Raw genomic sequence first — 54,562 nt, forward strand, 5'->3', positions numbered from 1 at the left:
ACCATGCACGTTATGTCTCGGCCGGCCTGTCGGCCGGAGACGTGTTGAGTTTTTCCCGCGCCTTCACCGACGCCGCCGGGAAGAGCGATATGGCGTCGTTCAAGCTGGCTTTCGCCTCCGGTTCTGGGGCAACAGACGCCTTCCTGTTCACCTGCGAGCGGATCAACGCGCCCAAAATCGATCGCACGGCGTTGCAGGCCCATGGCAATGGCGTGACCGGCATTGTCGAAATCGTTGCGGTCAGCGACGCGCCTTCTACACAGGCTCTGCTGATCTCGGTAGTGGCTGGCTCGAAGCAGGAGAGCGGCGCGGTCTTCGATCTGTCGAATGCGTGTCTGACCGTTCTCGATCCTGCGGCTTTCACCGCGCGCTTCAAGATTGCGGCCGGCGCGCCGACGAAACTTCGCTTCGCGGCGATCGTCTTTTCGGTCCGCAGTGCCGATGCCACGGCAAGCCTGCTTGCACACAACTCCATCGAGCACGATATAGCGGGCAACGAAATTGTCGTGCAGCCGGCATCCGGGCAGGGCGCGGCCTTCATCTTCCGGGAGATCCCATGAGCAAGCCGCAAGCGTCCAATTCGATGGCGCCCAATTCGGCGGTAACCGTCGGCAACGTCGTCTTCGACAACAATGCGGCTCTGGCGCTGATTGCCGGCCCGTGCCAGTTCGAATCGCGCCAGCACGCCTTTGACATGGCCGGCGCGCTGAAGGAGTTGACCGGCAAGCTCGGCATCGGCCTCGTCTACAAGACCAGCTACGACAAGGCCAACCGCACCTCACTCTCGGCAACGCGCGGCGCCGGGATGGATGCCGCACTTCCGGTCTTCGACGAGTTGCGCAAGGAATTTTCGCTTCCCATTCTGACCGACGTCCACACCGAGGAGCAGTGCGCGATCGTCGCGCCGCATGTCGATGTGCTGCAGATTCCGGCCTTCCTGTCGCGCCAGACCGACATGCTGGTTGCCGCAGCCAAGACCGGCAAGGTGATCAACGTCAAGAAGGGGCAGTTCCTGGCCCCCTGGGACATGAAGAACGTCGTCGCCAAGATCACCGGCTCCGGCAACGCCAATGTGCTCACCACCGAGCGCGGCGCTTCCTTCGGCTACAACACGCTGGTGTCGGACATGCGGGCTTTGCCCGTGATGGCCGAGATCGGCGCGCCGGTGATTTTCGACGCCACCCATTCGGTGCAGCAACCGGGCGGGCAGGGCGGTGCTTCCGGCGGTGAGCGCCGCTTCGTCGAAACACTTGCCCGCGCTGCCGTTGCCGTCGGCGTCGCCGGCGTCTTTATCGAGACCCACCAGGATCCGGACAATTCGACCTCCTCAGACGGTCCGAACATGCTGCCGCTGAAGGACATGCCGGCCTTGCTCGAAAGACTGATGGCGTTCGACCGCATCGCCAAGAACGCTGCCTGACTGCCACCGTGGCCAGCTTGTAGTCGGCAAAGGCCGGCTGTAGGCTCCTCCTTGCAAATGAGCGCCTTGGCAGGAGGAAGCCATGTCTGTTGCCCGCGTCACCGAAATCACATCGTCATCGGAAAAGAGCTTTCAGGACGCCATCGAGATGGGAATTGCGCGCGCCTCAAAGACCCTGAAGAACGTCGAAGGCGCCTGGATCCAGGACCAGAAGATCGTCGTCGAGGACGGCAAGATCGCGGCCTATCGCGTCAACATGAAGGTGACTTTCATCCTCGCGGAGTAAGCGCCTGCCAACTCCTTGTTGGAGCATGATCTTTTCCGAAAACCGGTTCCCACTTTTCGGGATCATGCTCTGAAAAAATCGGGAACTTTCGCCCGCGCCCCTCATTGTCAAAGTACCATCAACGACAATGAGGAGCATCAGACATGACCACCCAGACAGGTCACACCGAAGCCATTGCCGCTTCGCGCGTCATCGGCACGTCGGTCTACAACACCGAAGGCAGGAACATCGGCAGCATCGAGGACGTCATGCTCGACAAGACGTCGAACGGCATCATGTTCGCGGTTATCGGCTTTGGCGGTTTTCTCGGCATTGGCGAGAAATATCACGCCATTCCATGGGCGAGCCTCGACTATGACGAGGACAAAGGCGGCTACGTCGTGCCGTTCTCCAAGGACCAACTGAAAGCGGCTCCAGCCTATTCGATCAATGAACTGGCCGGCGCTGATGGCGAGGCCGCACGTGACGCTTCCTATGACTACTACAAGGTCACGCCTTATTGGCATTGATCCGGCGCGCCGACGCCTGACGTGAAGGCCCCCGAAACCGGGGGCCTTTTCAATGGGACGGGATGGTTCCTATTCGGCGGCGTAAAGCGTCGACAACTGCGTTGCGGCCTTTGGCGGCTGCTGGTTGTCGCATGACGTCAGGAACGCCGCCGCGATCAAGAACAAACTCACGATACCGCTCAACTCAGACATGGCGAAACTCCTCCTGTTTCGCCCCGCGCGGCATGATCCTAATCGACGCCCCGAATGTTGCTCCTGAATTATCGTGACGCCATGTTGTCGAACGTGATCAAGGCGTGCTCAACCGAGCAGTCCTGCATTCTTCACCGCCTTGAAAATCTTCTCGTGCCAGGCAATCCGGTCCGCCTCGCCATTGGCCGGCGTGGTCGAATTGGCATTGCCGACGTTGATCGCGCGCGAGATCTTTTTGATCAGACCGGAATCGGCAAAGGCATTGCAGCCTGACTCTTTCCATTCGGCGCAAGCTGCGAGCAGCGAAATCTGCGGGTCCTCGATCAGCTCAGGATGATTGGCGAGGTCGACCTTGGCGAGCTTGCCTTTGGCTGTATACGCGTCGCGCCCCGTGGTCTGGAACGTGCCGCCGCCGCGGAAATTGAAGCCGTCCAAAGTTCCTTTCACATTGCCCATCCGCCCGCCATACGCCCAGTCGCCCAGCGCTTCCGGCTTGCGCAGCAGATTGTCCTTGATCCACTGATCGGTCTTGCTGGCGGCTCGCGATTTCCACGCCTTCCGGATCGCAGCCACGGTCGTGTAGGTCAGGGACTCGCGAATGAGGGTGAAGCCACCGGTTTCCATCGCCGCTTGTGCGAAGAAATGCATCAGCCGATCATAGTTGTTGCACACGCCGTGATCGCCGAGTGTTTTGAGGCCTTTGTCGGAGGTAAAGGCGCCGATGTAACCGTCATAGATCGCCCGCCTGGAACCGCTTGCCGGTCTCGGCGCGAATTTCTGGAAGACGGCTGCGGGCAAGCCCTTCTTCGGATCGCCCGCAACCGCTTCGAGGACACTCTCGACGCTCTCGGTCGACAGCACCGGTTCGCCTTCGATGACGACCGAAGCTTTGGGAATTGGCTTGCCGTTGGTTTTCGGGAAACCACTGCCGGCAAAGGCTTTCAGATCGTCGATCAGGGCGATCACCCGGGTTCGGCTCTCCGTGAAGTCCATGTCGGCAAGCGGGCCGCTCACCTTCTTCGTCGGATTGATGCATCCGACGCTGGATAGGAAATTGACGCCTGGATGAATAAGGATTTCGGTGCGCTTGTTGGTCTTAAGCAGTTCGAGTCCAGGTTTGGGTGGCGTCTTGCCGCTGGTGTAGCCGATCGTCACATATTTGCCTCCGGACTGTGTCGCCAGCGGGTAGGTGCCGGGCTCGATGCGCCTGCCGTTGTCTTCTTTCGAATTGTCGCCTGGGCCGCGAGATTCACACACGAACCCCGATAAGCCCGTGACTGCCGTGCCGTTGTGAAAGACTTTATAGGTTCCAACCGTCCTGCGCCTGGTACCCCTCATATGTTCGACTTGCCGGCTAATAAGAAGTTCCCAGCCATTACCTGAAATTGTTGCCATTCCCACCTCTCCAAAGAGTTACAGTCTTGTTGACTTCATTCAAACAGTGCGCATTGGAGATGCGACCCTAACATCTTCGATGTCTCTGCATTGTGATGTTTGTCACGTTGTTGGCTGACTCCTTTTGAAGCATCGGCTGGAGTTTGTCTGCCACCTGGTATTTCGTGACGAAGGCATTGCCGCGATAAAGGGGAGGGGCGCGCGCCTCATGCGGCGCCAGACATATCAGGTCAGGTCGGGCTGTTTGCGTTCAGATGGCGTCGCCGGTGCCCCCAGGCCTGGGGGCATGGGCGACTGTCACTATTATTTCATGCCATTCCCAATTGCCTTTTACGGCGCTTTGGCTAAGAGGGGCGCGACGCTTTATCGATCAATCGGGGACATCGCAATGACCGCCATCATCGACATTATCGGGCGTGAAATCCTGGATAGCCGTGGAAATCCGACCGTCGAGGTCGACGTCGTTCTCGAAGACGGCTCGATGGGCCGCGCCGCGGTGCCGTCCGGCGCCTCGACCGGCGCCCATGAGGCTGTCGAACTGCGCGATGGCGGCGCGCGCTATCTTGGCAAGGGCGTGCTCAAGGCGGTCGAGGCTGTCAATGGCGAGCTGTTCGAGGCGATCGGCGGCATGGAAGCCGAAAACCAGATCCACATCGACCAGACCATGATCGAGCTCGACGGCACCCCCAACAAGAGCCGGCTCGGCGCCAACGCCATCCTCGGCGTGTCGCTGGCAGTGGCCAAGGCGGCGGCGGAAGCCGCCGGCCTGCCGCTCTACCGCTATGTCGGCGGCACCAAGGCGCATATCCTGCCGGTGCCGATGATGAACATCATCAATGGCGGCGCGCACGCCGACAATCCGATCGACTTCCAGGAATTCATGATCCTGCCGGTCGGCGCGCCGACGCTGCGCGAAGGCGTGCGCTGGGGTTCGGAAATTTTCCACACGCTGAGGAAGAAGCTCAAGGATGCCGGCCACAACACCAATGTCGGTGACGAAGGCGGTTTTGCCCCGAACCTGAAGAGCGCGCCGGTGGCGCTCGATTTCATCATGGAATCGATCGAGAAGGCCGGCTTCAAGCCGGGCGAAGAGATCGCGCTCGGCCTCGATTGCGCGGCGACCGAATTCTTCAAGGACGGCAATTACGTCTATGAAGGCGAAAAGAAGACCCGCGATCCCAAGGCGCAGGCCAAGTATCTGGCCAAGCTTGCCGCCGACTATCCGATCATCTCGATCGAGGACGGCCTGGCCGAGGACGACTGGGAAGGCTGGAAGTATCTGACCGATCTGATCGGCAAGAAGACGCAGCTGGTCGGCGACGATTTGTTCGTCACCAACACGGCGCGTCTGCGCGACGGCATCCGCATGGGCGTTGCCAATTCGATCCTGGTCAAGGTCAACCAGATCGGCTCGCTGACCGAGACGCTCGACGCCGTCGAGACCGCGCACAAGGCCGGCTATACCGCTGTGATGTCGCATCGCTCGGGTGAGACCGAGGATTCGACCATCGCCGATCTCGCCGTCGCCACCAATTGCGGGCAGATCAAGACCGGTTCGCTGTCGCGCTCAGACCGCATGGCCAAGTACAACCAGCTGATCCGTATCGAGGAAGAACTCGGCAAGCAGGCGCGTTACGCCGGCAAGTCGGTGGTGAAAAGCTGATCTGCGCGTCCTCGGTCAGGCCCTTGGGCAAGATTTGGGCGACATGCACCAGCGAGCTTGAACCGGAACGCTTTCTGCTGCGGCGGAATGCGCTCAAGCGTTTCCCGTGCGATGTACGCCTAGCGCCACCGAGAGATTTGCAGTGATTTTCTGCATTACATCCGGCAAGTTTCGGTCGACACCGTAGACGAAGCCTGGGAAATCGAGCGGTTTCTGCCGAGACCAGATGGCCTCATGCTGGTCCGGAGGCAGGAGCTGAGCCGGATCGCCCACGGCAATCCAGCCGATCGGTACGACCGTGCCAGGTTCAAGGCGGGTGCGCAGGTGAACGATGCCATTGATGCGGACTTCCGATCCGCGCCCTATGTGCGCACCATGGAAAACCGCCGCACCTGTAGCGATAAAAACTTCATCGCCGACCTCTGCGCCAACAATGTGGCTGTTGGGGCCTACGAGGCAATAATTCCCGACAGTACAAGGATGACTTGCCGTGGCCCGGATCACCGCATTTTCCAACACGATACAGTTGCGGCCAATGCGGATCGATCCGCCAGACTCCGCCACAAGGCGGGCGCCATGCATGACCCGGCTGCCGGCGCCAATGACGACATCGCCGGATATTGTGGCATCCGGAGCGGCCCAAGCATCGGGATCGATGGCAGGCGAATGCCCCGCATAGGAAATGATCATAGCTCGCTCTCCTTCCTCTCGATCTCAGCCGCTCGGCAGCCGATCGGGCAAATTTTGGGTCCGCAAAGATCATGCTCGCAGAGGCGACAGGTTGTTCTCGCGAAAGGACGGGAAGTAGTCGCACCCGCAAGAATCTCGTCCAGCATGGAAACAAAGCGCCGCCGCTCATCCGGTTGCAGCACGGACAGCAATCCGTCGAGCGCGGCGAGCCGGAGAGCTTGCATTTCCCTTACCTGTGCGTGGCCAGTCTCCGTCAGCGTCAGCGGAGTGACACGACCCTGCGGCTTGCCGCGCCCTATCAGCGCCTGCCGTTCCAGCCCGTCGATCAAACGCACGGCAGTCGGTTGACTGACGCCGACGACCTCGGCGAGCTCCGTCGTCGTCAACCCCGGTTTGAAGTGCAGCATCGACAGCACCGCCGCCGCGCTCGGTGAAAGCTCTCTCAAGGACGCTTCCGTCCTGTCGCGAATCATGGCGCCGAGTGCGCCGAGTTTGTTGGCGTCTAACGATTGCATAGCGTATGCATATATTTCTTCAGGAGAAGGTCAACTGCTTTTCGCGCATGCAAGCTGCGACCGCAAAGGAATGGAGAAGAAAAATCGACGAGGTGGACGCAACTTGCCGGGAGGGTGATTTCCCGCTCGCAAAATCCCAAGGTCCGTAACCCTCCATTAAGCACAATCGGGCGAGATAAGGAGGTCAGAGCATGATCCCGAAAAGTGGGAACCGGTTTTCGGAAAAGATCATGCTCCAACAAAGTTGGATTGCGACCATGTGGACACGCCAGCACAAGCAGAGAAACACCGGCCGGTTGATCATCCCGTCGCTTTGCGTGGCGTTCCTGGCGTATTTCGGCTTCCATGCCTATCATGGCGAGTTCGGCATCTATTCCAAATACCAGCTCGAAGCGCAGACCGTCGAATTGCAGGCCAAGTACGATGCCATCAAAGCGCGCCGGATCGATCTGGAGCGGCGCGTCCAGCTGATGCATGAGGGCACGCTCGAGAAGGATATGCTCGACGAGCAGGCGCGCCGGGCGCTCAATCTGTCCCAGGCGGATGAAATTACCATCATGCTGCCGGCTAACTCGAAATAACCTGAATTCAGTTAATCACTGTTATTTCCAATGATTTTAATCGCTTAGACGCATGACAGCCATGCATTTTTCAGCATGGCGAAACGCTTTCTCGCGTGTTAGCCTCTTTCAAATCGGTGGGGAGAGCTGATCTCCCTCGGAGCAGATTTTCGTGCTGCTCTCGTGTCCGCAAAGAGACGCCAACAGGGAGTGATGCATGGCCACCGCCGCCAAAAAAGCGCCTGCCAAATCCGTCAAATCGACATCCGCCAAATCCACGGGGCTTTCCGCCCCCAAACCAGCCGAATTCACCAAGGACGAGGAGCTTGCCGCCTACCGGCACATGCTGCTCATCCGCCGCTTCGAGGAAAAGGCCGGCCAGCTCTACGGCATGGGCTTCATCGGCGGCTTCTGTCACCTCTACATCGGCCAGGAAGCGGTCGTCACTGGCATGAAGATGGCGCTGATCGGCGGCGACCAGATGATCACCGCCTATCGCGACCACGGCCACATGCTGGCGATGGAGCTTTCGCCGCGCGGCGTCATGGCCGAACTGACCGGTCGCCGCGGCGGCCTGTCGAGGGGCAAGGGCGGCTCCATGCACATGTTCTCCAAGGAGAAGCATTTTTACGGCGGCCACGGCATTGTCGGCGCGCAGGTGTCGCTCGGCACGGGCCTCGCCTTCGCCAACCGCTACCGCGACAACAACAATGTCTCGCTGACCTATTTCGGCGACGGCGCGGCCAACCAGGGCCAGGTCTATGAAAGCTTCAACATGGCCTCGCTGTGGAAGCTGCCGGTGATCTACATCATCGAGAACAACCGCTACGCCATGGGCACTTCGGTGTCGCGCTCGTCGGCCGAAACCAATTTTTCGCATCGCGGCGCCTCGTTCAAGATCCCTGGCATCCAGGTCGACGGCATGGATGTGCGTGCGGTCAAATCCGCTGGCGATCAGGCGACCGAATGGTGCCGTGCCGGCAACGGGCCGATTATTTTGGAAATGCAGACCTATCGCTATCGCGGCCATTCGATGTCCGATCCGGCGAAATACCGCTCCAAGGAAGAAGTGCAGAAGATGCGCTCGGATCATGATCCGATCGAGCAGGTCAAGGCGCGGCTGACGGCCAAGAAGTGGGCAAGCGAGGACGAGCTCAAGAATATCGACAAGGAGGTCCGCGACATTGTCGCCGACGCCGCCGAATTCGCCCAGCACGACGCCGAGCCGGATCCGTCCGAGCTCTGGACCGACATCGTATTGTAACGGGAGGGCAAGGACATGCCGATCGAAATTCTCATGCCCGCTCTCTCGCCGACCATGGAAGAGGGCAATCTTTCCAAATGGTTGAAGAGCGAGGGTGACAAGGTTGTCGCCGGCGACGTGATCGCCGAGATCGAAACCGACAAGGCGACGATGGAAGTCGAGGCCGTCGATGAAGGCACGCTGGCCAAGATCGTGGTTCCGGCCGGCACCGAAGGCGTCAAGGTCAACGCGGTGATCGCCGTGCTTGCGGTCGACGGTGAAGATGTCGACACGGCCGGTGAAGGTATCGGCGAGGAGCCCCCCAAGGTTGAAGTAGCCGCGCCCGCGCCGGCGCCTGTCGCGGCCAAGAGCGAGGCCGCGGCACCTGTGGCGGCCGCGCCGAAAACGGAAGTCGCCGCCGATCCGGATATTCCCGCGGGCACCGAGATGGTCTCGACCACGGTGCGCGAAGCCTTGCGCGATGCCATGGCCGAAGAAATGCGCCGCGACGGTGATGTCTTCGTCATGGGCGAGGAAGTCGCCGAATACCAGGGCGCCTATAAGATCACGCAAGGCCTGCTGCAGGAATTCGGGCCGCGCCGCGTCGTCGACACGCCGATCACTGAGCATGGTTTCGCTGGCGTCGGCGTCGGTGCGGCAATGGCCGGCCTGAAGCCGATCGTCGAGTTCATGACCTTCAACTTCGCCATGCAGGCGATCGACCAGATCATCAACTCCGCCGCCAAGACGCTCTATATGTCGGGTGGCCAGATGGGCGCGCCGATTGTCTTCCGCGGACCGAACGGGGCCGCCGCCCGCGTCGGCGCCCAGCACTCGCAGTGCTACGCCGCCTGGTACAGCCATATCCCCGGCCTGAAAGTGGTGATGCCGTATACGGCGGCGGACGCCAAGGGCCTGCTCAAGGCGGCGATCCGCGATCCGAACCCGGTCATCTTCCTCGAAAACGAAATCCTCTACGGCCAGTCCTTCGACGTTCCGAAGCTGGACGATTTCGTGCTGCCGATCGGCAAGGCGCGCATCCACAAGCAGGGCAAGGACGTCACCATCGTCTCGTTCGGCATTGGCATGACCTACGCAATCAAGGCCGAGGCCGAACTGCGCGGGATGGGCATCGATGCCGAGATCATCGATCTTAGGTCCATCCGTCCGCTCGACCTCGACACCGTCATCGCCTCGGTGAAGAAGACCAATCGCCTGATCGTGGTGGAAGAAGGTTTCCCGCAAAGCTCGGTCGGCGACCACATCGCCAACCAGGTGTCGCAGCGCGCCTTCGATTTCCTCGACGCGCCGGTCATCACCATTGCCGGCAAGGACGTGCCGATGCCCTATGCGGCGAACCTCGAAAAGCTGGCCCTGCCCAATGTCGGCGAGGTCATCGAGGCGGTCAAAGCCGTCACGTATCGCTGAGCCGGTCGGGAGGACATCATGCCAATCAACATCACCATGCCGGCGCTCTCACCCACGATGGAAGAGGGCAATCTTTCCAAGTGGTTGGTCAAGGAAGGCGACAAGGTTTCGCCGGGTGACGTGATCGCCGAGATCGAGACCGACAAGGCGACGATGGAAGTCGAAGCGGTCGATGAGGGAACGGTTGCCAAGCTCGTCGTTCCCGCCGGTACCGAAGGCGTCAAGGTCAATGCGCTGATCGCCATTCTGGCTGGTGAAGGCGAGGATGCCGCGGCTGCGGCGAAGGGTGGCGGCGATGCCGCGCCCAAGGCTGAGGCTCCGAAAGCCGATGCGCCAAAGGCCGAAGTGCCGAAGCCGGCAACCGCTGCCGCGGCGCCTGCGCCGACGAAAGCAGAAGCCGCGCCAGTTGCTAACGGTCACGCCGCAGGCGAGCGTACCTTCGCCTCGCCGCTGGCTCGGCGCATCGCCAAGGATGCCGGCGTCGATGTGTCCGCCGTGACCGGCACCGGCCCGCATGGCCGCGTCGTCAAGGCCGATGTCGAGGCGGCGATTGCCGGTGGCGGCGCCAAGGCGGCACCTGCCGCGAAAGCAGCACCTGCCGGCGCTCCGGCGCCTGCCGCTCCTGGCGCCGCACCCAAGGCGATGTCGGACGAGCAGGTGCTGAAGCTGTTCGCGGAAGGCTCATACGAGCTCGTCCCGCACGACAATATGCGCAAGACCATCGCGCGCCGGCTGGTCGAGGCGAAGTCCACTATCCCGCATTTCTACCTGACGCTCGACTGCGAGCTCGATGCGCTGCTGGCGCTGCGCACGCAGTTGAATGCCGCCGCGCCGACGAAGAAGACCGACAAGGGCGAGGCGCCCGTCTACAAGCTGTCGGTCAACGACATGGTGATCAAGGCGATGGCGATGGCGCTGATGGCGGTGCCGGATGCGAACGCATCGTGGACCGATACCGCCATGGTCAAGCACAAGCATGCCGATGTCGGCGTTGCCGTGTCGATCCCCGGCGGCCTGATCACGCCGATTATCCGCCACGCCGACGAAAAGACGCTGTCCACCATCTCCAACGAGATGAAGGATCTGGCGAGCCGCGCCCGCAGCCGTAAGCTGAAACCTGAGGAATATCAGGGCGGCACCACGGCTGTCTCCAATCTCGGCATGTTCGGCATCAAGGACTTTGCCGCCGTCATCAACCCGCCGCATGCGACGATCCTGGCGGTGGGCGCCGGCGAGCAGCGCGCCGTGGTCAAGAATGGCGAGATCAAAGTCGCCAACGTCATGTCGGTAACGCTGTCGACCGATCACCGCGCCGTCGACGGTGCGCTCGGCGCCGAACTCCTGGTCGCCTTCAAGCGCATGATCGAAAACCCGATGGGCATGCTGGTCTAGGAAGGGAAAAGGGCGGTGCGGACATTCTTCACCAGCCTTTTTGCCCTGATCCTTTCCGGCCTGGCCGGCGGGCTGGTGGCGATGTGGCTCGCAATCGCCACCAATGCGGACTCGGAATACATCCTTGTCTTCATGCTGTCGGCGCTGGTCGCCATCGTCCTGACGGTCGTGTTCTTGATCGCCCAGTTCATGTCCGATCCGCAAAGGGCGGTAAATCTCACGGCGCTTGTTGCGGTGGCCTTCTTCGTGATCATCGGGATTGGCCTGATTGCCTGGACCTTCTCGCAGCCGCCGGGAAAAGCCCAGTGGTCAGGCGATTTTCGCTTTGGCGCCGGCCTGGTTTTGCCTGGCATCGCTACCGTGCTGGTGCAGTGGTTGTTCGTGAGATGGCGCGTGCGCGGGCTTAAGGCGGAGGTAAGTGCATGAAGACGATCCTCTGCTACGGCGATTCCCTGACCTGGGGCTATGATGCGGCGAGCCTCGGTCGCCATGCTCTGGAAGACCGCTGGCCGAGCGTGCTCAAGGCTGCGCTGGACGATGACGATATCGAGGTCATTGCCGAAGGCCTCAACGGCCGCACCACGGCCTTCGACGATCATCTGGCCGGCGCCGACCGCAACGGCGCAAGGCTGTTGCCGACGGTTCTGACGACGCATGCGCCGATCGACCTGATCGTCATCATGCTCGGCGCCAATGACATGAAGCCTTGGATCCACGGCAATCCGGTGGCGGCCAAGCAAGGCATGCAGCGCTTGATCGACATCGTGCGCGGCCATGACTATCCGTTCGACTGGGCAGCACCGCAGATCCTGCTCGTGGCACCGCCGGCGGTCAGCCGCACGGACAATGCCGAATTCAAGGAAATGTTTGCCGGCGGCGATGAGGCCTCGAAGCGGCTGGCGCCGCAATATTCCGCGCTTGCCGACGAGGCCGGCTGCGGCTTTTTCGATGCCGGAACCGTGGCCACGACCACGCCGCTCGACGGTGTCCATCTCGATGCGGAAAACACGCGCAATATAGGTGAGGCATTGGCGCCATTGGTGCGCGTGATGCTGGAACTCTAGACAAAGACAATCAGGGAGAAACCCCGTGGCAGAATCCTACGACGTCATCATCATCGGCTCCGGCCCCGGCGGCTATGTCACGGCTGTGCGTTCCGCCCAGCTCGGCTTCAAGACGGCGATCGTCGAGCGCGAGCATCTCGGCGGCATCTGCCTCAACTGGGGCTGCATCCCGACCAAGGCGCTGCTGCGCTCGGCCGAGATCATGCATTATTCGGATCATCTGAAGGACTACGGGCTGAAGCTCGAAGGCGGCAAGGTCAGCGCCGATACGGCAGCTGTCGTCGACCGCTCGCGCAAAGTGTCGCTGCGGCTGAATGGCGGCGTCGCCTTCCTGATGAAGAAGAACAAGGTCGACGTCATCTGGGGCGAGGCCAAGCTTTCGAAGCCGGGTGAGATCGTCGTCTCCAAGACGGCCAAGAAGCCGATGGAGCCGCAGCCGCCGGTGCCGAAGGGCGTCAAAGGCGAGGGCACCTACACCGCCAAGCACATCATCCTCGCCACCGGCGCCCGGCCGCGCGCGCTGCCCGGCATCGAGCCGGACGGCAAGCTGATCTGGACCTATTTCGAGGCCATGGTGCCGAAGGAAATGCCGAAGTCGCTGCTGGTGATGGGCTCCGGCGCCATCGGCATCGAGTTCGCCTCCTTCTATCGCACCATGGGCGCCGAGGTGACGGTGGTCGAGCTGTTGCCGGCGGTGATGCCGGTCGAGGATGCCGAGGTCTCGAAATTCGCGCAGAAGCAGTTCGAGAAGCAAGGCATGAAGATCATCCTCGAAGCCAAGGTGACCAAGGTCGAGAAGGGTGCCAACTCCGTCACCGCGCATGTTGAGATGAAGGACGGCAAGGTCGAGAAGATCACCGCCGACCGCATGATCTCGGCCGTCGGCGTGCAGGGCAATATCGAGAATCTCGGGCTCGAGACGCTCGGCGTGAAGACTGACCGCGGCTGTGTCGTCGTCGACGGTTACGGCAAGACCAATGTGCCCGGGATTTACGCCATCGGCGATGTCGCCGGACCGCCGATGCTTGCCCACAAGGCCGAGCATGAAGGCGTGGTCTGCATCGAAAAGATCGCAAACTTCCCTGGCGTGCATGCGACAGACAAGCTGAAGATCCCGGGCTGCACTTACTGCAACCCGCAGGTCGCCTCAGTCGGTCTGACCGAAGCCAAGGCCAAGGCCGAAGGCAAGGACATCCGCGTCGGCCGCTTCCAGTTCGGCGCCAACGGCAAGGCGATCGCGCTTGGCGAGGACCAGGGTTTCATCAAGACCATCTTCGACAAGAAGACTGGCCAGTTGCTCGGTGCGCATATGGTGGGTGCCGAAGTGACCGAACTGATCCAGGGTTTTGTCGTGGCGATGAACCTGGAAACGACGGAAGAAGAGCTGATGCACACCATCTTCCCGCATCCGACGCTGTCGGAGATGATGAAGGAAAGCGTGCTCGACGCCTATGGGCGCGCGCTCAACGCATGATAAATTGCTGCCGCGAGACTCAGACGCATGCGCCGGAGGAACCTTGCGGCAAGGCAGTTCGTTTCCGGATGCATTTTCACATGACACTGGAGGAGTTGGCATATGGACGTGAATGGCGTGGGCTGGGTTGCAGCCATCATCATCGGCGGCCTGGCCGGGTGGCTGGCCGAGATGGTGATGAAGAGCAACACCGGCATCTTGATGAACATCATTATGGGCATTGTCGGCGCGGTGGTGCTCAACGCCATTCTCAGGGCTCTCAACATCGAGCCCTTCGGCGTCGGCTGGCTCGCTTATCTGATCACCGGCTTCATCGGCGCATGCCTGCTGATCTTCGCCGGGCGGCTGATTCGCCGATAAAACGGCTCGCCGTTTTATCTCCTTGTTTTGACGCACTTCCGGACGGAAAACCGCTTCACACTTTTCCTGGAATTGCTCCGGAACCCCGCTATGCGAAAAAGGCTGTGGCGGCATGCGCCGCCGCGGCCTTTTTCTTTGCCCCGAAAAGTCTTAAGTGACGTTCTAAAGGCTGACGCCGACGGGCAGACGCCAACAAGTCAGGTTTGAGATGGTCACCGTTCTCGACACGATTGCCAACGCCCCGCGCCTGCGGCACCCCGAAAAAGCGCACAAGCCCGACCAGGATGTGCTGCGCAAACCCGACTGGATCCGCGTCAAGGCGCCGGTGTCCAAGGGCTATGCCGAGACGCGCGAAATCGTGAAGTCGCACAAGCTGGTCACGGTGTGCGAAGAGGCCGGCTGCCCCAATATCGGCGAGTGCTGGGAAAAGAAGCACGCCACCTTCATGATCATGGGCGAGATCTGCACGCGCGCCTGTGCCTTCTGCAATGTCGCCACCGGCATTCCGACCGCGCTCGATGCTGATGAGCCGGCGCGCGTCGCGCATGCCGTCAAGCAGATGGGGTTGACCCATGTCGTCATCACCTCGGTCGACCGCGACGATCTCGCCGATGGCGGCGCACAGCACTTCGCCGAGGTTATCCGCGCCATCCGCGCGGCAACACCCTTGACCACGATCGAAATCCTGACGCCCGATTTCCTGCGCAAGGAAGGCGCCCTAGAGATTGTGGTGGCGGCCAAGCCCGACGTCTTCAACCACAATCTCGAAACCGTGCCGTCGAACTATCTGACGGTGCGGCCGGGTGCGCGCTATTTCCACTCGATCCGGCTCTTGCAGCGGGTCAAGGAACTCGATCCCTCGATCTTCACCAAGTCCGGCATCATGGTTGGTCTCGGCGAGGAGCGAAACGAGATCCTGCAGCTGATGGACGATCTTCGCTCGGCCAATGTCGATTTCATGACCATCGGCCAGTATCTGCAGCCATCGAAGAAGCACCACCCGGTGATCCGCTTCGTCACGCCGGAGGAGTTCAACTCCTTCGCGACGATCGGCAAGACCAAGGGTTTCCTGCTGGTGGCGTCGAGCCCGCTGACGCGCTCCTCGCATCATGCCGGCGACGATTTCGCCAGGCTGCGGGCGGCGCGCGAGGCGCAGCTCAAAAAAGCCAGCTAATCCTGCTTTAAGTGATGCATGTCGTTTTCTCAAAACCGGGGCCACTTTTGAGCGACATGCATTAATGCCGAAATTCGAAGCCACTCGCCGCGTTGCCCACACGCCGGAGCAGATGTTTGCGCTGGTCGCCGATATCGAGACCTATCCTGAATTTCTGCCGCTGTGCGAAGCGCTGACGGTGCGCTCGCGCAAGGAGCGTGACGGCCGCACCATTCTCGTTGCCGATATGAGCATCGGCTACAAGGCGATACGCGAAACCTTTACGACGCAGGTGCTGCTGAGGCCGGACGAAAACACCATCGACGTCAAATACATCGATGGGCCGTTCAAATATCTGAGCAATATCTGGCGCTTCGATCCGGCTGACGGCGGCTGCGAAGTTCATTTCTTCATCGACTACGAGTTCAAGAGCCGCATTCTCGGCGCACTGATGGGCACCATGTTCGACCGCGCCTTCCGCATGTTTTCCGAGGCGTTCGAGAAACGCGCCGACGTCATCTACGGAACGACGCCCATCTCGTGAGTGTCGCCGAGCGCACGCAGGCCGATCTCCAGCGCATGCCTGACCGTCTCGCGGCGGATGAAGTCACGGCCATTGTCGGCAAACATATTGAGCTCTGCTGCCACCAGCCCACCCCTGAGCGCCACTCCGAACCAGACCAGGCCGACCGGTTTTTCCGGCGATCCGCCGCCCGGGCCGGCTATGCCCGTGACGGCAAGCGCCAGCCCGGCGCGCGAGCGCGCCAGCGCACCCGCAGTCATCTCCAGAACCGTTTCGCGCGAGACGGCGCCGTGCGCTTGAAGCGTGGCCGCCGAGACGCCGAGCATCTCCATCTTGGCTTCGTTGGAATAGGTGATGAGGCCGCGATCGACGACCGCCGACGAGCCGGCAATGTCGGTGAGGGCGGCGATGATCATGCCGCCAGTGCAGCTTTCGGCGGTCGCCAACATGATGCCGCGCTGCTGGCAGGCCTGGAGCAGGGCGTTGGCGAGATCGCTACTGCTCATGCCGGCACGTCCCCGGGGAAGACGACGCTGGCGGTGGCGATGGCGGCAATGCCTTCCTCGCGGCCGACAAAGCCGAGTTTTTCATTGGTCGTCGCCTTGATCGAGATGCGGTCGCTGGAAATGCCCAGCATCGCCGACAAGGCCTTGGTCATGGCGTCGCGATGCGGGCCGACGCGCGGCGCTTCGCAGATCAGCGTGATGTCGGCATTGGCGATGCGGCCGCCGCGCGCGCGCACCAGTTTCGCCGCATGTTCGACAAAGATGCGCGATGCCGCACCTTTCCATTGCGGGTCGGAGGGCGGGAAATGCGTGCCGATGTCGCCGGCGCCGCAGGTGGCAAGCAGCGCGTCGGTCAGCGCGTGCAGGCCGACATCAGCATCCGAATGTCCCGACAGCTTTTTGCCGTGCGGAATGGCGACGCCGCACAGAGTGACATGGTCGCCAGGCTCGAAGGCATGCACGTCATAGCCATTGCCGGTGCGGATGTCGGGAAAACGTTCGCCGGTAAGCCGCTGATCGGCCATCGCAATATCCCTTGCCCAGGTGAGTTTGACATTGTCCGGCGACCCCTGGACGATTTTGACCGGAATATGCGCCCATTCGGCGATCGCGGCATCGTCGGTGAAATCCGTCTTGCCGAGATGATGGGCCTTTTCGTGCGCCGCGAGCAGCGGCCAGAACGGAAAGCCTTGCGGCGTTTGTGCAGCATGAAGGCCCGCCCTCGGCACCGTCTCCTTGATCATGCCGGTGGCCGATTCGCGCTTCAGCGTATCGGCGACGGGCAGCGCCGGCAGCGCACCCTGGCGCTCGCCAATGGCCGCGATGGTACGGTCGATGAGAGCCGCATCGACAAACGGCCGCACCGCATCGTGCACAAGCACACGGCCGGGCGCGTGGCCCCTCAGTTCGAGCAGTCCCAGCCGAACCGAACTTTGGCGCGACTCGCCGCCGACTACGGCGATGACCCGCTCGCCATGCGCGCCGGCTGCCTTGTCGAAAAGCGCGCGGTCATCGGCATGGATGGCGACGACGATTGGGCCAATCTCAGGGTGCGCCAGGAATGTCTCCAGCGTGCGCGCAATAACGGCGCGGCCGCCGATGCGCTGATACTGTTTCGGCCCGTCGGCCTGTCCGGCGCGCGCACCGCGGCCGGCGGCGACGATGACCACGCCGACCTTGCCGTCGTCGCCCAGAGCCCGATTCTCACTTGTGTCTGTCATTGCGACTGGTGGTAGTGGGGGTAAAAGCCGAAGGCCAGCATTTTCCCAAATGCGCCGCAATGTGACGTCATTGCGCGTTGCACAATGCCTTTCTTATGGCTAGAGAATGTGCAGCAATCCGATATGCTTGGTTTTTGTGCATGCCTGAAGTAACAAAATTGGCTTTGCCGCTCGATGTCGGCGGCGTGACGATCCGCAACCGCGTGTTCCTTGCGCCGATGTCGGGAATAACGGACGAGCCGTTCCGGCAGCGCGCCTACGCGCATGGCGCAGGCCTGGTCGTGTCGGAAATGGTGGCGAGCGGCGAGCTTGCCAAGGGCAAGGCCGGCTGCGACCTGCGCATCCGTCATTCCGGGCTGCCTGTCCATATGGTTCAGCTTGCCGGCCGCGAAGCTGTGCACATGGCCGAGGGGGCGCGCATCGCTGCCGGCGAGGGCGCCGACATCATCGACATCAATATGGGCTGCCCGGCCAAGAAGGTGACCGGAGGCTATGCCGGTTCGGCGCTGATGCGCGATCTCGACCACGCGCTGTCGTTGATCGAGGCAGTGGTCGGCGCGGTGCAGGTGCCGGTCACGGTCAAGATGCGGCTCGGCTGGGACGAGAATGCGCTGAACGCGCCCGCTCTGGCGCGCCGTGCTGAGGAGGCCGGCGTCAAAATGGTGACGGTGCACGGCCGCACGCGCTGCCAGTTCTATCAGGGCAAGGCCGATTGGGGCGCCATCGCCCGAATCAAGGACGCCGTCTCAATTCCCGTCGTCGCCAATGGCGATGTCGGCTCGCCGGCGGAGGCTGCCCAAATCCTCGAACAGTCGGGCGCCGATGCGGTGATGATCGGCCGGGCGCATTACGGCGCGCCGTGGACGGCGGGCCGCATCGCGGCGACGGCTGCGGGCCAGGCGCCCTCCCGCGTGCCGGAAAGCCCGCAAGCCATGGCCGACTACATTGCCGCCCATTACGAGGACATGCTGACGCTTTACGGCGTTGAAAGCGGCCTGCGCCAGGCGCGCAAGCATCTCGGCTGGTATCTTGAACGCCACGCCGTCGGCGTCACTGACGACCGCCGCAAAGCCATCCTCACCTCGTTCGAGCCTGCCCGCGTCATTGCCCTGCTGCGTGAGGTGTTTTCCGGCGAAGGCGAAGCCGCGCCGCTGCGGAGTGCCGCATGAACGCGCCTGCTGCACCGGGCACCGAGATGGCGGATGCCGCCCATATCGTGCTCAATACCATCCGCCGACCGGTGATCATGGTCGATCCGGACGGGTTCATCACCTACGCCAATGCCGACGCGGAGGACTTCTTCCGCTCCAGCGCGACCATGCTGGCGCGCAACACGCTGTCCAAGCTCATCCCGTTCGGCAGCCCGCTGTTACAACTGGTCGACCAGGTGCGCGAACGCCGCGCGCCGGTCAATGAATACCGTGTCGACGTGTCGTCGCCACGTCTCGGCATCGAGAAGGTCGTCGATCTCTACGTTGCCCCGGTGCCGGAATTCCCGGGCTCGATCGTGGTGATGTTCCAGGAGCGCTCGATGGCCGACAAGATCGACCGGCAGATGACGCATCGGGGTGCTGCACGTTCGGTCACCGGCCTTGCCGCCATGCTGGCGCACGAGATCAAGAATCCGCTGTCGGGCATACGCGGTGCGGCGCAGCTGCTCGAACTGTCGGCTTCCGACGAGGATCGCGCGCTGACCCGGCTTATCACCGACGAGACCGACCGCATCGTGTCGCTGGTCGACCGCATGGAGGTGTTTTCCGACGAGCGGCCGATCGACCGCTACCCCGTCAACATCCATGTCGTGCTGGACCATGTGAAGGCGATCGCCAAGAACGGTTTTGCCAAAAGAATCAGGATATTGGAGGATTATGATCCGTCATTGCCTCCGGTTTTTGCCAACCGCGACCAGCTGATCCAGGTGTTTCTCAACCTGGTCAAGAACGCTGCCGAGGCCATCGGTGGCGACCCGCAAGGCGAGATCGTGCTGTCGACCGCGTTCAGGCCCGGCATCCGCGTTTCCGTCCCGGGCACGCAGGACCGTGTGTCGCTGCCGCTGGAATTCTGCGTGCGCGACAATGGGTCGGGTGTTTCAGAAGACATCCTGCCGATCCTGTTCGACCCGTTCATCACCACCAAGCCGAACGGCTCGGGGCTCGGCCTGGCACTGGTGGCGAAAATCGTCGGCGAGCATGGCGGCATCATCGAATGCGATTCGACGCCGCGCGGCACCACCTTCCGCATCCTGATGCCGGCCTGGAAAGAAGCACCGAACGACACTGCAGATGAAGGCGAAGGAGACCGCAAATGACGGTTCGCGGCAATATTCTCGTCGCCGACGACGATGCGGCCATTCGCACCGTGCTCAACCAGGCGCTGTCGCGCGTCGGCCATGAGGTGCGCGTCACCTCCAACGCCTCGACGTTATGGCGCTGGGTGGCGGCGGGCGAGGGCGATCTGGTCATCACCGACGTGGTCATGCCTGATGAAAACGCCTTCGACATGCTGCCGCGCATCAAGAAGGCGCGACCGGAACTCCCGGTCATCGTGATGAGCGCGCAGAACACCTTCATGACCGCGATTCGCGCTTCCGAAACAGGAGCTTACGAGTACCTGCCGAAGCCGTTCGACCTGACCGAGCTGCTCAGCATCGTCAACCGGGCGCTGTCCGAGCCGCGGCGGCCGAAAATCGATACGCGGCCGGACGAACAGCCTGACGCCATGCCGCTGGTCGGCCGCTCGGCCGCCATGCAGGACATCTACCGCATGCTGGCGCGTATGATGCAGACCGATTTGACGGTCATGATCTCGGGCGAGTCCGGCACCGGCAAGGAACTTGTGGCGCGCGCGCTGCATGAATACGGCCGTCGCCGCGGCGGTCCGTTCGTCGCCATCAACATGGCGGCGATCCCGCGCGATTTGATCGAATCGGAACTGTTCGGTCACGAGAAGGGCGCCTTCACCGGCGCGCAGAACCGCTCGACCGGCCGTTTCGAGCAGGCCGAGGGCGGCACGCTGTTCCTCGACGAGATCGGCGACATGCCGATGGAGGCGCAGACGCGCCTGCTGCGCGTGCTGCAGCAGGGCGAATACACCACGGTCGGCGGGCGTACGCCGATCAAGACGGACGTGCGCATCGTCGCCGCCACCAACAAGGATCTGCGCACGCTGATCAACCAGGGGCTTTTCCGCGAGGATCTGTTCTATCGCCTGAACGTCGTGCCGCTGCGGCTGCCGGGCTTGCGTGAGAGGTCGGAAGACATTCCCGATCTGGTGCGGCATTTCTTCAAGATCGGCGCCAGCGAAGGCTTGCAGACCAAGCGCATTTCGACCGGCGGCATCGAATTGATGAAGCGCTATCCCTGGCCGGGCAATGTGCGCGAATTGGAAAACCTGGTGCGCCGGCTTGCCGCGCTCTACTCGCAGGACGAAATATCCGCCGAGATCATCGAAGCCGAGCTGAAGACAGGCGAAAGGCCGGTCGTTCCCGGCGGCGGCAACCTGATCCCGGACGATCTGTCCATCGGCCAGGCGGTGGAGCACTTCCTGCAGCGCTATTTTGCCTCTTTCGCCGGCGAATTGCCGCCGGCCGGCCTCTATCAGCGCATCCTGTCCGAGGTCGAATATCCGTTGGTGCTGGCTTCCATGACAGCAACGCGCGGCAACCAGATCAAGGCGGCCGAATTGCTGGGTTTGAACCGCAACACGCTGCGCAAGAAGATTCGCGAACTCGGGGTCAACGTCTACAAATCGTCGAGATCGTGAGCGCGTACCGGTCGAAGTGACGCGTGGTCATCCCCTTTTCAGGGGATCGGCGGCCGAAAGTTTCCCTCGCGGCCACACTTGTTGCATAATCGCCACAATGCGTTGCATACATCCGACGCAATCACTGGCTCTTAGACGGCGACATGGCTTCGCAGGCTCTTACATCAAACGAACCGCTTTTCAGCAGACCCGGCGGAAGGGATGGACGCCGGTTGCTCGCGCTGCCCGGCGTTGTCGCAATCGCCGGTGCGCTGGTTACGGCGGCAATCTCATTTGCGATCCTCGTCGGCGCGACGCCGATCACGCCGGACGCAGCCACGACGCTGACGCTGATTGCGGTCAACGCCGTGTTCGTGCTTGCGCTGATCGCCCTGGTCGGCCGCGAGGTGCATCGCATCGTCATGGCGCGCCGGCACGGCAAGGCGGCATCGCGGCTGCATGTGCGCATCGTGGCGATGTTTGCGCTGGTTGCCGCCATCCCCGCCATCATGGTGGCCATCATTGCCTCGATCACGCTCGATATTGGCCTCGACCGCTGGTTCGAGATCCGCACCAAGACGATCGTCAACTCGTCGCTGTCGATCGCCGATGCCTATGTCCAGGAAAATGCTCGCAATCTTCAGGGCACGACGCTGTCGATGGCCTACGATCTCGACGCGTCACGCACGCTTTACGGCCTCGATCGAACCGGCTTTCTCGACCTGATGAACAAGGAAGCCGTGGGCAGGACTCTGGCGCACGCGGCGCTGATCAAGCCGGATGGCTCCTTCGTCATGAGCGCCAAGACCGACACGAATTTCGCCATGCCGGAGCCGCCGGAAGGGGCCGTGGCAAGTGCGGCCGACGGCAAGCCGGTGCTGATCGAGCCGAAGACGCGCAACATCATGGGCGCCATCGTCAAATTGCGGGAGATCGAAGGCCTCTACCTTTACACCATTCGCCTCGTCGATCCCGAGGTGATCAAGGCGCGGCAGATCGTCCAGTCCAACACCGCGGAATATCGTGGCCTGGAAGCGAACAGGCGGACCTCGCAGGTGGCGTTCGCGCTGCCCTATCTGTCGCTGACGCTGATCATCATCCTGTCGGCCATCTGGACCGGGATAGCGGTGGCTGACCGCCTGGTGCGGCCCATCCGCCAGCTCATCGGCGCCGCGGACGAGGTTGCCACCGGCAATCTCGACGTCGCCGTGCCAGTGCGGCCTTCCGACGGTGACGTCGCCTCGCTTGGCGATACGTTCAACAAGATGCTGCTGGAGCTGAAATCGCAGCGCAACGAGATTCTGTCGGCCAAGGATTTGATCGACGAACGGCGGCGTTTCTCGGAAGCGGTGCTGGCCGGCGTCACCGCCGGCGTCATCGGCGTCGATCCCTACGGCATCGTCACCATCGTCAACAAGTCGGCCGAGACGATGCTGGCCATATCGGCGACGGCAGCGCTCGGGCAGAACCTGTCGGCCGTGCTGCCGCATGTCGGCCGCGTCTTCGAGATCGGCCGCAAATCCGGCAAGCCGGTCTATCGCGAGCAGGTCACCTTCTACCGCGCCGGCGCCGAGCGGACTTTCAACGTGCAGATTACCATCGAGGCCGGCGACAACGGCTCGGAGGAGAAATCCTATGTCGTGACGGTCGACGACATCACCGATCTGGTCCAGGCGCAGCGCTCCTCGGCCTGGGCGGACGTGGCACGGCGCATTGCGCATGAAATCAAGAACCCGCTGACGCCAATCCAGCTTTCGGCCGAGCGCATCAAACGCCGTTTCGGCAAGGTCATCACCGAGGACCGCGAGATTTTCGATCAGTGCACCGACACCATCATCCGCCAGGTCGAGGACATCGGCCGCATGGTCGACGAATTCTCAGCTTTCGCCCGCATGCCGAAGCCCGAGATGAAGGCCATCGATCTGCGCGAATCATTGCGCGAGGCGTCGTTCCTGGTCGAGGTCAGCCGTGCAGACATCGCTTTCGAACGCGTCTTCGGCAACGAGCCGCTGAAGGGCACTTTCGACAGCCGGCTGATGGCGCAAGCTTTCGGCAACGTCATCAAGAACGCCGCCGAAGCGATTGACGGACTGGAACAAAAGGACGGTTCGCACGGCATAATCCGGATTCAAGCTGCCCGGCAGAATGGCGCGATCAGAATCGACGTCATCGATAATGGCAAAGGCCTGCCGCGCGAGAATCGTCAAAGGCTGCTCGAGCCCTATATGACGACGCGCGAGAAGGGCACCGGGCTCGGCCTCGCCATCGTCAAGAAGATCGTCGAGGACCATGGCGGGCGGCTCGAACTGCACGATGCGCCTGCGGACTTCCACGGTGGACGCGGCGCGATGATCTCGATCATCCTGCCACCCGCTGCCGCAACCGCGCCGCCACGCGGTCAAGGCGAAACGGAACACGAAAGAGAAACTGAAAAGGTCGGTAATGGCGTCTGATATTCTCATCGTCGATGACGAGGAAGACATCCGTGAACTCGTCGCGGGCATACTGAGCGACGAGGGGCATGAAACCCGCACGGCATTCGATGCCGACAGTGCGCTGGCGGCAATCGCCGACCGGGCGCCGCGGCTGATTTTCCTCGACATCTGGCTGCAGGGCTCGCGCCTGGACGGGCTGGCGCTGCTCGACGAGATCAAGACGATGCATCCGAGCCTGCCGGTGGTGATGATTTCAGGCCATGGCAATATCGAGACAGCAGTGTCGGCCATCCGCCGCGGCGCCTATGATTTCATCGAGAAGCCATTCAAGGCCGACCGGCTGATCCTGATTGCCGAGCGGGCGCTGGAAACCTCGAAATTGCGGCGCGAGGTCTCAGACCTCAAGCAGCGCAGCGGCGAGACCTTCGACCTGATCGGCATGTCGTCGGCGATGAGCCAGCTGCGCCAGACAATCGAACGCGTCGCGCCGACCAACAGCCGCGTCATGATTATCGGTCCGTCCGGTTCGGGCAAGGAACTGGCCGCGCGCGCCATCCATACGCTGTCGGCGCGCAAGGGCGCGCCGTTCGTGACACTGAGCGCCGCCAACATCACGCCCGAGCGCATGGAGATCGAGCTGTTCGGCACCGAATCCAACGGCACCGAGCGCAAGGTCGGCGCGCTGGAGGAGGCGCACCGCGGCATCCTCTACATCGATGAAGTCGCCGACATGCCGCGCGAGACGCAAAACAAGATCCTGCGCGTGCTGGTCGAGCAGCAGTTCGAGCGGGTCGGCGGCACCAAGCGGGTCAAGGTCGACGTCCGCATCATCTCCTCGACCTCGCAGAACCTCGAAGCGATGATCGCCGACGGTCGCTTCCGCGAAGACCTCTATCACCGCCTGGCGGTGGTTCCGGTCATGGTGCCGGGCCTGGCCGAGCGGCGCGAGGACATCCCCTATCTCGTCGACAATTTCATGAAGCAGATCGCGCGTCAGGCCGGCATCAAGCCGCGCCGCATCGGCGACGACGCGCTTGCCGTGCTGCAGGCGCACAACTGGCCGGGCAATGTCCGCCAGCTGCGCAACAATGTCGAACGGCTGATGATCCTGGCGCGTGGCGACGATGTCGATTCACCGATCACCGCCGACCTGTTGCCATCCGAGATCGGCGATGTCATGCCGCGTACGCCGAACCAGTCCGACCAGCACATCATGGCGCTGCCGCTGCGCGAAGCCCGCGAACAGTTCGAGAAGGACTATCTGATCGCCCAGATCAACCGGTTCGGCGGCAACATCTCGAAGACGGCGGAATTCATCGGCATGGAGCGCTCCGCGCTGCACCGCAAGCTGAAGTCGCTGGGGGTCTGATCCCCATTGTTGTTGGGCCAGCACGCTGTGGCCTATGCAATTGCCGGTTACGGCAGCGGCGGAATCGCCTAAAAATGCCGGGACTTTTCTGAGGGATCACTGAATGCCGCGCATTGCCTATGTGAACGGGCGCTATGTCGCCCATGCCGACGCTGCCGTGCATATCGAGGATCGCGGCTACCAATTCGCCGACGGCGTCTACGAGGTCTGCGAGGTGGCTCAAGGCTTTATCGTCGACATGCCGCGCCATCTTGCACGGCTGAACCGCTCGCTCAGCGAACTGTCGATCGACTGGCCGGTCACCAAGGGCGTGCTGCCGCTTCTCTTGCGCGAAGTCGTGCGGCGCAATCAGGTCGTCAACGGCCTGGTCTATGTCCAGGTGACGCGCGGCGTCGCCAGCCGCGACTTCGTTTTCCCGGCCGATACACTGTCGTCGCTGGTCATTACGGCCAGAAAGGCCGACCCGGCGGCGGCCGCAAAGCGGGCCGAGACCGGCATCAAGGTCATCACCGTGCCGGAAAACCGCTGGGACCGGGTCGATATCAAGAGCACCGGTCTGCTGCCCAATGTGCTGGCCAAGCAGAAGGCCAAGGAGGCCGGCGCGCAGGAGGCTTGGTTTGTCGATACAGAAGGTAACGTCAAGGAAGGCGGCTCGTCGAATGCCTGGATCGTGACCCGGGACGGCGTTCTGGTGACCCGGCCGGCCGAGCACGGCATCCTGCGCGGCATCACCCGCACCACCATGTTCGAGGTGGCGGCCAAGCTTGGTTTGAAGATCGAGGAGCGCGGGTTTTCGGTCGCCGAGGCCAAGGCGGCGCGCGAGGCTTTCATCAGTTCGGCAACGACAATAGCCATGCCGGTGGTGGCAATCGACGGCGCCGCGGTCGCCAATGGCCACCCCGGCTCAATAACACTTTCATTGCGGCAGGCCTTTTTTGACATTGCGGAAAAAAGTCCAGCCTGATAACCGCACAGATGGACTGCACATCAATATATCTCGTTCTGGTTGTCGTTACTGACGGCAAGGGGGTGTTTGCAAGCTTGACACGTGCCCGCTAATTTGGCGCATTGGCCTGCAAACCGAAGGGGATCGGCGAAAGACAAGAACAATGGCGGAACGATCGCAAAACCTTCAGGACCTGTTCCTGAATTCTGTTCGCAAGAGCAAAAATCCACTCACCATCTTTCTCATCAACGGCGTCAAGCTGACCGGCGTGGTCACTTCCTTCGACAATTTCTGTGTTCTGCTGCGCCGCGACGGCCACTCCCAGCTCGTCTACAAGCATGCCATTTCCACGATCATGCCGAGCCAGCCGGTTCAGATGTTCGATGGCGAGGAAAGCCAGGGCGCCTGATTGGCACGTGAGAAAGACGCGGACCGCAGCGTCCGCGGGAAACCAGCGCATCACCTCGGGACGGAAGCCAATGGTCCGACCCGGGCGGTTGTCATTGTGCCGGTGCTTACCCGGCATCAGCGCAACGATGACGAAACAAATCGTCCGCGCCTGACGCGTTCGGCGGACGCCCGCCATGACGAGGCGGTTGGCCTTGCGCGCGCCATCAACCTTGATCTGATCCACACGGCGGTGGTGACCGTCAACGATCCACGCCCTGCAACCTTGCTCGGCAGCGGCAAGGTCGCGGAGTTCGCCGAGATCGTCAAAGAGGGTCACGCGGAGGTAGTCATCGTCGACCATCCGCTGACGCCGGTGCAGCAGCGCAATCTCGAGAAGGAATTCAACGCCAAGGTGCTGGACCGCACCGGGTTGATCCTAGAGATTTTTGGCGAGCGCGCGCGAACCAAGGAAGGCACGCTGCAGGTGGAGCTTGCCCATCTCAACTACCAGAAGGGCCGCCTGGTGCGGAGCTGGACCCACCTTGAACGCCAGCGCGGCGGCGCCGGCTTCCTCGGCGGCCCCGGCGAAACCCAGATAGAGTCCGACCGGCGGCAGCTGCAGGAAAAGATCATCAAGCTCAAGCACGAGCTGGAGACGGTGCGCCGCACTCGCGACCTGCACCGCGCCAAGCGCAAGAAGGTGCCGTTCCCGGTTGTGGCTATCGTCGGCTACACCAATGCCGGCAAGTCGACGCTGTTCAACCGGCTGACCGGGGCGGACGTTCTGGCCGAAGACATGCTGTTTGCCACGCTCGACCCGACGCTGCGCCGCGTGCGGCTGCCGCACGGCACGCCGATCATCCTGTCGGACACGGTCGGCTTCATTTCCGACCTGCCGACGCATCTGGTCGCCGCCTTCCGCGCCACGCTGGAAGAGGTGGTCGAGGCCGACCTGGTTATCCATCTGCGCGATATCTCGGACCCCGACACCGCCGCGCAAGCTGAGGACGTCGAGCGCATCCTGGCCGATCTCGGCGTCGACGCCGGCGATACCAAGCGCGTCGTCGAGGTGTGGAACAAGGTCGACCTGCTCGACGACGGCAACCGGGGGCGCCTGCTTGCCGATGGCGCCGACAGCAACAAGGCGCCGCCGATCGCCATCTCGGCCATCACCGGTGAGGGCATCGATGCGCTGAAGGCACTGATCGAGACCAGGATGTCGGGCGAGCTGGAAGCGCTGACGGTGACGGTCGAGCCGGCGCAGTTCGGCCTCGTCGACTGGCTCTACCGCAATGGCGACATCGTTTCGCGCATCGACAATGAGGATGGCAGCGCGACCATCGCGCTCAAGGCCACGCACAGCGCCCGGCAAGAGATCGAAAGCCGATTGCACCGCAAAAACAAGCAATAAGCGGGTTTATTTCGCGCCCTTGGCCTGCTGCCAGAGCGCTTCCATTTCGTCCAGCGTGGCGTTTGCGAGCGTGCTTCCCGAAGCCTCCAGCGCGCGTTCGACATAGTGAAAGCGCGAGCGGAACTTTTCATTGGTGCCGCTGAGCGCTGCTTCCGAATCGAGTTTGAGGTGACGTCCCAGATTGACGACGGCAAACAGCATGTCGCCGAACTCGTCCTTGATCTCGGCCGTTTCCCCCTTGGCCAGCGCCTCGCGCAATTCGCCGATCTCTTCCTCGATCTTGTCCAATATGGGTGCCGCCTCGCTCCAGTCGAAGCCGACACGGGCTGCCTTTTCCTGCAGTTTCAAGGCGCGCGTCAAGGCGGGCAGGGCCACCGGCACGCTGTCCAGAAAGCCCTTGCCGTTGTCTTCGGGGTCAAGGCCGCGGGCGAGCCGGGCGCTTCGCTTTTCAGCCTTCTCCTCAGCCTTGATCTTTTCCCACATGCCCTTGGCCATGCCGGCGCTGCGCGCCTCCTCGTCGCCGAAGACATGCGGATGGCGGCGGATCATCTTGGTGGTGATGGCCTCAACCACGTCGCCGAAGGCGAAGTCGCCCGTCTCCTGCGCCATCTGCGCGTGGTAGACGACCTGCAGCAGGAGATCGCCGAGTTCATCGCGCAGATCGTCGAGGTCGCCGCGCGCAATGGCGTCGGCGACTTCGTAGGCCTCCTCGATCGTATAGGGCGCGATGGTCGAGAAATCCTGCTCGATGTCCCAGGGACAGCCGGTCTTCGGCGCCCGGAGCGCGGCCATGATCTCGATCAGCCGGGAAATTTCGCGCGAAGGTTTCATCAGGCGGATGCTATCGTGCATGCGGCTCGCCGGCCAATGCCGTCGGCCGGCGAGGGGAGATTGTCCACAGGTGGCGGCGCGGAACCAGCCACGCCGCGAAGGTCGGCTGACCAGAACGTGGACTTCTCGCCGCCGGGGGCGTAATGAAGCTTATCCTTCGTTATCAACGCGCTGCAGGATGGCGCGATAACGGCTGCACACGGAGGCATCCCTGTAGTAATCCACTTCCGCGTCAACGATCTCGTCAAGGGGTAGTCCGGGATAGTGCGCCTTGACTTTTGCCAGGGTGTCTTGCGCTTGCTTGATTTCGCCGAGTTCGAAATGGCAGACGACAAGACGAACGAGCGACCAACGCGGTACAGCAGCCATTTTCGCGTAGCAGGCAGTTGCCTCGCTGTATCGTCCAGCCGTGGTCAGTATGATGCCGCGAAAGTCGTCATACCATCCCACAGCGTATGGGTCGCGGCGCTGGGCTTCGGTTATTTCAACAAGCGCCTCATCCGGCCTGTCCGTGTAGTTGAGAAAAAGCGCACGGATACTCAGAATGAACGGGTCGTTCGGATTGAGGGCAACCGCACGGTCAAGACTGATTTCAGCCTGCCTGTATTGGCGCAAATACAAGAGAGCAAAGCCGGTGGCGAGATGGCCGTACGCCTCGTCGGGGTCGAGCTGCAACGCGGTTTTTGCCATCTCCAGTGCGGGATGCAGGTAATCTGGATCGTAGTAGACCCAGAAGAACTTGAGGATATCGACAACGCCGAGCATGGCGTGGGCAGCAGCAAACCGCGGGTCGAGCTTTACCGCCTGGCGCAGAAACGGTTCCGCTTCGTGCGCGGCGTCATAGACGGCCGCCAGTTGCAGGGCTCGCAAGTAGAACTCATACGCCGACATGTTGTCCGTCGGCCGCGCCCTGGCGCGCGATGCAATCGCGGTTCTGGCCTGCCGGGCCAGGCGGGCTGCAATCATCTGGGTGATCTCGTCCTGGATGGCGAAAATGTCATCGAGTTCGCGGTCGTAGTGCTCGCCCCAGATGTGAGCTGTTGAAGATGCGTCGATCAGCTGCACGGTGACCCGCACCCGGTTGCCGATCTTCCGCACGCTGCCTTCGACGACGTACTGGACGCCAAGTTTCTTCGCCACCTCGGCCAAATCATTCGCCTTGCCGCGGAACTGGAAGGAAGAGTTCCGCGCAATGACCAGAAACTCCCTGAACTTGCCAAGCTGGGTGATGATGTCTTCGGTTATCCCGTCACTGAAATAGTCCTGTTCCTGGTCACCGCTCATGTTGTCGAAGGGAAGAACGGCGATGGACGCTCTGGACGGCGCCACAGCCTCTGCCGTAACCGCGAGGGGCTTGGGGCCAGCGTATTTATAGCCGCGACCATGGACGGTTACGATCATTTCGGCGGGCAGCAGTTTTCGCAGCGCCGAGATATGGACCTGCAGCGTGTTCTCCTCCACCACCACGCCGGGCCAGACTGAATCGAAGAGTTCGGTCTTGCCGATCACCTCGTCCGGCCTCTCCAGCAATGTCGCGAGGATGTCGAAGGATCGCGCCGAAAGCACCATCGGCCCATTGGGTCCAAACAGCAGCCGTTCGGCGCGTTTCAGGTGATAGTTCCCGAACTCCAAGTCCATTTGCCAAGAACCCGTCACTCGAGGGCGAGGATAACCCAAGTCGGTCCTGAAGGCGAACTTCAGGACTGTTCAGGACTATTCAGGTCCGAGCCAAGGACCTGAGTGGGGGGCGGTGTCATTCTCACTGTCACCGGAGGACACCATGACCGACATCCCCACCACCACCACGATCATCCTCCGCCGCTTTATCCGGCTACGGCCAAGCTTTCCAAGGCTCGAAATCGGCGCATTGCTTGCCGCCATTTTCAGCTTGGTGGGAGACGCACTCAGGATGGCCTACGTGGCCCCCTACGCCAGTCTCCGTCGCCAGCCGGAGGTCGCCCCGGACGATGATCTCGACGGTCGGGATCCCACCTGGTGAGCTGCCCTAGAGGCGGGAAACCGTTTCATACTTCCCGGAATTGCTCAGTCGAGCACCGAGACAACCGCCTTGGCGAGATCGTCCATACCGTCCTCGGGCAGGCCGGCGACGTTGATGCGGCTGTCGCCGACCATGTAGACGCCGTACTCGGCCCGCAGCCGTTCGACCTGGGCCTCGGTGAGGCCAAGCCTTGAAAACATGCCGCGATGGCTGGCAATGAAATCGAAGCGGTCGGAATTGGATTGCCGGCGCAGTGCGTCGGCGAACTGGACGCGCAGTCTCAGCATGCGCAGCCGCATTTCCTCAAGCTCCGCCTCCCAATCGGCGCGAAGGCCATCGTCTTCCAGCACCATGCGCACGGCCGCCGCGCCATGGTCCGGCGGCATCGAATACATGGCGCGCGCCGCCGCCAGCATCTGGCTCATCGCCACATCGGCCTCGGTGCTGTTCCTGGCCAGGATCATCGCCGCGCCGACGCGGTCGCGGTAGACGGCAAAGTTCTTCGAGCAGCTCGAGGCAACGACCATTTCCGGCACCTTCGAGGCCAGCAGGCGCAGACCGGCAGCATCGGCATCGAGGCCCTCGCCAAAGCCCTGATAGGCAATGTCGACAAAGGGCAACAGCCCGCGCTCGACGACAAGGTCGGTGACCTTGGCCCATTGCGCGGCGTCGAGATTGGCGCCGGTCGGGTTGTGACAGCAGCCATGCAGCAGCACGATGTCGCCGGCCTCGGCTGTACCCAGCGCCGCCAGCATGTCGTCGAAACGCACCGCGCCGGACGCGGCATCGAAATAGGGGTAGTCGCGCACTTTGAGGCCGGCGCCGCGCATCACCGGCGGATGGTTTGGCCAGGTCGGGTCCGACAGCCAGACGGTCGCGTCGGAGCGGGTCCGCTTCAAAAGCTCGGCCACCAGCCGTAGCGCGCCGGAGCCGCCCGGCGCCTGCGCCGCGCGAATGCGCGTCATGTCGGCCGCGGGGCCGAAGGCCAGCTTGACCATCGCCGTGTTGAAGCCGGTGTCGCCGGGAAGACCGAGATAGGTCTTGGTGTCCTGGCCCTGCAACAGCCGCTTCTCGGCCTCGCGCAAAGCGCGCATGACCGGCGTCTTGCCGTCGCGGTCCTTGTAGACGCCGACGCCGAGGTCGATCTTGCCGGGGCGCGGATCAGCGCGGTAGAGACCGATCAGGGCGATGATCTTATCGGCGGGAGCAGGCTGCAGTGTTTCGAACATGGAGAGCGTTTCCGGTGGCGGCGGAGTGATACGCAAATCGGGCGGGCTTCGCCAGCGCTTTCATGTGCACCAGACGGAAGTCCGGGCGAGGGCTATCATCGTCGCCGCCTGAATCGCGCCTACACGTTCCTGTCACATGGTCGTAGTTTGAATAGCTTGGCCGGGTCGGACAAGGCATTGCGGCGAAAGGACAATGATGAGCCAGCAAGACAAATTCGATCTCGCCATTGTGGCGCCGGCATTGTCGGTCTTGCGCATGCGCTCGCTGCCGTCCGTCGCGGCCTTTCCGTCGTCGTCATCGACCGTGATGCGCAGGCCAACGGCGCCTCGGTGCGCAATTTCGGCTTCATCACGGTGAGCGGCCAGGAACGGGGCCCGCGCCATGCGCTCGCGCGACATCTGGCAGGAAGTGGCCGGGCCGGCCGGCATCGACATCCTCCAGCGCGGCACGATCGTCGTCGCGCGTCGTCCAGAGGCGCGCAGCGTCGTCGAAGCGTTCCTGCAGACCGAGATGGGCGAGGGATGTTCGCTGCTCGAACCGGACGATTTGCGCCGCCAATACCCACAGCTTGCCGGGCAGGACTTTGCCGGCGCCCTGTGGAGCCCGCACGAGGTACGTGTCGAGTCGCGCCAGGCGATCCCCCAGCTTGCCGCCTTCCTTGCCGAACGGCACGGCGTCCAATTTCGCCGCGAGACGGCAGTGCGCGCCATCGAGCCGCCAGCCATCGAGACCAGCCGCGGCACAGTTCGCGCGGACAAGGTGATTGTCTGCCCCGGCGACGATCTGGCGACGCTCTATCCCGAGCGTATTGCGCTCTACGGCGTCCGGCGCTGCAAATTGCAGATGATGCGGCTTACCGATCCCGGCTTCCGGCTTCCATCTCCGGTGATGTCGGATCTCGGGCTTGCGCGCTATTCCGGCTTCGGCGCCCTGCCTGAAGCCACAGCCTTGCGCCGCCGGCTCGAGAGCGATCAGCGCCACGCGCTGGACAATGGCGTGCATCTGATCGTCGTGCAGAGCGCCGACGGCACGCTGGTGGTCGGCGATTCGCACCATTACGCGGCGACGCCCGACCCGTTCGCCTCGGAGCAGGTCGACGAAATCATCCTGGAAGAGTTCAGCGCTGTCTTCGGCGGTACGCCGCCGCGTGTGCTGGAACGCTGGACCGGCATCTATGCCTCGGCCGCCAACCACACGATGTTTGCCGACGGTCCACAGGAGAATGTGCGCATGGTGATGATCACCAGCGGCACCGGCGCCTCGACGTCGTTCGCCATCGCCGAAGAGGTGATCGACGAACTCTTCGGTTCAACCACTGCAGACGCCAGAAAGATCGCCTGATGACCCCCCAGCACCTGCTTCGCGCCGTCGTTTTCGACTGGGCCGGCACCGTTGTCGATCATGGCTCGCTGGCGCCGATGGGCGTCTTCGTCGAAGCGTTTCAGGAATTCGGCGTTGCCATCAGCATCGAGGAGGCGCGCGGACCGATGGGCATGGCCAAGCGCCCGCACATTGCCACACTGATGGCGCTGCCGAGGATTTCGGCCGCCTGGGCCAAACAACATGGGCATGCGCCGACCGAGGCCGACATCGACGCCGTCTATGACGTCTTCGTGCCGAAGAACCGGGCGGTCGCGGCTCGCTTTTCCGATGTCATTCCCGGCGTCGCCGACGTGGTCGCCACGCTGCGTGCGCACGGCCTCAAGATCGGCTCGACCACCGGCTACACACGCGACATCATGGCCGAGATCCTGCCGGGGGCGGCCGCGCACGGTTTTGCGCCGGATTGCCTGGTTTGCACCGGCGATACGCCGGACGGCAGGCCGACGCCGTTCATGCTGTGGAAGGCGCTGACTGAACTCGGCGTCTATCCCCCATGGCTCAGCGTCAAGGTCGACGACACCGAGGTCGGCATTGCCGAAGGCATCAGCGCCGGCGCCTGGACAGTCGGCGTGTCGGTCACCGGCAACGTCTTCGGCCACACAACTGGCGGAAACGCAGGCAATGGCGCCGGAAGTTTTCCGCACCAAGCGCGCCGAAGCCTCGGCCAGGCTCAGTGCCGCAGGCGCACACTATGTCGTAAACGGGGTTGCCGATCTGCTGCCGGTGATTGCGGTAATCGAGGGCAGGCTTCGGCGCGGCGAACGGCCCTGACGGAGCAGCCGCCAAGCAGTCAATCCGTCGCCAGCGGGCGGTCCGTCGGTTAGCGGCCGGACAGGTCGACCGCCAGCATGCCGGCGACGCGGGCCTTTGCGGCGCCGGATTGATCAGAGCCGTTGATCGCAGTCCTGGCGCGGGCGCCAGCCCTGCTGACGGCCAGAAGGACAGCAATGATCGCGGCAAGGGTTCCGGCGTCGAGCAGCAAGGCCGCGCGTTTCATCCTGTTCATCACGGGTCTCCGTTCGACGAAACGCGCAAGCGAACGGCGACAAATTAGTCCCGCGATGGCGGGCGCGCATCTGCCGTGCGGGGGATGTTGTGCGACAGGCGCGGTAGGCCAACCGATAGCGAAACGGCTAGGGCTTCGAATTCGTGATGATCCGCCGCGTGAGGACCCGTCCGAGAACGATGAGCACGATGCTGATCAGCAGGAAGAAACCGCCGAGCATGCCGGCCAGCCCGGCAAGGAACCAGCGTCCGGCGAAGCTGTCGACGGAGGCATTTTGCGGATTGGTTGGATCGTAGGCGACAGGGACGCTGTCGCCATCGCCCCAGGACGAGCTGTGGACGGCATTGTTGAAGCGGATCACGATGCCGTCGGCTGTCGAGAACTCGATGAGGGGATTGTATTCGGCGGCGACGATCCTGCCCGTCGCCGAAGCGGTGCGGGGCCATACATCTCGACGATGGCCAGAACGCCGGAAACGATCAGTCCGACAATGCCAAGGACTATGAACATCCTGCCGACGATCGGAAGCGCCGCGGCACCCGTCAGCCGATCCCCACCGACCATCTTTTGCTCCTTGGAAAGACGGGAAGGTTAGGCCATCAGCATAAAGCAAACATCTGCCGTACGGGGGATGGGCGTTGCGAGGCCGGATTTTGGCACCCATGCGACCAACCAAAAGTTTTTGCGGCAATGGATTAAAGTTCGCGCCTGTTCCGTAAACAGGGCATGAAACGATCGATGCCACGCTTCGATATAGTTGGACAGCTGGGTTCGCTGCGGCGCTATGCACGTTCGCTGACGCGCGACAGCAGTGACGCCGAGGACCTGGTGCATGACGCGCTGGTGCGCGCCTATGAGCGGCGCGGCACGTTCCGTTCTGGCGGCAATTTGCGGGCATGGCTGCTGTCGATCGTCCACAACGCATTCATCGACAAGATGCGCTCGCACCGTTCGGAAGCGGCGCGCGTCGAGCAGGCCGGCTATCTCACCGATGCCAGCACGCCGGCGCCGCAGGAACATTCCGTGCGCCTGGCGCAGGTGCGCGAGGCCTTTTTCAGCCTGCCGGAAGAGCAGCGTTCGGCGCTGCATCTGGTCGCCATCGAGGGCCTTTCCTACCAGGAGGCTGCCGACGCCAGCGGGGTGCCGCTGGGCACGCTGATGTCGCGCATCGGCAGGGCGCGCGCGGCGCTGCGCTCGATGGAGAGCGCTCTCCCGTCGCCGGCCAAGAACCATCTGAGGATCGTGGGAGACCCGTCATGACCGAACTGTTGCGGGACCCGGTGACCGATACCGACCTCGACGCCTATGTCGACGACCAGCTGGATGTCGCGCGCCGCATCGAGGTCGAAGCGTTTCTGTCGGCTCGTCCGGAGGCAGCGGCGCGGGTGATGTCCGATTTGAGGACGCGCGACGAGTTGCGCCTCGCGCTGGCCGCTTCCACCGGGATGGCGCGGCCGGCGACGACTGAAGTCGCGCGCCGGCTGGGCAGGGGGCTGGCCAGTCGCCGCGTCTTCGCAGTGCTGCAACGAGCGGCTGCGGTTGCCGTCTTTGTCGGCGCCGGCTGGCTGGCGAACGGGCTGTTCGGGCCGCTGCTGGTGACCAAGGTGGTGGCTTCGCCGACGCCGCCCGCCTATGTCGAAGAAGCGATCCGGGCGCACAGGACGACACTCATGCGCGAGGCGATGCCCTCGCAGCTCGAGGCGCCGAACTACAATGCCGATGAGATTCGCGCCGCGACCGCGATCGTCATGCCGTCGCTGCCGAAAGACTGGAGGATCCGCGACGTGCAGATCTATCCCTCGCGCTACGGGCCGAGCGTCGAGGTAGCGCTGGAGACGAAGGACATGGGGCTGGTCTCGCTGTTTGCGATCCGTCCCGGAACCTTCGACGTGGTCAAGCCTGCCATCGCACCCTCGGGCGACATTTCCTCGGCCTATTTCCAGATCGGCGAGGTCGCTTACGCGGTCGTCGCGCGCAGCGATGTCCATGACCTCGACCGTGCCGCCGAAACGCTCGCCAAAACGCTTTACTAAAGACCTCACATAAGGAGAACCCGCATGAATACCCCTGATCTCGGCTATCGCATAGGCGCTGGCGCCCGCGCCGGCGCCGTCTATGACGAGGGCCTGCGCAGCCACATGCTGCGCGTCTACAACTATATGGGAATCGGCCTCGTCGTCACCGGCCTCGTCGCCTTCATGGTCGCCTCGACACCGGCTCTCTACGTGCCGATCTTTTCCAGCCCGTTGAAATGGGTGGTGATGCTGGCGCCGCTCGCCTTCGTTCTGTTGTTCTCGTTCAAGATGCAGACGATGTCGGCGGCGAGCGCCCAGGCAATGTTCTGGGCCTTCTGCGCCGTGATGGGTCTCTCGCTGGCTTCGGTGTTCCTGGTCTTCACCGGCACCAGCATCGCGCGCACCTTTTTCATCACCGCCACCATGTTCGGCGCCACCAGCCTCTACGGCTACACGACCAAGCGCGACCTGACCCAGTTCTCGTCGTTCCTGATCATGGGCCTGATCGGCGTGGTGATTGCCAGCGTCGTCAACATCTTCCTCGGTTCGACCGCGCTGCAGTTCGCCATTTCGGTGATCGGTATCGCCGTGTTCGTCGGCCTGACCGCCTGGGACACGCAGACGATCAAGGAACAGTATGCCGAGAATTTCGACGCGGAATCGCAGCAGAAGCTTGCCGTCTTCGGCGCGCTGTCGCTCTACCTGAACTTCGTCAACATCTTCCAGCTGTTGCTGAATTTCACCGGCGAACGCGAATAGGCCGGACCGTAGCAGGCAACATTTCCAACGTGGCCGGAGGGAAACCTCCGGCTTTTTTGCTTTCCGACACTGTGGCGTGTGGTCAGCGATAGCGGCATAAGAGCCAATGCTGCCTGCCGCTCTTGAGTTCGCGGGCAGGCCTTTGGTAGCCTGCGACGAGATCGGCCAGCCGCGAGGAATTCATGGAACAGGTGACCCTTCACGGCGACGGCATTTCGGCGACGATCGTCGGGCAGGGGGCCGAACTCGTCTCCTTGCGCAACGCCGAGGGCCTGGAGTTCTTGTGGCAGGCCGGGCCGGAATGGCGGCGGCATTCGCCGGTGCTGTTTCCGATCGTCGGCCGGCTGAAGGGCGACCAGCTGCGCCATCGCGGCCAGGTTTATCCGCTGACCCAGCACGGCTTTGCCCGCGACAAGCCGTTTACGTGGGCTGATACGAGCCCCCGGTCCTGCACGCTGGTGCTGACCGACGACGCAGACACCCGCGCGCGCTATCCTTTCCCATTTCGCCTGGCGGTCACCTACGCGCTGCAACCCCAGCAGATCGATATTTCCTTCGACATCACCAACACCGGCGGCGAAACGCTTCCGGCGTCGGTCGGGGCACATCCCGCGTTCAACTGGCCGCTGCAACAGGGCCTCGCCAAGACCGACTACCGGCTGACCTTTGCCCAGAACGAGCCGGCGCCGATCCGCCAGCTGAAGGATGGTCTGGTGCTGACAGCACCCCAGCCGACGCCAATAGAAGGCAGAACACTGGCGCTCTCCGAACAACTGTTTGACGCGGACGCCGTCATCCTCGACCGGCCGGCCAGCAGCAGCGTGCGCTATGCAGCCGCCCATGGTCCGGCGATCGAGGTGTCGTGGCAGGGTTTCAAGGAATTGGGCATCTGGTCGAAACCTGGCGGCGCGCCGTTCCTGTGCATCGAACCCTGGCATGGCCTCGCCAGCCCTGTCGATTTCGATGGCGAGTTCGCCGACAAGCCGGGCGTGATGCTGATCGCGCCCGGTGAAAAGCGTGTGCTGAGCTATCAGGTAAAGCTGACATCCACCTGAACTGACGCTGCGCCTCCAGCCGCTTGAATTTCCCTGAAATGATCCGGAATATGTATCCAACGGATATTCTGGAGCGTTCGGGAGGAGCGGCTCATGCCTGAATGCTTGAAATTCAGGGTTGCGGCAGCTGTGCTCGCTGTGCTGTTTGCCTTTCCCGTCGCTGCCGCCGATATCGACCGCGCCGACCTCTACCGTGCGCAATCGGTGACCAACGGCACTGGCGAGGAGAACCGGGCCTGGGGCCTGGCGCCGTGCCTTGAAGAAGTGCTGGTCAAGGTTTCGGGCGACCCGCGGTTGATCGGCGATCCGCGCGTTGCGGAAATGAGCCGGCATGCGGCCGATTATGTCACCGATCTCGGCTACCGCGACCTGCTCAACAACCGCCCGCCGCATGACGAGCAGGGCACGCACGACCGGCCGCAATACATCACCGCCGATTTCGATCCGGACAAGATCGATGCCTTGCTGGCGTCACTGGGGCGCAAGCCATGGGCGTTGCCACGGCCCGCAATCGTCGCGTTGCTCGACATAAAGCCGATGAAGGGTGACGGCTTCACGCTGGTGCGCGATGGCGGCAACAAGCTTGAGGCCGATATGCGTGGCGCGCTGGCGGACGCCGCGCACCGGACCGGTTTGCCGCTGGAGCTGCCCCGGCCGGCTGATGTCGTGCTCGCCGATGTAGCCGATACGCTGGGCGGCGATGCCCTGCTTGCCGGGACCTTGGCGTGGCGGCAGGAGGCGCTGGGTTGGGTCGGCGACTGGCGGCTTGGCTTCGGCGGCAAGGAGTATCGCTGGCAGGTGCGTGGCGTCAGCTTCGACGATGCGTTCCGCAATGCCACGCGCGGAACGCTCCAAATCCTGTCGGGCAACGGACAGCCGGAAGCCGTCACGCCGCACTGACGAGAGCCGGGCAACGAGATGAAAGCGTGGGCAAGGACGGTCCCACTACGGACATTTCTTAACCAGGCGGGCAGGGCCGCCGGCCAGACGTCAGCCCTCCGTTGCGGTCATCCGGTCAATCTGCAACCATGGCGTCATGATGGAAAAGCCTGTCGCGCCATGGCCTTTGCTGCAAATCGCGATCGAGCCGAAGCGGAGGTCAGATCAGGAGAAGCTGACTGTCGCCTTGTCGACTCTGGCTGACGACGATCCCTGGTTCGACGTCAAACACGATGCGGAATCGGGCCAGACGATCGTCGCCGGCAGGGACGAGCTTCACCTCGACACCGTCATTGACCGCTTGCGCCGCGAATTCAACATCGAGGTGAATGTCGGCGCGCCGCAAGTGGCTTATCGTGAGACGATCACCCACGCGCACGAGCGGGACTACACGCACAAGAGGCAGTCCGGCGGCGAGGGTCAGTTCGCCCGCGTCAAGATTCTGTTCGAGCCGAACAAAGACAGCTGGGACTTCCTATTCGGGTCCAAGGTCGTCGATAACGTGGTTCCTAACGAATACGTTGCGGGCGTCGAAAAGGGGCTGCGCAGCGTCCTGTCCTCGGGTCCGTTTGCCGGCTTCCCGATGCTTGGAATCAAGGCGACGCTGATGAACGGCGCGTATCACGATACCGATTCCTCGGTCCTGGCTTTCGAGGTAGCCAGCCGCGCCTGCTTTCGCGAAGCCGCTCCGTATCTCGGCGTGCGGCTGCTCGAGCCGATCATGAAGGTCGAGGTGGCGACACCTGCAGACTATGTCACGAGCGTTGTTGGCGAACTGCACAACCGCCGCGGCCTTGTCCAGAGCCGGGAAGCCCGCGACGATGCCGTCATTGTCAACGCGACCGTGCCGCTCGCGAACATTCAAAAGCTGGAGGATGCGCTCAAGTCGCACTCGAAAGGACAGGCACGCATGAGCGTCAGCTATGCCGGATACGCTTTTGTTCCTCTGCCGCCCGACGACCGCGACCCGCCGGCCGCAATGGCGATGGCCCGATGACGCCGCCAGAATTCTCCTCGCGGGCAGGGTTCCTTGTCGGCCTCGGCATCACGCCCATCGCCTTCTTCCTGGCGCTCTATTCGGCCGGCTCAGGGCATGGAAACTATGTGCTGGCGCGACTTCTCTACCCGGTTCCCATGCTGGCAACGCTGTTGACCAACACAACCATTTAGGACTGACAGATTTGAGCGATGACCGGGCCAAGGAAACTGTTGCCGCAAAAGAACCGCTGACGCCCGTCACGAAATTAGGCTGCATCGTGATGGCGACCGCTGCTTGCCTTTCAATCGCCGCTGCGGTGGGGATTTGGCAGGGGTTTTTCCAGAGTTTGTAAAACATCTTCCTGAAGCGGATTGTTCGAAGTTTCTCTTTCGAACAGAACGAAAAGTCACCAGCGACACAGGTGTTGTTGCCGACGTTGTGGTGGTGGTTGAAGATCCGCCCGGCTACCGTGAAAGCCGGGGACTGCCGCCGCTCTAGATGCTGAACTTTCGCATATCAATATGGCTACTGGGTTGCAGTCGGAAAGTCGCATAAGATAGATTATGGAACTTATGCGTTTGCCACCAGCCGGGAATTGCTGCTGATTTTCATAGGCTTGGCACGATCGATTCGTGTTGCCTTGAGCAGACGGCCAACGCTACGCTGTGTCGATGACGACTGCAAAGCGAGACATCGAAGCGGCGATCGAAGTGTTCGTGCATGGCTTCAGCACCGACAAGAGCCACAGCTTTCCATATGAGGCCAGCCGCGTCGGACCCTTGTGGCTGATGCGCGATGCCGAGCGCAAGAATCCTCGCGACTATCGCGGCGAAGAATGGGTCGTCCATGACGTCACCGCCGAGGAAGCCGATGCGATCGTGCGGCAGCACGCGCGGTCAAGCTTTGCTGTTTCCGTCGTGATCGCCAGCGACGAACCGGATCAGCCGGTGCGAACCACCTACAAGGCTCTCGGCTACCGGCTGCTGCGGACGGAAGGTTTCTTCGTCCAGCCATTGCGTCAGATCCCGGATCCGCCAGCCGCTATCTCAATCGAGCGTGTACAGACAGTCGAACGGGCGGCGCAGCTGGCAAAGATCATGCGCAGGCGGCCGATCGCGGCCGATCTGCTCGGCGACAGCGCGCCGTTCCGCCAGTATGTGGCGCTCGATGGCGACGCTATCGTCGGGCGTGTGCGCAGCATAGACGCCGTCGGCGCCACCTGGTGCTCGGCCATGCATGTCGAACCTTCACACCGGCGCCGCGGCATTGGGCAGGCGCTGATGTCCAAAATGCTGAAGGACGACCGGGCGCGTGGGTCGCAGTGCTCGATGCTGTTGGCGACGCATGCCGGAGCGCTGCTTTATCCCCGCATGGGTTATGAGCGGATTGGAACGCTGCTGATATTCGGACCAAAGAGCCGAACATCCTCATAAACAGCCGTTCGCATCACGCTGATTCATAAGGAATTTCGATCACCATGCCATCATAGGCCGGCACCACAGTGTCAGGCATCTCGGCCATCACCGTGGCATAGTCGAGCGGCACATGCATATGCGTCAGCACGGCCTGTTTCGGGGTCAGTTTTTCAATCCAGCCGAGCGCCTGACTGAGCGACAAATGGCTGGGATGGGTGTTGTGCTGCAAGGCGTCGATGACCAGCATCTCCAGGCCGCGCAGCCGCTCGGCGGTGGCGTCGGGGAAGTCGCTGATATCGGGGCAATAGGCCAGCCCGCCGATGCGGAAACCGAGCGAAATAATGTCGCCATGGATCTGCGGCAGCGGCTCAAGGGTGAGGGCACCGCCCTCGCCTTCAATGGTCACCGGCCTTGCATGATCGATGATGTGCGGCTTGACTATCGGCGGATAGGAACTGCCCAGTGGCGTCTCGAAGCAATAGCCGAACGCCTCGCGCAGCCTAAGCATCGTCTGCTGGTCGGCGTGGATGTCGATCAGACGGCGCTGTTCGAGCACGTAGCCGCGCAGATCGTCGATGCCGTGGATGTGGTCGGCATGCGGATGCGTGTAGACAACGGCGTCGATGCGCTTGACCGCCGCCATCAGCATCTGCTCGCGAAAATCAGGCCCGGTATCGATGACGACGGTGGTTTTGGATCCATTTGCCGCAATTCGCTCGACGAGTGCCGCAGAGCGCGTGCGTCGGTTCTTCGGATTGGCCGGGTCGCAATTGCCCCAGTCGCCGGTGATGCGCGGCGTGCCGGGCGACGAGCCGCAGCCGAGAATGGTAAGACGCAGCCGGTCGCTCATGCGTCAGAGCCCGGAGGGCCGCGGCATCTTGCCGAACAGCCGGAAGAAATTCGCCGTCGTCAGCGTCGCGATCTCGGCCTCGTCAACGCCGATGGTTTCGGCCAGCACCTTAGCCGTGTGCGCGACATAGGCAGGTTCGTTTCGTTTGCCGCGAAACGGCACCGGCGCGAGATAGGGCGCGTCGGTTTCGACCAGCAGCCGGTCGTGCGGCACATCGGCAGCGATGGCGCGCAATTCGGCCGAGTTCTTGAAGGTCAGGATGCCCGAGAAGGACACATAGCCGCCGAGCTTCACGCCGACTTCGGCCAGCCGGCGACCGGAGGAAAAACAATGCAGGATGAAGGGGAAGGCGCCCTTCCCTGTTTCGTCCTCCAGGATGGCAGCCATGTCGTCATCGGCGTCGCGCGAATGGATGACCAGCGGCAGGCCGGTCTCGCGCGCGGCTGAGATATGGGTGCGGAATCCCTGCGCTTGCGCATCGCGCGGCGCCTTGTCGTAGAAATAGTCGAGCCCGGCCTCACCGATCGCCACCACTTTGGGATGCGCGGACAGGCGCACAAGCTCCTCGGCCGTCACATCCAGCTCTTCGCCGGCATTGTGCGGATGGGTGCCGACCGAGCAGTAAACCTCGTCGAAACTCTCCGCGATCTCAAGCACTTGCTGAAACCGCTTCACACGGGTTGAGATGGTCACCATGCGACCGATCCCGGCGGCCTTGGCGCGGGCAACGATGGCCGCCCGCTCCTCGGCGAAATCCGGAAAGTCGAGATGGCAATGGCTGTCGACGAGCATCAGGCGCTCGCCTCCGGCTTTTCCACGTAACGCGGAAAGACGCCCTCTGGCACGGGCAGTGCCGTGCCAGAAACAAGGGCATAGTCTGCATGGACATGCGCAAAGTCGCGATTGTCTGCCGGCACCGCCAGCAGGTCGAGCAGCTTTGCCGCCGAACCCGGAATGTAGGGCTGGCTCAGAAGTGCCACGCGACGCACGATCTCGGCGGTCGTCCACAGCACCGTTTCCATGCGCGCCGGATCAGTCTTCTTCAGCGCCCATGGCGCCTGCGAGGCGAAGTAACGATCGGCTTCAGCCACCACGCCGAAGATCGCGGCCAGTGCCAGATGGATGCCCTGCTCGGCCATCGCCTTGCGCGCCGTGCCCAGCGCTTCCACCGCCTGGTCGAGGATCGCGCTGTCGGCCTCGGTCAGATCACCCCGCTGCGGCACCACGCCGCCGCAGTTCTTGGCGATCATCGACAGCGAACGCTGCGCCAGATTGCCGAGGCCGTTGGCAAGGTCGGCATTGGTGCGGTTGACGATGGCTTCATGGCTGTAGCTGCCGTCCTGGCCGAACGGCACCTCGCGCAGGAAGAAATAGCGCACCTGGTCGACACCGTAATGCTCGACCATGGTGAACGGGTCGACGACATTGCCGACCGACTTCGACATCTTCTCGCCGCGGTTGAACAGGAAGCCGTGCCCAAAGACGCGCTTCGGCAGCGGGATGCCTGCAGACATCAGGAAGGCCGGCCAGTAGACGGCGTGGAAGCGTACAATGTCCTTGCCGATGATGTGGGCATCAGCCGGCCAAAACTTCCATTTCTCATCCTTTTCATCGGGATAGCCGACGCCGGTGATGTAATTTGTCAAGGCGTCGACCCAGACATACATCACATGCTTTTCGTCGCCCGGCACCGGCACGCCCCAGTCGAAGGTGGTGCGCGAGATCGACAAATCCTTCAAGCCGGATTTGACGAAGCTCATCACCTCATTGCGCCGCTCGGCCGGTCCGATGAAATCGGGCTGGCTTTCGTAGAGTGCGATAAGCTTGTCCTGATAGGCCGAGAGGCGGAAGAAATAGCTCTCCTCCTCGACCCATTCGACCGGCGTTCCCTGCGGCCCGTAGCGGATATCGTCGGCGCGGACTTCGGTTTCCTCCTCGCCGTAATAGGCTTCGTCGCGCACCGAGTACCAGCCGGCATAGCCGCCCTTGTAGATGTCGCCATTGGCGTCCATCGCCTTCCAGATCGCCTGCGAGGACGCATAGTGCCGCTCTTCGGTGGTGCGGATGAAATCGTCATTGGAGACGTTCAGCGCCGTCGCCATCTTCCTGAATTCGGCCGCGTTGCGGTCGGCGAGTTCACGCGCGGAAATGCCTTCGCGCCTGGCCGTCTGCAGCATTTTGATGCCGTGCTCGTCAGTGCCGGTGAGGAAGAAAACTTCTCTGCCGTCGAGCCGCTGGAAGCGGGCTAGCGCGTCGGTGGCGATCACCTCGTAGGCATGGCCGATATGCGGCTTGCCGTTCGGATAGGAAATCGCGGTCGTGATGTAGAATGTGTCGCGTGACATGAATGAACCGTCATGAATGTCCGAATTGAATGTGAGGCGGTGGATATCGCATCGAGACGGCGATTGCCATCCCGACCCGAGGCCGGATCCGGTCACATTCGCATTGCGGAATTCAGGCGGTCGATCATGGTCAAGGCGTGCTGCTTCTTGTCGAGATTGTAGGTGTCGGTCTCAGATATAGCGTTCAGCGCCTCGTGCCAAGTGTCCGACAGGGTTTTCGCCCGCTTGAGGTCGCCCGCGAGCGCTGCTTCGCTCGCGCCCGCCGAGAGCAGATCCAGCGCGCGGCGGTTGAAGATGTCGAACTGGATCGCCTGGTCGCGGCCGGCGACGGCCTCGGCAAGGCGATAGGCGCCGGCGACGTCGCTCTTGCCTGTCGCCACCAAAGCGTCGAGCGTGCTTGCAATCTCCAGCCCGCCATATTGTGTCAACAGGATCGCATTGCGGGCGCTGCCCCCTGCCCGTTCGGCCAGTGCCGCGCGCGCCGCCGGATCGGCTGGCGGCGGCGGCTCGACGGTTTCCAGAACGCTCATCAGGCTGCCGGCATCGAGTGGCGCCAACCGCACCATCTGGCAGCGCGAGCGGATCGTCGGCAACAGGCTGCCCGGCGCATGGACGATGAGGATGAACAGCGTACGGGCCGGCGGCTCCTCGAGGTTCTTCAGCAAGGCATTGGCGGCGTTGGTGTTCATGTCGTCGGCCGGATCGATGATCACCACCCGGTAGCTGCCGTCATGCGAGGTCAGCGACAGGAAGCGGTTGACCTTGCGTATCTCATCGACGGTGACGACCGTCTTGAAGCTCTTGGTCTTGTCGTTCAGCGGCCGCGTCAGATGCAGCACGCCGGGATGCGCCCCGGTGGCGATCTGGCGAAACAGCGGTGAGGCCGGGTCGGGAACGGCAAATATTTCCGGCGCCGTTTCGAAGGACGGATGCTTCAACAGATGATGCGCAAGGTGAAAGGCGAGCGTCGCCTTGCCGATGCCGACCGGCCCGGCAAAGATCAGAGCATGCGGCAGTTTTCCCGAGCGATAGGCGGCAGCGAGCATCGCGGCCGCCTGCTCATGGCCGACCAGACGCAGCGTTTCGGACGGCTCCGGTACGCCGTCCAGCGTGTCGTGCTGTTCGGGGGCGATGCGTTCGAAGATCATGCGGGCGCTGCCTGTCTGTTGCGCGTCGGCGCCCTCGCCTCGAGTGCGGCGAACACGGCCGCGGTGATGACATCCTCCACCGTATCGGGAGGCGCCGACGCGTCGATGACGATGCAGCGGTCCGGCTCGGCGGCGGCAATTGCCAGGAAGGCGTCGCGGCGGCGCTGGTGGATGTCCAGCGTCTCCTTTTCGAAGCGGTCCGGGCCGTCGCCGGCGCCACGCCGCGCGGTGGCGCGCCGCAGGCCCTCAGTGGGATCGATGTCGAGGATCAGCGTCATGTCAGGCATCATGCCGTTGATGGCGACCTCTTCCAGCGCTTCCATGAAGGCCGGATCGAGGCCCCCGGTGACGCCCTGGTAGACGCGGGACGAATCCAGGAAACGGTCACACAGCACGATGGAGCCGCGCTCGACCGCCGGCCGGATGACCTGCTCGACATGGTCGGAACGCGCGGCGGCGAACAGCAGCGCCTCCATCTTCGGCCCGAATGGCTCGGCGGCGCCCGAAAGCAGGACATGTCTTACCGCCTCGGCGCCGGGTGACCCCCCGGGTTCGCGGGTGACGAGAACATCATATTTCTTGGCGCGCATCTTCCTGGCCAGCCGCTCGATCTGCGTCGACTTGCCTGCGCCCTCGCCGCCTTCGAAGGTGATGAAAAATCCGCGCGCCAACCGAAAGGCCTTTGTCCTGTTTTGCGCTGACGTCATAGTCCGGACCTTATCAAAGGTCCACGATTCTGACGCTGCTTTAACGCAACCAGCCGACGGCCAGTTCCTTGGCGGCATCGAACGCGCGTTGCGGCAGCGTGCCGACGCCGACCGATTCGGCGGCGAAAAGCGGCGTCTCCTGGCTCAGCGTGTCGCCGATCCAGACGCGCAGCTCACCGACTGGCTGGCCCTCCTCTACCGGCGCTGACACTGGCCCCTGATAGACGATCTTTGCGGTCAGCTTGTCGCGGTTGGCGATCGGCAGCAGAACGTTGATCGGCGCCTTTGCTTTCAGCGCCACGCCGGATTTGGCGCCGCCGAACACCTGGGCCTCGCCGACCACTTCGTTGCTGGCGAATATCTCGGTCTTCTCGAAAGACCGGACGCCCCATTCGAGCAGCTTTCGCGCTTCCTCGGCGCGCTCGCGATCGTTCGCCAGTCCGCTCATCGCCGCGATCACCCGTGTCCCGTCATGGCTGACCGAGCCGACAATGCCGAAACCGCCCGCCTCGCTTGCACCGACCGCCAGTCCGTCGGCGCCGATGCCCATGGCGAGCAACGGGTTGCGGTTCCTTTGCGAAATCTTGTTCCAGGTGAAATCGGCCCGGCCATAGTAGAGGTAGAGCTCGGGGTATTCGCGCCACAGGTGCAAGCCAAGCTGCGCCAGTTCGCGCACCGTCGTCTGCTGTCCGTCGGCCGGCAGGCCGGTCGAATTGACGAATGTCGATTTCGCCAGCCCGATCTGGCGGGCGCGATCGTTCATCTGCGCGGCGAAATTCTCTTCGGAGCCCGCCATGCCCTCGGCCAGCACCATGCAGCCGTCATTGGCGGCCTGTATGGTGACGCCCTGGATCAGGTCCTCGACCCGGACCGCCGATTTGAGCTTGGCGAACATGGTCGACGTTCCCGACGGGGCGCCGCCCTTGCGCCAGGCGTTCTCCGAGACCACGAAGGTGTCGTCGAGGGTCATGCGCTTCGACTTGATGGCGTTGAAGACCATCTCCATGGTCATCAGTTTGGCCATCGAGGCCGGCGGGATCGGTTGGTCGGCATCCTTGGAAAACAGCACCGTGCCGGTTTCGGCATCGATCATGAAAGCCTGCGTGGCCTTGGTCTCAAAAAGCTGCGCATTGGCCGGAACCAGCGCGGCCAACAAAAGGCCAAGACCCAAAAGCCCGGCGAAAGGGTGGACAAGGCGAAATCGCATGAGAGGCTCGACCGTTGGCCTGCAGGAAACGTGCCGCAAGGCTATCAGGCTTCTTCCCGGCGGATCAACCGCGCAATGGGAAAACCGGCATGCCGTTGTTGATCAGTCGCGCACAGCCAGTGCGTCCGGCGCGCCATGCGACCACGCCGCGCGCAGGAGGTCGTCGACATTGCCGTGGCCATCCGGATAGACATTGACCGCGTACCAGTCATTGCCGTCGAGTTCGGTGCTCTGGATTTCGGTCCTGCCGAAGGGTTTGAGGGCTTCAGCCACCCGCCTCGCCTCGGCGGCATCGTCGAAGGAGCCGGCGGCGACATAATCGGACGTTGCCGGGGCGGCCTGTGGATTGGATTTTTTCCACGATTGCAGAATGTCGGCCGGCGACATGCCCTGGTCGTCCAGTGCTGCAAAGACGTCGGCGCGCTGCACGCGTTCATCCGCATAGGACAGCGAGGCCACGGCAAAAGGCGACTCGGGCCGCTGAGGCACGATCGGTCCGAATTCGGGCAGCGTGATGTCGCCCAAAGCCGGCGCCTGCACCGACATTACGGGCTGCGCCTCGGTGCCGGAATTGGTCAGCTGGCCGGGGAACGGCACGGCGGCGGCGCCGACCGGCAGGCTTGGCGAAGGTCCGTTCATGGCAACCATGACGCCGGTCGGCAAACCATCCGACGGGTCCGGTATGCGGTTGCCAGGATGGTAGGAAGCCATCAGATACTGGTCATCGTCGCCGTCGAGCGGCGCGCGGCCGACATATTCGACCTTGACCTTGGCGGTGCCGACCTTGGCGTAGTCGAGCATCTGCGCGGCACGCTCCGAGACATCGATGATGCGGCCCTCATGGTACGGGCCGCGGTCGTTCACGCGCACGATAACCGAACTGCCGGTTTCGAGGTTGGTGACACGGGCATAGCTCGGCAGCGGCATGGTCGGATGCGCCGCCGTCAGATGCGTCATGTCGTACACTTCGCCATTGGCGGTGAGACGGCCGTGGAAGGCGTCGCCGTACCAGGAGGCCAGCCCGACCTTGGCGTAGCGCTTGTCTTCCTTGGGGTAATACCACTTGCCGCGCACCTGATAAGGCTTGCCCAGTTGGTCACGGCCGCCGCCGCGCCGCATGTATTGGACGCGCGGGCTGGCCTTCACGCCATACTCGGTCTCGGCAAAATATTCCTTCGAGCGAGGCTTCTTGTAGACCATCGCTTTCGACTCGGACTGCGGCGACGCGCAGGCGGCCAGCAACGCAGCCGAAAGAGCGCACAAGACCAAAGCAGGAGCGCGACGAAGACGCCGATGCGTCGTGGTCTGCATGTTTTCAGATGTCCCCAACTATATCGACACAGGCACCGTTTTTAGAATCTCGGCGGAGCCAGAGCAGCAATGCCTGCGACGCGCCAATCCCCATCCCCTTGTGCGCAGGAATTGTTTATCAGCGTATTAATCGATTGTGTCCGGAACCGGGCAGGATTGTGGCGGCGGCCGCACCGCTGCCGACGTCAGGCCGTATCCGTCATTGCGGCTCGATGGAGGGGAGTTCCTGCGCTGTCACATGCGACAGCCTCTGGCGCTTTACCAGGACCGGCTTCTCGTAGGTCTTTTTCATGGTTTCCCCACTTGCTCCTGTATTTGGCAAGCACAGATTGGCCGGTGTTTCGCCGCATTGTCAATGTTCGGGACAGAACAAGCGGCTCACTGTCATGTTTCGGTAGATATTCGATGCCGACGATCTTGCACTGTTGACAGGCCTTTGCAGCGCGCACTAGAGCAATGAAACGCGCATGGTCTCCCTTCGCTGCTGCTTCCAGCAGCCAGGAACGGCGATCAGGACGAGCGCGCAAGTGATTGAAAAATCACGACGGAGGGATGGCCGAGCGGTTTAAGGCACCGGTCTTGAAACGTGGTGAACGCCATCCCGGCTGGTCATTGACGGTCCCGAATAGCCCGATTTTCCGGGCTTTTTCTTTGCCATCATCGGCTCGCTGTCCTGCCCCGTCCCTGCCCTTCCCTTGGCGTCCGGTGCCAATTGCGGTGCCAGTTCTTTCCTGCGACTATCGGCAGGTCCATGCGACATGGATGCGACATGGGAGGGAAGCTTTGAACAAGTCAGGATGGCAATATGCTGTGGGGTGCGGCGTAGCGACCATGGTGGGCTCAGGCGCTTTGGGCTTCTTGCTACAGGCATTTGGCATGAGCGAACGCGGCGGTCTATTGATCGGGGCCGCTGTGACCAGCACCCTTGCTGCTGCACTAGTTTATGACACGGGTGTTAGCGCCGGCAAATCTAACTCCAGTTACTGAAAAGCCCGCCACCGTGAGGCAGCGGGCAAATCGTTTCGTGTGCGGAATGATTAGCGCCCTGGCCTCCCATTATGGTGCCTATCCCGTCATAGTCGCCATGGTCTTGCTCGCGCTCGTCGTCGCCTTCGCGATCGTCGCGGGGTTCGTTGGCATTGCAGCCGATTCCGTAGCCGGACCAGCCAAGGTCAGGTTCCCCCTCGGGATGGTTCCACGTGCCATCCTCCTCCACCTTGCCGGCAAGCCGCTGGTCTATGTGCTCGGTCCAGCCGAGTTCCCACTCGTCATCCTCGCGCCCGTCGTGGGGCTCGTCCAGCACGTCGCCGCCATGCTCGTTTTCGACCTCGCAATCGTCAAGGCCTGGAGCGGTGGCGCGGGAGCCTCCCCAGTGCGCTTGCGAGTTGCCGCCGCCGTAGGAGACCGTTAGCTCGCCGCTGCGGCTCCACGGGCTTTCCCGTGACGTAGGATGGCGTTCGCAGGCGCCCATCATAGGTTCGTCGTCGGCGCCGTCCTCGTCGTCGCTGTTGTCGCGCTCAAGGTCGTCTTCGCCGATAGACGGCTCGTCGTCCGCCGTGTCTTCGAGATCGCAATCGGCCTCCATGAGGTCCAGCGCGGTGATCAGCGACATGGCGCGGTTTAGGAGGTCGTTGAGGCGCTTCTCGACAGACTGGCGCCATACGCGCGGGTCTGTGCCCTGCGGCATTCCAAGAGGCTTTAAGGTGGGCGTGTGCGCGTTCATGACTGCACCACGAGGACGAAGCCGAGCAAGTGATCAATCTGAATGTGATACTTGCCGCCGTGGATCATCGCGAGGGAAGCGGCGATCGAGGCGGCGTCCCGATCGATCTGCATCGCCGCAGCGGCCATGGCGACGTCGCCCATGACGATAATGGGTCGGCGGGAGAATCTTCCGATGATATTCATTCCCTCGACAGCGGGCATAACTTCGCCGGCTGCCGGAACAGTGGTGTTCGGCATGATGTTGCTCCCTGAGCAAAGTTGCTATAACGTCATGCAAATTAAATGACTTGCCTCTAAAGTCAATACAATTTGCATGAAGTTGGAGCGGATGACGATAACGGCAGGACAGTTGAGGGCTGCTCGCGGCCTGATAGGATGGTCGCAACAGGATCTTGCAGAGAAGGCAGAGGTTGGTCGCGCGACCATTGCCGATTTCGAAGCTGGGAAACGGGCGCCCTACGCTACGACGCTTGCTCGGCTACAGGAGACCTTGGTCGCGGCCGGCGTCGAGTTCATCCCCGAGAATGGCGGCGGCGCCGGGGTAAGGCTGCGCAAGGGTGGCGGGATAGACAGCGGCGGCTAGTTGGAGGCTATGGCAGAAGACGAGTTCCAAGCAAACTGGCGGGGTGCGCGCAAATATCAATTTGACGAAGAAACCCGTCGGAAGCAGGCCGTGCAGGATCGTAAGTTCCCCGATCCTGATCCTGCCCCTTTGCCGCAACCAAACGAGCCCATTCCAAGCACTGAAGCAGAGGCGCCTGTAGCAAAATCGCAGCCGATACAGCGCGGTCTCTCCGTCGCAACGATTCTGCTTCTACTATCCGCGACCCTCGCGTCGATCGCGGGCTACCTCACATTGTTGCTTTACGAAAGACAACAGATTGTGCCGCCGACCCAGGCAACGAACGCGCAACCTCAGACCAGCACGCCAAATCCTTCCCTGCCTTCGAATGTGCCCCTCCCACCGAACCGGCCGCGACGCTAGCGCTTCTTCGGCTTCGGCGTGATCTCCTCGATCCGCGCGTTAACGCCGTCCTGCACCATCGCCTGTTCTTCGATCTTGGTTACTTGTTCACTCCGGAACGTCGACGGTAATCTTGATCGCGGCATAGTAAGCCGCAGCATTGGCGATGTCTTCCTGGCTCAGGTTCTTGGTGACCGCCGACATCATTTGACTCTTGCGCTCTCCGGCCTTGTAAGCCATCAGCGCGTGGACGAGATATTCGTACTTCTGCCCGGCGATATTGGGCGTGTAAGACATTTTGCCGAGGCCATCCTTGCCGTGGCACGCTTGGCATTGCACCATGACTTTCCGGCCGGCGGTGATGTCGCCTGCTGCCTGCGCAAATGACGAGGTGACCACGAGGGCAGCCAGGCCAAGGATCAAACCACGCTTACTACGCGCCCGGACGTGTCGAGTAAGTTTCTTGATCATCGAAGCCCTCCCATCGGTTGAGTTCGCGGCCTTTCCCCCCTTTGGCCTGACGCAGAAATTAACTGCCGGTGCATCGCGCGTGTCCAGCAATTGGGGATTGTGTAAATCGGCTTGCCAGCGCCTTCGAGATCAGGAATATAATCCTAATTATATACTTGACGTACCATGAGGATTTTGCGATAACGAGTCCAAGGAGTTATCGCAATGTTCGATCTGACCAACGACATTTACCACGACGCCGGCAAGGCCCGCGAGCATTTGGAGGCTATCCATTGGCCCCATGGCCCGTTCTGTCCTCATTGCGGCAATGCCAACCCTGAGCGCATTACGAAGCTGGCGGGCAAGTCCACGCGCCCCGGCGTCTACAAGTGCAACGAATGCCGCGCGCCGTACTCTGTCACGGTCGGCACCGTCTTCGAACGTTCCAAGATCGGCCTGCACAAGTGGGTCCTGGCTTCGCATCTCTACGCCTCGTCCAAGAAAGGCATGAGCGCTCATCAGCTGCACCGCATGCTTGGCGTCACCTACAAGACCGCTTGGTTCATGGCACACCGCATCCGCGAAGCCATGAAGGAAGATGTTAAGTCTTCCGGCCCGCTTGGTGGCGAAGGTAAGACCGTTGAAGCTGACGAAACCTATTTTGGGCCGAAAGACACAATCAAGAAGCGCACCATTCGCGGCAAGCCCTCCAATTCCTCCAAGCGCTCTATTGTTGGCCTTGTCGAGCGCGGCGGCAAAGCTCGCATGTTCCACGTCGAGCGCGCCACCAAGGCATCTGTCCGTGACGTGCTAGTCCGCAACGCTGACCGCAAATCCACGCTCATGACCGACGAGTCCAACTTCTATCCGATCACCGGACAGGAGTTTGCGGACCACGCCACCGTCAAGCACACTGGCGGCGAATACGTTCGCTACGAAGCTGACCGCACCGTCCACACCAACACGATTGAGAACGTGTTCTCAGTCTTCAAGCGCGGCATGGTTGGCGTCTATCAGCATTGCGGCGAAGCCCACTTGCACCGCTATCTTGCCGAGTTCGATTTCCGTCACAATCGCCGCACCGCGTTGAAAGTCTCGGATGCGGAGCGCGCCGCCGATCTGCTTCGCATGGCCCGCGATAAGCGCCTTACTTATCGGCGGATTGGTGAAGCCGGTCACGCTTAAGCAGAAGGCGCGAAGACTCCTACATCTCCGAAAAAAGCGATAGGGTTCTTCCCTGTTGGACGGAGGACGGAGTTCAATGACTGTCAGAATCGTCGGCTGCGAATATGAACAAACAGAAGACGACCCCTATCCACGGCTCTTCGCCAAAGCGAAATATGGGATTCAGGATGTCTTGATCCCCCTAGACGCTGTGTATGTGGATGGGGATTCTCCGCTCGAAGAAATGCTAGCAAGCGCCGCAGCGGCTCGTCGCCTCGCCCATGCGCTTCTGCTGTATAGTGATGGGATCGAAAACTCACAATCCAGGCGCCCTCCACAAGGCGGGTAACCTTTAGGTTCATCGCTCGACTCCAAGAAATGAATCAGCGTACCATCCGAATCAATGCTGCCCCAAACGGCCCCGGCATCCGCATTGCCGGGCACCCCGTCTGGATAAGCAGCAGCCCGCGCGCGCGCCGAGAAGGCTAGCTCTTGTAGTAAGTGGTCGCCCTTGTGGCCGCCACTGTGCGCAATGCGAACGGGACGTACCGGAAGCGGCACGTGACGCGGATGGTACACCGATAGACCAGCGAACGGCGGGTTAAAACCGTAATGCTGGCATGACTCACGAAACCTTTTGGTTCCGTGGCCACGGACCGGAGTTTCAGACCATGAAACCCACGGTCAAGATACAGATCAAGGTCAACGTGGCCTTATGCCTTTTGGGCATTGCGGCCATTATTCACGCCTTGATCTGAAACAGGGGGGCGGCGGCTTCGGCCGTCGCCTTTCTCCTTTTTGGCCGTCCTATGATCCGGCGGCGTCTTCAACAGGCGGCGCAATACCTCGTCGCCCTTTTCCTGATCTTTGTCTTTGGGTGTTTCAGACATGCCTCAACCTTTATCACGAGTGGCGGCGAACGTCTCCATTATGGTCGGGAATGCGGGCGACCGACCGCTGTCACGCCATCCAGATTTAGCTATCCTGGCCATCGAGGCAATCGCCTCTTGGTCAAACGTCGAGCTATTCATGCTCGATATGTACGTCCAGCTTATGGGCGGCCTGAACGACAGGGCTGCTACAGCATATTTGGCGCTTGAGACACAATCGGCCAAGACGCAAGTTATCCGCGCCGTCGCTCAACAGGTTCTCAGCAAGAAGGATTTCGACTTACTTGTTGCCATATTAGCAATCG

General features: G+C 62.3%; 60 protein-coding genes and 3 pseudogenes (2 of these 63 only partly in view). 40 read left to right on the forward strand and 23 right to left on the reverse strand.

The window, feature by feature from the left end; all coding sequences use genetic code 11:
* The 4 genes from JQK88_RS10105 to JQK88_RS10120 all read left to right on the forward strand — a co-directional run.
* Positions 1-560, forward strand: the 3' portion of a protein-coding gene (locus tag JQK88_RS10105; RefSeq protein ID WP_192254205.1) for a VOC family protein. Its footprint begins 313 nt before the window's first position; only the last 560 of its 873 coding nucleotides appear in the window; its start codon lies off the left edge, out of view; the stop codon is at positions 558-560.
* Complete coding sequence (kdsA, locus tag JQK88_RS10110) at positions 557-1,420, forward strand: 3-deoxy-8-phosphooctulonate synthase (RefSeq protein WP_192254203.1); 864 nt, start codon at positions 557-559, stop codon at positions 1,418-1,420. Before JQK88_RS10105 ends, kdsA begins: the two co-directional genes overlap by 4 nt.
* An 82-nt stretch (positions 1,421-1,502) precedes the next feature.
* Complete coding sequence (locus JQK88_RS10115; protein ID WP_192254201.1) at positions 1,503-1,706, forward strand: dodecin family protein; 204 nt, start codon at positions 1,503-1,505, stop codon at positions 1,704-1,706.
* A gap of 143 nt (positions 1,707-1,849) precedes the next feature.
* Positions 1,850-2,215, forward strand: coding sequence for a PRC-barrel domain-containing protein (locus JQK88_RS10120; RefSeq protein WP_192254199.1), 366 nt, complete (start codon positions 1,850-1,852; stop codon positions 2,213-2,215).
* 69 nt (positions 2,216-2,284) lie between these two features.
* Here JQK88_RS10120 and JQK88_RS36905 read toward each other — a convergent pair whose 3' ends face one another.
* Positions 2,285-2,407, reverse strand: coding sequence for a hypothetical protein (locus tag JQK88_RS36905; protein WP_112561787.1), 123 nt, complete (start codon positions 2,405-2,407; stop codon positions 2,285-2,287).
* Positions 2,408-2,515: 108 nt separating this feature from the next.
* Positions 2,516-3,664 carry a glycoside hydrolase family 19 protein gene (locus tag JQK88_RS10125; RefSeq protein WP_203278213.1) on the reverse strand — a complete coding sequence of 383 codons (1,149 nt, stop codon included), beginning with the start codon at positions 3,662-3,664 and terminating at the stop codon, positions 2,516-2,518.
* A 526-nt stretch (positions 3,665-4,190) separates the two neighbouring features.
* On the opposite strand from JQK88_RS10125, the gene eno reads away from it, so the two are divergent.
* Positions 4,191-5,465 (forward strand): phosphopyruvate hydratase, encoded by a 1,275-nt coding sequence (gene eno / locus JQK88_RS10130; protein WP_112561786.1) that lies wholly within the window; start codon positions 4,191-4,193, stop codon positions 5,463-5,465.
* A gap of 93 nt (positions 5,466-5,558) precedes the next feature.
* Here eno and JQK88_RS10135 read toward each other — a convergent pair whose 3' ends face one another.
* Positions 5,559-6,155, reverse strand: coding sequence for a gamma carbonic anhydrase family protein (locus JQK88_RS10135; RefSeq protein WP_192254193.1), 597 nt, complete (start codon positions 6,153-6,155; stop codon positions 5,559-5,561).
* Positions 6,152-6,670, reverse strand: coding sequence for a MarR family winged helix-turn-helix transcriptional regulator (locus JQK88_RS10140; protein WP_203278214.1), 519 nt, complete (start codon positions 6,668-6,670; stop codon positions 6,152-6,154). Before JQK88_RS10140 ends, JQK88_RS10135 begins: the two co-directional genes overlap by 4 nt.
* 257 nt (positions 6,671-6,927) lie before the next feature.
* Here JQK88_RS10140 and JQK88_RS10145 point away from each other — a divergent pair, with 257 nt between their 5' ends.
* From JQK88_RS10145 to JQK88_RS10190, 10 genes are all read left to right on the forward strand, one after another.
* The gene (locus JQK88_RS10145) at positions 6,928-7,251 is read left to right on the forward strand and encodes an FtsB family cell division protein (RefSeq protein WP_192254368.1); all 324 of its coding nucleotides are present in this window, start codon (positions 6,928-6,930) and stop codon (positions 7,249-7,251) included.
* Between the two features lie 196 nt (positions 7,252-7,447).
* Complete coding sequence (gene pdhA, locus JQK88_RS10150; protein ID WP_203278215.1) at positions 7,448-8,494, forward strand: pyruvate dehydrogenase (acetyl-transferring) E1 component subunit alpha; 1,047 nt, start codon at positions 7,448-7,450, stop codon at positions 8,492-8,494.
* Positions 8,495-8,509: 15 nt separating this feature from the next.
* Entirely contained in the window at positions 8,510-9,901 is a 1,392-nt protein-coding gene (locus JQK88_RS10155; protein WP_203278216.1) for a pyruvate dehydrogenase complex E1 component subunit beta, read from the forward strand.
* A gap of 18 nt (positions 9,902-9,919) precedes the next feature.
* Positions 9,920-11,293, forward strand: a complete 1,374-nt coding sequence (locus JQK88_RS10160; protein WP_192254187.1) for a pyruvate dehydrogenase complex dihydrolipoamide acetyltransferase — start codon at positions 9,920-9,922, stop codon at positions 11,291-11,293.
* A 15-nt stretch (positions 11,294-11,308) separates the two neighbouring features.
* Complete coding sequence (locus JQK88_RS10165; RefSeq protein WP_192254185.1) at positions 11,309-11,719, forward strand: hypothetical protein; 411 nt, start codon at positions 11,309-11,311, stop codon at positions 11,717-11,719.
* A complete protein-coding gene (locus JQK88_RS10170; RefSeq protein ID WP_192254183.1) occupies positions 11,716-12,357 on the forward strand; it encodes an SGNH/GDSL hydrolase family protein in 642 nt (213 codons plus the stop codon). Before JQK88_RS10165 ends, JQK88_RS10170 begins: the two co-directional genes overlap by 4 nt.
* A gap of 25 nt (positions 12,358-12,382) precedes the next feature.
* Positions 12,383-13,831 carry a dihydrolipoyl dehydrogenase gene (gene lpdA, locus JQK88_RS10175; RefSeq protein WP_181056889.1) on the forward strand — a complete coding sequence of 483 codons (1,449 nt, stop codon included), beginning with the start codon at positions 12,383-12,385 and terminating at the stop codon, positions 13,829-13,831.
* A gap of 102 nt (positions 13,832-13,933) precedes the next feature.
* Positions 13,934-14,191, forward strand: coding sequence for a GlsB/YeaQ/YmgE family stress response membrane protein (locus JQK88_RS10180; protein WP_192254179.1), 258 nt, complete (start codon positions 13,934-13,936; stop codon positions 14,189-14,191).
* Positions 14,192-14,399: 208 nt separating this feature from the next.
* A complete protein-coding gene (lipA, locus tag JQK88_RS10185; protein WP_203278217.1) occupies positions 14,400-15,365 on the forward strand; it encodes a lipoyl synthase in 966 nt (321 codons plus the stop codon).
* A 64-nt stretch (positions 15,366-15,429) separates the two neighbouring features.
* The gene (locus JQK88_RS10190; RefSeq protein ID WP_192254177.1) at positions 15,430-15,888 is read left to right on the forward strand and encodes a type II toxin-antitoxin system RatA family toxin; all 459 of its coding nucleotides are present in this window, start codon (positions 15,430-15,432) and stop codon (positions 15,886-15,888) included.
* On the opposite strand, the gene JQK88_RS10195 is transcribed toward JQK88_RS10190, so the two are convergent.
* On the reverse strand, positions 15,864-16,373 hold the full coding sequence (locus JQK88_RS10195) for a CinA family protein (RefSeq protein WP_203278218.1): 510 nt from the start codon (positions 16,371-16,373) through the stop codon (positions 15,864-15,866). The genes JQK88_RS10190 and JQK88_RS10195 overlap by 25 nt on opposite strands.
* Positions 16,370-17,593, reverse strand: coding sequence for a bifunctional 2-C-methyl-D-erythritol 4-phosphate cytidylyltransferase/2-C-methyl-D-erythritol 2,4-cyclodiphosphate synthase (locus JQK88_RS10200; RefSeq protein ID WP_203278219.1), 1,224 nt, complete (start codon positions 17,591-17,593; stop codon positions 16,370-16,372). The genes JQK88_RS10195 and JQK88_RS10200 overlap by 4 nt, the downstream gene beginning before the upstream one ends.
* A 140-nt stretch (positions 17,594-17,733) precedes the next feature.
* Here JQK88_RS10200 and dusB point away from each other — a divergent pair, with 140 nt between their 5' ends.
* From dusB to hflX, 8 genes are all read left to right on the forward strand, one after another.
* Positions 17,734-18,762, forward strand: a complete 1,029-nt coding sequence (dusB, locus tag JQK88_RS10205; protein WP_203278220.1) for a tRNA dihydrouridine synthase DusB — start codon at positions 17,734-17,736, stop codon at positions 18,760-18,762.
* Entirely contained in the window at positions 18,759-19,901 is a 1,143-nt protein-coding gene (locus JQK88_RS10210; protein ID WP_112561770.1) for a two-component system sensor histidine kinase NtrB, read from the forward strand. Before dusB ends, JQK88_RS10210 begins: the two co-directional genes overlap by 4 nt.
* On the forward strand, positions 19,898-21,355 hold the full coding sequence (ntrC, locus tag JQK88_RS10215; protein ID WP_112561769.1) for a nitrogen regulation protein NR(I): 1,458 nt from the start codon (positions 19,898-19,900) through the stop codon (positions 21,353-21,355). The genes JQK88_RS10210 and ntrC overlap by 4 nt, the downstream gene beginning before the upstream one ends.
* Positions 21,356-21,498: 143 nt before the next feature.
* Complete coding sequence (locus JQK88_RS10220; RefSeq protein ID WP_192254169.1) at positions 21,499-23,787, forward strand: sensor histidine kinase NtrY-like; 2,289 nt, start codon at positions 21,499-21,501, stop codon at positions 23,785-23,787.
* On the forward strand, positions 23,777-25,138 hold the full coding sequence (ntrX, locus tag JQK88_RS10225; RefSeq protein WP_112561767.1) for a nitrogen assimilation response regulator NtrX: 1,362 nt from the start codon (positions 23,777-23,779) through the stop codon (positions 25,136-25,138). Before JQK88_RS10220 ends, ntrX begins: the two co-directional genes overlap by 11 nt.
* Positions 25,139-25,241: 103 nt before the next feature.
* Entirely contained in the window at positions 25,242-26,102 is an 861-nt protein-coding gene (locus JQK88_RS10230) for a D-amino-acid transaminase (protein WP_203278221.1), read from the forward strand.
* Between the two features lie 145 nt (positions 26,103-26,247).
* Positions 26,248-26,493 (forward strand): RNA chaperone Hfq, encoded by a 246-nt coding sequence (gene hfq, locus JQK88_RS10235; protein WP_006202172.1) that lies wholly within the window; start codon positions 26,248-26,250, stop codon positions 26,491-26,493.
* A complete protein-coding gene (gene hflX, locus JQK88_RS10240) occupies positions 26,494-27,885 on the forward strand; it encodes a GTPase HflX (protein ID WP_192254165.1) in 1,392 nt (463 codons plus the stop codon).
* Positions 27,886-27,891: 6 nt separating this feature from the next.
* Here the strand turns inward: hflX and mazG are convergent, their stop codons facing one another.
* Both mazG and JQK88_RS10250 read right to left on the reverse strand, forming a co-directional pair.
* Positions 27,892-28,716, reverse strand: a complete 825-nt coding sequence (mazG, locus tag JQK88_RS10245) for a nucleoside triphosphate pyrophosphohydrolase (protein WP_192254366.1) — start codon at positions 28,714-28,716, stop codon at positions 27,892-27,894.
* A 150-nt stretch (positions 28,717-28,866) separates the two neighbouring features.
* The gene (locus JQK88_RS10250; protein ID WP_192254163.1) at positions 28,867-30,354 is read right to left on the reverse strand and encodes a winged helix-turn-helix domain-containing tetratricopeptide repeat protein; all 1,488 of its coding nucleotides are present in this window, start codon (positions 30,352-30,354) and stop codon (positions 28,867-28,869) included.
* 142 nt (positions 30,355-30,496) lie between these two features.
* Here JQK88_RS10250 and JQK88_RS10255 point away from each other — a divergent pair, with 142 nt between their 5' ends.
* Positions 30,497-30,715, forward strand: coding sequence for a hypothetical protein (locus JQK88_RS10255; RefSeq protein ID WP_192254161.1), 219 nt, complete (start codon positions 30,497-30,499; stop codon positions 30,713-30,715).
* Between the two features lie 44 nt (positions 30,716-30,759).
* Here the strand turns inward: JQK88_RS10255 and JQK88_RS10260 are convergent, their stop codons facing one another.
* Entirely contained in the window at positions 30,760-31,944 is a 1,185-nt protein-coding gene (locus JQK88_RS10260; RefSeq protein WP_203278222.1) for an amino acid aminotransferase, read from the reverse strand.
* A 193-nt stretch (positions 31,945-32,137) separates the two neighbouring features.
* Between JQK88_RS10260 and JQK88_RS10265 the strand changes: the two are divergent.
* A pseudogene (locus JQK88_RS10265) lies at positions 32,138-33,286 on the forward strand (TIGR03364 family FAD-dependent oxidoreductase).
* A pseudogene (gene phnX / locus JQK88_RS10270) lies at positions 33,286-34,099 on the forward strand (phosphonoacetaldehyde hydrolase). Before JQK88_RS10265 ends, phnX begins: the two co-directional pseudogenes overlap by 1 nt.
* Before the next feature lie 49 nt (positions 34,100-34,148).
* Here the strand turns inward: phnX and JQK88_RS10275 are convergent.
* Entirely contained in the window at positions 34,149-34,334 is a 186-nt protein-coding gene (locus JQK88_RS10275; protein WP_192254153.1) for a hypothetical protein, read from the reverse strand.
* A 127-nt stretch (positions 34,335-34,461) separates the two neighbouring features.
* Positions 34,462-34,998 carry a DUF3592 domain-containing protein gene (locus JQK88_RS10280; RefSeq protein ID WP_192254151.1) on the reverse strand — a complete coding sequence of 179 codons (537 nt, stop codon included), beginning with the start codon at positions 34,996-34,998 and terminating at the stop codon, positions 34,462-34,464.
* 62 nt (positions 34,999-35,060) lie between these two features.
* On the opposite strand from JQK88_RS10280, the gene JQK88_RS10285 reads away from it, so the two are divergent.
* From JQK88_RS10285 to JQK88_RS10325, 9 genes and pseudogenes are all read left to right on the forward strand, one after another.
* Positions 35,061-35,594 carry a sigma-70 family RNA polymerase sigma factor gene (locus tag JQK88_RS10285; protein ID WP_376740395.1) on the forward strand — a complete coding sequence of 178 codons (534 nt, stop codon included), beginning with the start codon at positions 35,061-35,063 and terminating at the stop codon, positions 35,592-35,594.
* Positions 35,591-36,367: an anti-sigma factor family protein gene (locus JQK88_RS10290; RefSeq protein ID WP_192254147.1), complete on the forward strand. Its 777-nt coding sequence runs from the start codon at positions 35,591-35,593 to the stop codon at positions 36,365-36,367. Before JQK88_RS10285 ends, JQK88_RS10290 begins: the two co-directional genes overlap by 4 nt.
* 24 nt (positions 36,368-36,391) lie before the next feature.
* Complete coding sequence (locus JQK88_RS10295; protein ID WP_192254145.1) at positions 36,392-37,108, forward strand: Bax inhibitor-1/YccA family protein; 717 nt, start codon at positions 36,392-36,394, stop codon at positions 37,106-37,108.
* 182 nt (positions 37,109-37,290) lie between these two features.
* Positions 37,291-38,163, forward strand: a complete 873-nt coding sequence (locus tag JQK88_RS10300) for an aldose 1-epimerase family protein (RefSeq protein WP_203278223.1) — start codon at positions 37,291-37,293, stop codon at positions 38,161-38,163.
* Positions 38,164-38,256: 93 nt separating this feature from the next.
* Complete coding sequence (locus JQK88_RS10305) at positions 38,257-39,063, forward strand: DUF8605 domain-containing protein (RefSeq protein ID WP_203278224.1); 807 nt, start codon at positions 38,257-38,259, stop codon at positions 39,061-39,063.
* A gap of 133 nt (positions 39,064-39,196) precedes the next feature.
* A pseudogene (locus JQK88_RS10310) lies at positions 39,197-40,099 on the forward strand (translation factor GTPase family protein); the annotation flags it as partial.
* On the forward strand, positions 40,096-40,272 hold the full coding sequence (locus JQK88_RS10315) for a hypothetical protein (RefSeq protein WP_203278226.1): 177 nt from the start codon (positions 40,096-40,098) through the stop codon (positions 40,270-40,272). The pseudogene JQK88_RS10310 and the gene JQK88_RS10315, both read left to right, overlap by 4 nt.
* A 103-nt stretch (positions 40,273-40,375) precedes the next feature.
* Entirely contained in the window at positions 40,376-40,579 is a 204-nt protein-coding gene (locus JQK88_RS10320) for a hypothetical protein (protein WP_203278227.1), read from the forward strand.
* 173 nt (positions 40,580-40,752) lie between these two features.
* Entirely contained in the window at positions 40,753-41,514 is a 762-nt protein-coding gene (locus JQK88_RS10325; RefSeq protein ID WP_203278228.1) for a GNAT family N-acetyltransferase, read from the forward strand.
* 13 nt (positions 41,515-41,527) lie between these two features.
* Here the strand turns inward: JQK88_RS10325 and JQK88_RS10330 are convergent, their stop codons facing one another.
* The 10 genes from JQK88_RS10330 to JQK88_RS10375 form a co-directional block, all read right to left on the reverse strand.
* Entirely contained in the window at positions 41,528-42,346 is an 819-nt protein-coding gene (locus JQK88_RS10330) for an MBL fold metallo-hydrolase (protein WP_203278229.1), read from the reverse strand.
* Between the two features lie 3 nt (positions 42,347-42,349).
* Positions 42,350-43,138 (reverse strand): TatD family hydrolase, encoded by a 789-nt coding sequence (locus JQK88_RS10335; protein WP_203278230.1) that lies wholly within the window; start codon positions 43,136-43,138, stop codon positions 42,350-42,352.
* Positions 43,138-44,691 (reverse strand): methionine--tRNA ligase, encoded by a 1,554-nt coding sequence (gene metG, locus JQK88_RS10340; protein WP_203278231.1) that lies wholly within the window; start codon positions 44,689-44,691, stop codon positions 43,138-43,140. The genes JQK88_RS10335 and metG overlap by 1 nt, the downstream gene beginning before the upstream one ends.
* A 92-nt stretch (positions 44,692-44,783) precedes the next feature.
* Entirely contained in the window at positions 44,784-45,839 is a 1,056-nt protein-coding gene (locus JQK88_RS10345) for a DNA polymerase III subunit delta' (protein WP_192254124.1), read from the reverse strand.
* Positions 45,836-46,510, reverse strand: a complete 675-nt coding sequence (gene tmk, locus JQK88_RS10350; RefSeq protein ID WP_192254122.1) for a dTMP kinase — start codon at positions 46,508-46,510, stop codon at positions 45,836-45,838. Before tmk ends, JQK88_RS10345 begins: the two co-directional genes overlap by 4 nt.
* Before the next feature lie 76 nt (positions 46,511-46,586).
* Positions 46,587-47,753: a D-alanyl-D-alanine carboxypeptidase family protein gene (locus JQK88_RS10355; protein ID WP_192254120.1), complete on the reverse strand. Its 1,167-nt coding sequence runs from the start codon at positions 47,751-47,753 to the stop codon at positions 46,587-46,589.
* 102 nt (positions 47,754-47,855) lie between these two features.
* Positions 47,856-49,064, reverse strand: coding sequence for a septal ring lytic transglycosylase RlpA family protein (locus JQK88_RS10360; protein WP_203278232.1), 1,209 nt, complete (start codon positions 49,062-49,064; stop codon positions 47,856-47,858).
* A 199-nt stretch (positions 49,065-49,263) separates the two neighbouring features.
* Positions 49,264-49,356 (reverse strand): putative RiPP precursor, encoded by a 93-nt coding sequence (locus JQK88_RS10365; protein WP_192254116.1) that lies wholly within the window; start codon positions 49,354-49,356, stop codon positions 49,264-49,266.
* Between the two features lie 678 nt (positions 49,357-50,034).
* Complete coding sequence (locus JQK88_RS10370) at positions 50,035-50,787, reverse strand: hypothetical protein (protein WP_203278233.1); 753 nt, start codon at positions 50,785-50,787, stop codon at positions 50,035-50,037.
* Positions 50,784-51,026 carry a hypothetical protein gene (locus JQK88_RS10375; protein ID WP_203278234.1) on the reverse strand — a complete coding sequence of 81 codons (243 nt, stop codon included), beginning with the start codon at positions 51,024-51,026 and terminating at the stop codon, positions 50,784-50,786. Before JQK88_RS10375 ends, JQK88_RS10370 begins: the two co-directional genes overlap by 4 nt.
* Before the next feature lie 91 nt (positions 51,027-51,117).
* Between JQK88_RS10375 and JQK88_RS10380 the strand changes: the two genes are divergently transcribed.
* Positions 51,118-51,372 carry a helix-turn-helix transcriptional regulator gene (locus JQK88_RS10380; protein ID WP_203278235.1) on the forward strand — a complete coding sequence of 85 codons (255 nt, stop codon included), beginning with the start codon at positions 51,118-51,120 and terminating at the stop codon, positions 51,370-51,372.
* A gap of 9 nt (positions 51,373-51,381) precedes the next feature.
* Complete coding sequence (locus tag JQK88_RS10385; protein ID WP_203278236.1) at positions 51,382-51,774, forward strand: hypothetical protein; 393 nt, start codon at positions 51,382-51,384, stop codon at positions 51,772-51,774.
* An 87-nt stretch (positions 51,775-51,861) separates the two neighbouring features.
* Here JQK88_RS10385 and JQK88_RS10390 read toward each other — a convergent pair whose 3' ends face one another.
* Positions 51,862-52,224, reverse strand: a complete 363-nt coding sequence (locus JQK88_RS10390) for a c-type cytochrome (RefSeq protein WP_203278237.1) — start codon at positions 52,222-52,224, stop codon at positions 51,862-51,864.
* Positions 52,225-52,428: 204 nt separating this feature from the next.
* Between JQK88_RS10390 and JQK88_RS10395 the strand changes: the two genes are divergently transcribed.
* Complete coding sequence (locus JQK88_RS10395) at positions 52,429-53,388, forward strand: IS1595 family transposase (RefSeq protein ID WP_203278238.1); 960 nt, start codon at positions 52,429-52,431, stop codon at positions 53,386-53,388.
* A gap of 76 nt (positions 53,389-53,464) precedes the next feature.
* On the forward strand, positions 53,465-53,716 hold the full coding sequence (locus JQK88_RS10400) for a hypothetical protein (protein WP_203278239.1): 252 nt from the start codon (positions 53,465-53,467) through the stop codon (positions 53,714-53,716).
* Between the two features lie 364 nt (positions 53,717-54,080).
* On the opposite strand, the gene JQK88_RS10405 is transcribed toward JQK88_RS10400, so the two are convergent.
* The gene (locus JQK88_RS10405; RefSeq protein WP_203278240.1) at positions 54,081-54,257 is read right to left on the reverse strand and encodes a hypothetical protein; all 177 of its coding nucleotides are present in this window, start codon (positions 54,255-54,257) and stop codon (positions 54,081-54,083) included.
* On the opposite strand from JQK88_RS10405, the gene JQK88_RS10410 reads away from it, so the two are divergent.
* A protein-coding gene (locus JQK88_RS10410; protein ID WP_203278241.1) for a hypothetical protein crosses the window boundary here: on the forward strand, positions 54,256-54,562 show its 5' portion. Its footprint extends 305 nt past the window's final position; 307 of the gene's 612 nt are visible here — the first part of the coding sequence; it begins with the start codon at positions 54,256-54,258; its stop codon lies off the right edge, out of view. The genes JQK88_RS10405 and JQK88_RS10410 overlap by 2 nt on opposite strands.

The sequence above is a fragment of the Mesorhizobium caraganae genome, assembly GCF_016836705.1.
In the GTDB taxonomy this organism is placed as follows: Bacteria; Pseudomonadota; Alphaproteobacteria; order Rhizobiales; family Rhizobiaceae; genus Mesorhizobium; species Mesorhizobium caraganae.

Bases quoted from the DNA above. Each gene is read 5' to 3' on its own strand.
- eno (WP_112561786.1), top strand. From the start codon at position 4,191: ATGACCGCCATCATCGACATTATCGGGCGTGAAATCCTGGATAGCCGT.
- JQK88_RS10250 (WP_192254163.1), bottom strand. From the start codon at position 30,354: ATGGACTTGGAGTTCGGGAACTATCACCTGAAACGCGCCGAACGGCTG.
- JQK88_RS10135 (WP_192254193.1), bottom strand. From the start codon at position 6,155: ATGATCATTTCCTATGCGGGGCATTCGCCTGCCATCGATCCCGATGCT.
- JQK88_RS10315 (WP_203278226.1), top strand. From the start codon at position 40,096: ATGACGCCGCCAGAATTCTCCTCGCGGGCAGGGTTCCTTGTCGGCCTC.
- JQK88_RS10385 (WP_203278236.1), top strand. From the start codon at position 51,382: ATGGCAGAAGACGAGTTCCAAGCAAACTGGCGGGGTGCGCGCAAATAT.
- JQK88_RS10365 (WP_192254116.1), bottom strand. From the start codon at position 49,356: ATGAAAAAGACCTACGAGAAGCCGGTCCTGGTAAAGCGCCAGAGGCTG.
- JQK88_RS10360 (WP_203278232.1), bottom strand. From the start codon at position 49,064: ATGCAGACCACGACGCATCGGCGTCTTCGTCGCGCTCCTGCTTTGGTC.
- ntrX (WP_112561767.1), top strand. From the start codon at position 23,777: ATGGCGTCTGATATTCTCATCGTCGATGACGAGGAAGACATCCGTGAA.
- JQK88_RS10120 (WP_192254199.1), top strand. From the start codon at position 1,850: ATGACCACCCAGACAGGTCACACCGAAGCCATTGCCGCTTCGCGCGTC.
- JQK88_RS10405 (WP_203278240.1), bottom strand. From the start codon at position 54,257: ATGTCTGAAACACCCAAAGACAAAGATCAGGAAAAGGGCGACGAGGTA.
- JQK88_RS10115 (WP_192254201.1), top strand. From the start codon at position 1,503: ATGTCTGTTGCCCGCGTCACCGAAATCACATCGTCATCGGAAAAGAGC.
- JQK88_RS10300 (WP_203278223.1), top strand. From the start codon at position 37,291: ATGGAACAGGTGACCCTTCACGGCGACGGCATTTCGGCGACGATCGTC.
- JQK88_RS10325 (WP_203278228.1), top strand. From the start codon at position 40,753: ATGACGACTGCAAAGCGAGACATCGAAGCGGCGATCGAAGTGTTCGTG.
- JQK88_RS10200 (WP_203278219.1), bottom strand. From the start codon at position 17,593: ATGACAGACACAAGTGAGAATCGGGCTCTGGGCGACGACGGCAAGGTC.
- JQK88_RS10160 (WP_192254187.1), top strand. From the start codon at position 9,920: ATGCCAATCAACATCACCATGCCGGCGCTCTCACCCACGATGGAAGAG.
- JQK88_RS10335 (WP_203278230.1), bottom strand. From the start codon at position 43,138: ATGCTCGTCGACAGCCATTGCCATCTCGACTTTCCGGATTTCGCCGAG.
- JQK88_RS10260 (WP_203278222.1), bottom strand. From the start codon at position 31,944: ATGTTCGAAACACTGCAGCCTGCTCCCGCCGATAAGATCATCGCCCTG.
- dusB (WP_203278220.1), top strand. From the start codon at position 17,734: ATGCCTGAAGTAACAAAATTGGCTTTGCCGCTCGATGTCGGCGGCGTG.
- JQK88_RS10220 (WP_192254169.1), top strand. From the start codon at position 21,499: ATGGCTTCGCAGGCTCTTACATCAAACGAACCGCTTTTCAGCAGACCC.
- JQK88_RS10375 (WP_203278234.1), bottom strand. From the start codon at position 51,026: ATGCCGAACACCACTGTTCCGGCAGCCGGCGAAGTTATGCCCGCTGTC.
- JQK88_RS10390 (WP_203278237.1), bottom strand. From the start codon at position 52,224: ATGATCAAGAAACTTACTCGACACGTCCGGGCGCGTAGTAAGCGTGGT.
- metG (WP_203278231.1), bottom strand. From the start codon at position 44,691: ATGTCACGCGACACATTCTACATCACGACCGCGATTTCCTATCCGAAC.
- pdhA (WP_203278215.1), top strand. From the start codon at position 7,448: ATGGCCACCGCCGCCAAAAAAGCGCCTGCCAAATCCGTCAAATCGACA.
- JQK88_RS10330 (WP_203278229.1), bottom strand. From the start codon at position 42,346: ATGAGCGACCGGCTGCGTCTTACCATTCTCGGCTGCGGCTCGTCGCCC.
- JQK88_RS10275 (WP_192254153.1), bottom strand. From the start codon at position 34,334: ATGAACAGGATGAAACGCGCGGCCTTGCTGCTCGACGCCGGAACCCTT.
- JQK88_RS10170 (WP_192254183.1), top strand. From the start codon at position 11,716: ATGAAGACGATCCTCTGCTACGGCGATTCCCTGACCTGGGGCTATGAT.
- lipA (WP_203278217.1), top strand. From the start codon at position 14,400: ATGGTCACCGTTCTCGACACGATTGCCAACGCCCCGCGCCTGCGGCAC.
- JQK88_RS10345 (WP_192254124.1), bottom strand. From the start codon at position 45,839: ATGATCTTCGAACGCATCGCCCCCGAACAGCACGACACGCTGGACGGC.
- JQK88_RS10230 (WP_203278221.1), top strand. From the start codon at position 25,242: ATGCCGCGCATTGCCTATGTGAACGGGCGCTATGTCGCCCATGCCGAC.
- JQK88_RS10140 (WP_203278214.1), bottom strand. From the start codon at position 6,670: ATGCAATCGTTAGACGCCAACAAACTCGGCGCACTCGGCGCCATGATT.
- JQK88_RS10210 (WP_112561770.1), top strand. From the start codon at position 18,759: ATGAACGCGCCTGCTGCACCGGGCACCGAGATGGCGGATGCCGCCCAT.
- JQK88_RS10155 (WP_203278216.1), top strand. From the start codon at position 8,510: ATGCCGATCGAAATTCTCATGCCCGCTCTCTCGCCGACCATGGAAGAG.
- JQK88_RS10190 (WP_192254177.1), top strand. From the start codon at position 15,430: ATGCCGAAATTCGAAGCCACTCGCCGCGTTGCCCACACGCCGGAGCAG.
- JQK88_RS10180 (WP_192254179.1), top strand. From the start codon at position 13,934: ATGGACGTGAATGGCGTGGGCTGGGTTGCAGCCATCATCATCGGCGGC.
- mazG (WP_192254366.1), bottom strand. From the start codon at position 28,716: ATGAAACCTTCGCGCGAAATTTCCCGGCTGATCGAGATCATGGCCGCG.
- JQK88_RS10380 (WP_203278235.1), top strand. From the start codon at position 51,118: ATGACGATAACGGCAGGACAGTTGAGGGCTGCTCGCGGCCTGATAGGA.
- JQK88_RS10290 (WP_192254147.1), top strand. From the start codon at position 35,591: ATGACCGAACTGTTGCGGGACCCGGTGACCGATACCGACCTCGACGCC.
- JQK88_RS36905 (WP_112561787.1), bottom strand. From the start codon at position 2,407: ATGTCTGAGTTGAGCGGTATCGTGAGTTTGTTCTTGATCGCGGCGGCG.
- JQK88_RS10295 (WP_192254145.1), top strand. From the start codon at position 36,392: ATGAATACCCCTGATCTCGGCTATCGCATAGGCGCTGGCGCCCGCGCC.
- hfq (WP_006202172.1), top strand. From the start codon at position 26,248: ATGGCGGAACGATCGCAAAACCTTCAGGACCTGTTCCTGAATTCTGTT.
- JQK88_RS10280 (WP_192254151.1), bottom strand. From the start codon at position 34,998: ATGGGTGCCAAAATCCGGCCTCGCAACGCCCATCCCCCGTACGGCAGA.
- JQK88_RS10305 (WP_203278224.1), top strand. From the start codon at position 38,257: ATGCCTGAATGCTTGAAATTCAGGGTTGCGGCAGCTGTGCTCGCTGTG.
- JQK88_RS10400 (WP_203278239.1), top strand. From the start codon at position 53,465: ATGACTGTCAGAATCGTCGGCTGCGAATATGAACAAACAGAAGACGAC.
- ntrC (WP_112561769.1), top strand. From the start codon at position 19,898: ATGACGGTTCGCGGCAATATTCTCGTCGCCGACGACGATGCGGCCATT.
- JQK88_RS10395 (WP_203278238.1), top strand. From the start codon at position 52,429: ATGTTCGATCTGACCAACGACATTTACCACGACGCCGGCAAGGCCCGC.
- JQK88_RS10370 (WP_203278233.1), bottom strand. From the start codon at position 50,787: ATGAACGCGCACACGCCCACCTTAAAGCCTCTTGGAATGCCGCAGGGC.
- kdsA (WP_192254203.1), top strand. From the start codon at position 557: ATGAGCAAGCCGCAAGCGTCCAATTCGATGGCGCCCAATTCGGCGGTA.
- JQK88_RS10355 (WP_192254120.1), bottom strand. From the start codon at position 47,753: ATGCGATTTCGCCTTGTCCACCCTTTCGCCGGGCTTTTGGGTCTTGGC.
- JQK88_RS10285 (WP_376740395.1), top strand. From the start codon at position 35,061: ATGAAACGATCGATGCCACGCTTCGATATAGTTGGACAGCTGGGTTCG.
- JQK88_RS10255 (WP_192254161.1), top strand. From the start codon at position 30,497: ATGACCGACATCCCCACCACCACCACGATCATCCTCCGCCGCTTTATC.
- JQK88_RS10145 (WP_192254368.1), top strand. From the start codon at position 6,928: ATGTGGACACGCCAGCACAAGCAGAGAAACACCGGCCGGTTGATCATC.
- JQK88_RS10195 (WP_203278218.1), bottom strand. From the start codon at position 16,373: ATGAGCAGTAGCGATCTCGCCAACGCCCTGCTCCAGGCCTGCCAGCAG.